Source organism: Azoarcus sp. TTM-91 (assembly GCF_012911025.1).
Classification (GTDB): domain Bacteria; phylum Pseudomonadota; class Gammaproteobacteria; order Burkholderiales; family Rhodocyclaceae; genus Azoarcus.
The window spans coordinates 1-56959 of record NZ_WUEI01000021.1; the positions used below are offsets into that span (position 1 = coordinate 1).

Annotated in this window: 50 protein-coding genes (1 of these 50 cut by a window edge); 16 read left to right on the forward strand and 34 right to left on the reverse strand. The window is 67.7% G+C overall.

Going from position 1 to position 56959, the window contains the following annotated elements:
* The 4 genes from tssI to GRF61_RS08435 form a co-directional block, all read left to right on the forward strand.
* A partial coding sequence (tssI, locus tag GRF61_RS08420; protein WP_169150223.1) for a type VI secretion system Vgr family protein occupies positions 1–1541 on the forward strand: 1541 nt, incomplete at its 5' end.
* The gene (locus GRF61_RS08425) at positions 1541–2386 is read left to right on the forward strand and encodes a VRR-NUC domain-containing protein (protein ID WP_169150224.1); all 846 of its coding nucleotides are present in this window, start codon (positions 1541–1543) and stop codon (positions 2384–2386) included. The genes tssI and GRF61_RS08425, both read left to right, overlap by 1 nt.
* Positions 2383–3954, forward strand: coding sequence for a type VI immunity family protein (locus GRF61_RS08430; RefSeq protein ID WP_211165829.1), 1572 nt, complete (start codon positions 2383–2385; stop codon positions 3952–3954). Before GRF61_RS08425 ends, GRF61_RS08430 begins: the two co-directional genes overlap by 4 nt.
* A 204-nt stretch (positions 3955–4158) precedes the next feature.
* Positions 4159–4941, forward strand: coding sequence for an EcsC family protein (locus tag GRF61_RS08435; protein ID WP_169150225.1), 783 nt, complete (start codon positions 4159–4161; stop codon positions 4939–4941).
* A 420-nt stretch (positions 4942–5361) separates the two neighbouring features.
* On the opposite strand, the gene GRF61_RS08440 is transcribed toward GRF61_RS08435, so the two are convergent.
* From GRF61_RS08440 to GRF61_RS08450, 3 genes are all read right to left on the reverse strand, one after another.
* Complete coding sequence (locus tag GRF61_RS08440; protein ID WP_211165830.1) at positions 5362–6315, reverse strand: PDR/VanB family oxidoreductase; 954 nt, start codon at positions 6313–6315, stop codon at positions 5362–5364.
* 11 nt (positions 6316–6326) lie between these two features.
* Entirely contained in the window at positions 6327–7625 is a 1299-nt protein-coding gene (locus GRF61_RS08445) for an amidase (RefSeq protein ID WP_169150226.1), read from the reverse strand.
* A 101-nt stretch (positions 7626–7726) separates the two neighbouring features.
* Positions 7727–8689 (reverse strand): zinc-binding dehydrogenase, encoded by a 963-nt coding sequence (locus tag GRF61_RS08450; protein ID WP_169150227.1) that lies wholly within the window; start codon positions 8687–8689, stop codon positions 7727–7729.
* Here GRF61_RS08450 and GRF61_RS08455 point away from each other — a divergent pair.
* Positions 8683–9651, forward strand: coding sequence for a LysR family transcriptional regulator (locus tag GRF61_RS08455; RefSeq protein ID WP_211165831.1), 969 nt, complete (start codon positions 8683–8685; stop codon positions 9649–9651). The genes GRF61_RS08450 and GRF61_RS08455 overlap by 7 nt on opposite strands.
* Positions 9652–9679: 28 nt before the next feature.
* Here the strand turns inward: GRF61_RS08455 and GRF61_RS08460 are convergent, their stop codons facing one another.
* From GRF61_RS08460 to GRF61_RS08495, 8 genes are all read right to left on the reverse strand, one after another.
* Entirely contained in the window at positions 9680–10297 is a 618-nt protein-coding gene (locus GRF61_RS08460; protein ID WP_169150228.1) for a hypothetical protein, read from the reverse strand.
* A 65-nt stretch (positions 10298–10362) separates the two neighbouring features.
* Positions 10363–11739: an aromatic ring-hydroxylating dioxygenase subunit alpha gene (locus GRF61_RS08465; RefSeq protein ID WP_169150229.1), complete on the reverse strand. Its 1377-nt coding sequence runs from the start codon at positions 11737–11739 to the stop codon at positions 10363–10365.
* Between the two features lie 99 nt (positions 11740–11838).
* Positions 11839–12621, reverse strand: a complete 783-nt coding sequence (locus GRF61_RS08470; RefSeq protein ID WP_169150230.1) for a class II aldolase/adducin family protein — start codon at positions 12619–12621, stop codon at positions 11839–11841.
* 25 nt (positions 12622–12646) lie between these two features.
* Positions 12647–13804 (reverse strand): ABC transporter substrate-binding protein, encoded by a 1158-nt coding sequence (locus GRF61_RS08475; protein WP_169150231.1) that lies wholly within the window; start codon positions 13802–13804, stop codon positions 12647–12649.
* A gap of 24 nt (positions 13805–13828) precedes the next feature.
* Positions 13829–15076, reverse strand: a complete 1248-nt coding sequence (locus GRF61_RS08480) for a DUF1116 domain-containing protein (RefSeq protein ID WP_169150232.1) — start codon at positions 15074–15076, stop codon at positions 13829–13831.
* Complete coding sequence (locus GRF61_RS25170) at positions 15073–16671, reverse strand: ATP-binding cassette domain-containing protein (protein WP_169150233.1); 1599 nt, start codon at positions 16669–16671, stop codon at positions 15073–15075. The genes GRF61_RS08480 and GRF61_RS25170 overlap by 4 nt, the downstream gene beginning before the upstream one ends.
* Entirely contained in the window at positions 16668–17672 is a 1005-nt protein-coding gene (locus GRF61_RS08490) for a branched-chain amino acid ABC transporter permease (protein WP_211165832.1), read from the reverse strand. Before GRF61_RS08490 ends, GRF61_RS25170 begins: the two co-directional genes overlap by 4 nt.
* Positions 17669–18538, reverse strand: coding sequence for a branched-chain amino acid ABC transporter permease (locus GRF61_RS08495; RefSeq protein WP_169150234.1), 870 nt, complete (start codon positions 18536–18538; stop codon positions 17669–17671). Before GRF61_RS08495 ends, GRF61_RS08490 begins: the two co-directional genes overlap by 4 nt.
* Before the next feature lie 855 nt (positions 18539–19393).
* Here GRF61_RS08495 and styD point away from each other — a divergent pair.
* The 3 genes from styD to GRF61_RS08510 all read left to right on the forward strand — a co-directional run bounded on the left by styD (position 19394) and on the right by GRF61_RS08510 (position 24287).
* Positions 19394–20872 (forward strand): phenylacetaldehyde dehydrogenase StyD, encoded by a 1479-nt coding sequence (gene styD, locus GRF61_RS08500; protein WP_169150235.1) that lies wholly within the window; start codon positions 19394–19396, stop codon positions 20870–20872.
* 91 nt (positions 20873–20963) lie between these two features.
* On the forward strand, positions 20964–23183 hold the full coding sequence (locus GRF61_RS08505; RefSeq protein ID WP_169150236.1) for a PQQ-dependent dehydrogenase, methanol/ethanol family: 2220 nt from the start codon (positions 20964–20966) through the stop codon (positions 23181–23183).
* 255 nt (positions 23184–23438) lie between these two features.
* On the forward strand, positions 23439–24287 hold the full coding sequence (locus tag GRF61_RS08510; RefSeq protein WP_169150237.1) for a transporter: 849 nt from the start codon (positions 23439–23441) through the stop codon (positions 24285–24287).
* Positions 24288–24573: 286 nt separating this feature from the next.
* Here GRF61_RS08510 and GRF61_RS08515 read toward each other — a convergent pair whose 3' ends face one another.
* The 8 genes from GRF61_RS08515 to GRF61_RS08550 form a co-directional block, all read right to left on the reverse strand.
* Positions 24574–25296 (reverse strand): hypothetical protein, encoded by a 723-nt coding sequence (locus GRF61_RS08515; RefSeq protein WP_169150238.1) that lies wholly within the window; start codon positions 25294–25296, stop codon positions 24574–24576.
* Between the two features lie 2 nt (positions 25297–25298).
* Positions 25299–25832, reverse strand: a complete 534-nt coding sequence (locus tag GRF61_RS08520) for a hypothetical protein (RefSeq protein WP_211165833.1) — start codon at positions 25830–25832, stop codon at positions 25299–25301.
* 72 nt (positions 25833–25904) lie between these two features.
* Positions 25905–26186, reverse strand: a complete 282-nt coding sequence (locus tag GRF61_RS08525) for a hypothetical protein (protein ID WP_169150239.1) — start codon at positions 26184–26186, stop codon at positions 25905–25907.
* Positions 26187–26650: 464 nt separating this feature from the next.
* Complete coding sequence (locus GRF61_RS08530) at positions 26651–27385, reverse strand: TetR/AcrR family transcriptional regulator (RefSeq protein ID WP_169150240.1); 735 nt, start codon at positions 27383–27385, stop codon at positions 26651–26653.
* Between the two features lie 150 nt (positions 27386–27535).
* Positions 27536–28282, reverse strand: coding sequence for an ABC transporter ATP-binding protein (locus GRF61_RS08535; RefSeq protein WP_169150241.1), 747 nt, complete (start codon positions 28280–28282; stop codon positions 27536–27538).
* Positions 28279–29061, reverse strand: coding sequence for an ABC transporter ATP-binding protein (locus GRF61_RS08540; RefSeq protein WP_169150242.1), 783 nt, complete (start codon positions 29059–29061; stop codon positions 28279–28281). The genes GRF61_RS08535 and GRF61_RS08540 overlap by 4 nt, the downstream gene beginning before the upstream one ends.
* On the reverse strand, positions 29058–30950 hold the full coding sequence (locus GRF61_RS08545; RefSeq protein WP_169150243.1) for an ABC transporter permease: 1893 nt from the start codon (positions 30948–30950) through the stop codon (positions 29058–29060). Before GRF61_RS08545 ends, GRF61_RS08540 begins: the two co-directional genes overlap by 4 nt.
* Positions 30950–32152 carry an ABC transporter substrate-binding protein gene (locus tag GRF61_RS08550; protein WP_169150244.1) on the reverse strand — a complete coding sequence of 401 codons (1203 nt, stop codon included), beginning with the start codon at positions 32150–32152 and terminating at the stop codon, positions 30950–30952. Before GRF61_RS08550 ends, GRF61_RS08545 begins: the two co-directional genes overlap by 1 nt.
* Before the next feature lie 1011 nt (positions 32153–33163).
* Here GRF61_RS08550 and GRF61_RS08555 point away from each other — a divergent pair.
* From GRF61_RS08555 to GRF61_RS08570, 4 genes are all read left to right on the forward strand, one after another.
* Positions 33164–33643 carry a MarR family winged helix-turn-helix transcriptional regulator gene (locus GRF61_RS08555; RefSeq protein WP_169150245.1) on the forward strand — a complete coding sequence of 160 codons (480 nt, stop codon included), beginning with the start codon at positions 33164–33166 and terminating at the stop codon, positions 33641–33643.
* A 481-nt stretch (positions 33644–34124) separates the two neighbouring features.
* Entirely contained in the window at positions 34125–36104 is a 1980-nt protein-coding gene (locus GRF61_RS08560) for a sigma 54-interacting transcriptional regulator (RefSeq protein WP_169150246.1), read from the forward strand.
* 84 nt (positions 36105–36188) lie between these two features.
* The gene (locus tag GRF61_RS08565) at positions 36189–36437 is read left to right on the forward strand and encodes a type II toxin-antitoxin system Phd/YefM family antitoxin (RefSeq protein WP_169150247.1); all 249 of its coding nucleotides are present in this window, start codon (positions 36189–36191) and stop codon (positions 36435–36437) included.
* Positions 36434–36820 carry a type II toxin-antitoxin system VapC family toxin gene (locus GRF61_RS08570; protein ID WP_169150248.1) on the forward strand — a complete coding sequence of 129 codons (387 nt, stop codon included), beginning with the start codon at positions 36434–36436 and terminating at the stop codon, positions 36818–36820. The genes GRF61_RS08565 and GRF61_RS08570 overlap by 4 nt, the downstream gene beginning before the upstream one ends.
* Positions 36821–37019: 199 nt before the next feature.
* On the opposite strand, the gene GRF61_RS08575 is transcribed toward GRF61_RS08570, so the two are convergent.
* The 5 genes from GRF61_RS08575 to GRF61_RS25015 all read right to left on the reverse strand — a co-directional run bounded on the left by GRF61_RS08575 (position 37020) and on the right by GRF61_RS25015 (position 42991).
* Positions 37020–38765 carry a GMC family oxidoreductase N-terminal domain-containing protein gene (locus GRF61_RS08575; protein WP_169150249.1) on the reverse strand — a complete coding sequence of 582 codons (1746 nt, stop codon included), beginning with the start codon at positions 38763–38765 and terminating at the stop codon, positions 37020–37022.
* Positions 38766–38842: 77 nt separating this feature from the next.
* Complete coding sequence (locus GRF61_RS08580; RefSeq protein WP_169150250.1) at positions 38843–40279, reverse strand: aldehyde dehydrogenase family protein; 1437 nt, start codon at positions 40277–40279, stop codon at positions 38843–38845.
* Positions 40280–40366: 87 nt separating this feature from the next.
* The gene (locus GRF61_RS08585) at positions 40367–41296 is read right to left on the reverse strand and encodes a transporter (protein ID WP_248281163.1); all 930 of its coding nucleotides are present in this window, start codon (positions 41294–41296) and stop codon (positions 40367–40369) included.
* Positions 41297–41635: 339 nt separating this feature from the next.
* Positions 41636–41776: a hypothetical protein gene (locus GRF61_RS08590; RefSeq protein ID WP_211165842.1), complete on the reverse strand. Its 141-nt coding sequence runs from the start codon at positions 41774–41776 to the stop codon at positions 41636–41638.
* A 165-nt stretch (positions 41777–41941) separates the two neighbouring features.
* Positions 41942–42991, reverse strand: coding sequence for a methyl-accepting chemotaxis protein (locus tag GRF61_RS25015; RefSeq protein ID WP_282447157.1), 1050 nt, complete (start codon positions 42989–42991; stop codon positions 41942–41944).
* Positions 42992–43455: 464 nt separating this feature from the next.
* Between GRF61_RS25015 and GRF61_RS08605 the strand changes: the two genes are divergently transcribed.
* The 4 genes from GRF61_RS08605 to GRF61_RS08620 all read left to right on the forward strand — a co-directional run bounded on the left by GRF61_RS08605 (position 43456) and on the right by GRF61_RS08620 (position 46773).
* Positions 43456–44052 carry a MarR family winged helix-turn-helix transcriptional regulator gene (locus GRF61_RS08605; RefSeq protein ID WP_169150251.1) on the forward strand — a complete coding sequence of 199 codons (597 nt, stop codon included), beginning with the start codon at positions 43456–43458 and terminating at the stop codon, positions 44050–44052.
* Between the two features lie 273 nt (positions 44053–44325).
* The gene (locus tag GRF61_RS08610; protein ID WP_169150252.1) at positions 44326–44826 is read left to right on the forward strand and encodes a flavin reductase family protein; all 501 of its coding nucleotides are present in this window, start codon (positions 44326–44328) and stop codon (positions 44824–44826) included.
* 91 nt (positions 44827–44917) lie between these two features.
* The gene (locus tag GRF61_RS08615) at positions 44918–46357 is read left to right on the forward strand and encodes a 4-hydroxyphenylacetate 3-hydroxylase N-terminal domain-containing protein (protein WP_169150253.1); all 1440 of its coding nucleotides are present in this window, start codon (positions 44918–44920) and stop codon (positions 46355–46357) included.
* A gap of 29 nt (positions 46358–46386) precedes the next feature.
* On the forward strand, positions 46387–46773 hold the full coding sequence (locus tag GRF61_RS08620) for a cupin (RefSeq protein WP_133594753.1): 387 nt from the start codon (positions 46387–46389) through the stop codon (positions 46771–46773).
* Between the two features lie 490 nt (positions 46774–47263).
* Here the strand turns inward: GRF61_RS08620 and GRF61_RS08625 are convergent, their stop codons facing one another.
* The 10 genes from GRF61_RS08625 to GRF61_RS08670 all read right to left on the reverse strand — a co-directional run.
* Positions 47264–48748: an efflux transporter outer membrane subunit gene (locus tag GRF61_RS08625; RefSeq protein ID WP_169150254.1), complete on the reverse strand. Its 1485-nt coding sequence runs from the start codon at positions 48746–48748 to the stop codon at positions 47264–47266.
* Positions 48749–48758: 10 nt separating this feature from the next.
* On the reverse strand, positions 48759–49631 hold the full coding sequence (locus GRF61_RS08630) for an HlyD family secretion protein (protein WP_211165834.1): 873 nt from the start codon (positions 49629–49631) through the stop codon (positions 48759–48761).
* A gap of 49 nt (positions 49632–49680) precedes the next feature.
* Complete coding sequence (locus GRF61_RS08635; RefSeq protein ID WP_169150256.1) at positions 49681–49875, reverse strand: DUF1656 domain-containing protein; 195 nt, start codon at positions 49873–49875, stop codon at positions 49681–49683.
* Positions 49865–51871 (reverse strand): FUSC family protein, encoded by a 2007-nt coding sequence (locus GRF61_RS08640; RefSeq protein WP_169150257.1) that lies wholly within the window; start codon positions 51869–51871, stop codon positions 49865–49867. Before GRF61_RS08640 ends, GRF61_RS08635 begins: the two co-directional genes overlap by 11 nt.
* A 243-nt stretch (positions 51872–52114) precedes the next feature.
* Positions 52115–53047, reverse strand: a complete 933-nt coding sequence (locus tag GRF61_RS08645; RefSeq protein WP_169150258.1) for a LysR family transcriptional regulator — start codon at positions 53045–53047, stop codon at positions 52115–52117.
* Positions 53048–53313: 266 nt separating this feature from the next.
* A complete protein-coding gene (locus GRF61_RS08650; protein ID WP_169150259.1) occupies positions 53314–54483 on the reverse strand; it encodes an ABC transporter substrate-binding protein in 1170 nt (389 codons plus the stop codon).
* Between the two features lie 90 nt (positions 54484–54573).
* On the reverse strand, positions 54574–55299 hold the full coding sequence (locus tag GRF61_RS08655) for an ABC transporter ATP-binding protein (protein WP_169150260.1): 726 nt from the start codon (positions 55297–55299) through the stop codon (positions 54574–54576).
* Position 55300: 1 nt separating this feature from the next.
* On the reverse strand, positions 55301–56113 hold the full coding sequence (locus tag GRF61_RS08660; protein WP_211165840.1) for an ABC transporter ATP-binding protein: 813 nt from the start codon (positions 56111–56113) through the stop codon (positions 55301–55303).
* Entirely contained in the window at positions 56110–56952 is an 843-nt protein-coding gene (locus GRF61_RS08665; RefSeq protein WP_169150261.1) for a branched-chain amino acid ABC transporter permease, read from the reverse strand. Before GRF61_RS08665 ends, GRF61_RS08660 begins: the two co-directional genes overlap by 4 nt.
* A protein-coding gene (locus GRF61_RS08670; protein ID WP_169150262.1) for a branched-chain amino acid ABC transporter permease crosses the window boundary here: on the reverse strand, positions 56952–56959 show its end. It continues 865 nt past the right edge of the window; 8 of the gene's 873 nt are visible here — the last part of the coding sequence; its start codon lies off the right edge, out of view; the stop codon is at positions 56952–56954. Before GRF61_RS08670 ends, GRF61_RS08665 begins: the two co-directional genes overlap by 1 nt.

The window sequence follows — 56959 nt, forward strand, 5'->3', positions numbered from 1 at the left end:
CCCTCATCCCCGGTCCCCAGGTCGCCACCGTCGTCGGCCCCGCCGGCGAAGAGTTCCATGTGGACGAATACGGCCGCGTGCGCGTGCAGTTCCCCTGGGACCGCGAAGGCGACAACAACGAACACAGCAGCTGCTGGATCCGCCCCACCCACGGCTGGGCCGGCGCCGGCTGGGGCCAGCTCACCCTGCCGCGCATCGGCCAGGAAGTCATCGTCAGCTTCCTCGACGGCGACCCGGACCAACCCCTCATCACCGGCCGCGCCTACCGCGTCGGCAACCGCCCGCCCTACGCACTTCCCCGCCACCAGGTGCTCAGCACCCTCAAGAGCAAGGAACACAAGGGCGCACGCGCCAGCGAACTGCGCATCGACGACACCACCGCCGAGATCAGCGCCGCGCTGATGAACGACCACGGCGACAGCCACCTGCACCTGGGCTACCTCACCCACCCCCGCCCGGACGGCGGCGCCCCGCGCGGCGAGGGCTTCGAGCTGCGCACCGATCTGCACGGCGCGCTGCGCGCCGCGAAGGGGCTGCTCCTGACCACCGAAGCCCAACGCCAGGCCAGCGGCGGCCAGCTCGACCGCGAGCAGTTGGTCAGCACCCTGGAGGCGGCGCTGCAGCTCGCCCGCAGCCTGGGCGACTACGCCAGCGCCCACCAGGGCCTCGCCCACGACGCCCAGCCCCGCCAGACCCTCACCGAGGCGGTGCGCGACCTGGGCCAGGGCGCCAACGACCAGGCCGGGGGCAGCGGCGGAACGGAACCGGTGATCGCCCTCTCGGCCCCGGCCGGCATCGCGCTGGGCAGCGGGCGCAGCATCGCCCTGGCGGCGGACGCCTCCCTGGACGCCGCCGCCCGGCAACAGCTGCAGCTCACCGCGGGCGAACGCATGGTGCTCAACGCCGGCACCGGCCTGGGCACCTTCGCCCAGGCGGGGGACATGCGCCATATCGCGCACCAGGGGGAGTTGCTGTTGCAGGCGCAGCACAACAGCCTCCGGGTGGAGGCGGACCAGAGCGTGGAGATCAGTGCCAGTCAGCAGCATGTGCTGATGGCTGCGAATCGGCACATCACCTTGTTGTGCGGCGGGGCTTACCTGAAGCTGGCCGACGGTAACCTTGAGCTGGGAATGCCGGGTGAATTCATCGTCAAGGCCGGGAAGCACCAGTTCGCCGGAGCATCGAGCGCGAGCTCAACGCTGCCCTTGTTCAAGGCTCCAGGCAGTGGGGAATTCGAAGCGGCTTATCGCATGCGTAAAACCGATGAGCGCGCATTCCAGGGCTACCGCTACAAGTTGATGAGCGCTGGCCAACTGCTGATCGAAGGCTGGACCAATGCGGAAGGTGAGACGGAGCGTGTCGAGACCAACTTGCCGCGCTGCATCCAGGCCTACAAAACCATCATGCGGGACGATCAACGGATTACGGAGGATTGGGTGTCCCAGCTTGCCTGCATAGATGAAGAGAAACCGCACGGAGATGCTCCGTCGCCATTTGATGACGAATTCATTGCGGACCATGGTTCGCAGGAGGGCATCTGATGCCAGGTCCTGCTGCTCCTGTTGCCGCCGTGCTCATCTGGGGATATCGCGCCTATAGGGCTCACCAGGCTTATGAAGCAGCGCAGACCGCGAAAGAGACCGTGGAAATGGCCAGGGACATCGCAAAGCGTCAGGAAGAGGTCAAGCGCGTTCTCCGAAGCACTATCGAGAGTTTCGCCAAGGAGATCCATGAGAAAAGCTCCACCTTTGCGAAAGTCGATAGCGGCGGGCGCAGCACCGTTTCACGCCGTGGCGTTGAAGGCACAACCTACAAGGAATACATCGAGCGAAAAATCCCTTTCCGGCCAGCCATCAGCATTGCCTGCACTTGGTCGCTTGCCTCACCGATCAAGGTGCCGCGGCGGATACAAAAGAGGATTCCGGGAGAAATCATAGAAACGACGATTGAGGTGGCGCTCAAGCAGACCACCGCTTCGCTGGTTTTCGAGGCCATCGACAGTGCCTTGGACTGGAAGAACCCATTGAAGGCCGAACCGAACTATTTGGACGGCAAAGCGCTGCTCGGCGAGCCCTCGACTAAGCCCAAGCGTACCAATGACATCTTCCCGTTCTGGCCGCGTCCGCGGGGCTGCCTGGCGCCGGATCTGGTGATCGTGGAATACCGGCAACAGCCTTTTGATGTGCCAAATGTGTTTGCAGTGGTGGAAATCAAATTCCCGGGGGATTGGGTGAAGGCAAAGCAGCTGGGTGATTATGCAAAAATCATGGGCCAGGACAATCAAAAAGTAGCGTTGCTCAGGGTCCCGGAAGATTGCACCGGGTACCGGCCAGAAACTGATCCCAAAAAAGAGGCCGGACATTCAGGAGGAAGGAGAAACCGATGAGCACAACCGAGAAGGAAATGCACGACGGAGAGGTCGCCGGTATGGTGGAGGACCTGAAGAAATGGCCCAGCGTAGCCCATGACAATGGAGAATATGAGCTGGCAGTGATGCCGTTTCTGTCCTTCTACTTCACCTACGAACCCGAACACTACTTGCAGACCTCGCTGGCGATGATCGAAGTGCACGAGGCCTTCGAACGCCTGCTGGACTATCCCTACAAAGTGGCCACTCACCCGGACTCTGAGCGACCGCACCCTTATGGTTCCAAGCGGCTGGGCGATCTGCGGGAGTGGGCGAGAAAGACGCGATTGGACAAGACCTTTGCGTTCAATTTCACCGACGAAAAAAACTACCGCTCCTCACCCACAACTGCCGGTTATTTCTGGCGAGACAGCTATCTGACATATGCGAAAGGCTGCTACTCCTATATCCAACTCCACTACCGCTGGCAGTGGTGGATGGACAACAAGGAGGCCTGGCGGCTCTTCGTGCTGGACACCATCGAACGCCTTAGGCCCGAGCAGGTATATAGCGGCTTCGCCATGGCCAACCCACTGGAATTTGGTACCCGCTCTGAGGTTACCGTATGGGATAGAGCACTCACGCCTCATTTCTACGGATTGGATACGGACTATCCATACGGGATTCACCTCGCTCCAAACCTACCCTCAGGCCTGCGCCCTCCCACCTGGGGCTTCTTCCTGTCCGATCTCTGGCGCGAGAAGCTGTCATTAGGGCGCGAAGCTGTCCGGCAGGCTCTTCTGGACCCGCGGATCCGGGTCGATGAGCTCAACTGCGGGCAGTGGATAGAACTGGGCCCCCAACCCGAACTTTATCCGGTCGAGAACGGCGTACCGGAACTGCCAGCATTACTGAACCGTCTCCTGCGCCCGCTGCGCCACCCCAAGCTGGACTTGCTCGGCTTTGGCCAGTGGGACGGAGACCCCAACGAACGCTTCACCCTGGCCGACAGCCAGCGCTGGCTGGCGCGTTTCGACGACGATGGCGACTGGCCCACGCCCGAGCAGCGCGGGCTCATCCCTGATGCTCCACGCGCGGCGCCACAGGCCACGCATGCCCTCGGGGGTGAGCCGTGCCCGCGCACCGGATGGTGGCTCACCTCGGCAAAGTACGGCGCCCGGCAACGCTTCGAGGAGGGCGAAACACTGCCCGCCTTCAGTACGGAAAAAACGCATGGCCACACCTGGTGGCAGTGGGACGTCGATCAGCGCGAGCCGATAGAGGTAGAGCGGAACGCCAACACGGTCGCCCCAAGTACTTACCCTGCGCCGCGCGCAGGTCTGTGGCTGCAGGTGGGTGAATCGAAAGTGCGCTGCCGCGTCGCTGAAGGCGAGCCGCTCCCGCTAGTCGACAAGTTGCCGGTGCAATGGCAATGGGCCGAACAGCCGCCACCCGGCCTACGCGCAGTGAGCGGACAGCCCTGCCCCTATCCAGGCCTCTGGCACTGCGAGGACATTCCCGTCGGCCCGCATGCTTTCCTGCATGACGCCCCCCTGCCCCAGGTTCAGGGGCGGGATGTCACCTGGTTCCTGGTGAAGGCGCCGTGATGTTCCCCAAGGGGCTCACGGAGATGGAAACACACATGCGCACCAAACGTCCTGGCTCTGTCGAAACAAGCTGTTTAACCTTCACAGCTAGCCATCCTCAATTGAGCTCGCTGAACGGATAGACAGGCCGCCGGCACGAACCGAAGCCCGCCCGCGGCGCTCCAAGCGGCATTCCGACTCGCTCAGGCAGCCATTCAGCCAGCCATGCCCGCCCTCACCGCCGCCGATCTCCAAACCCTCGCCGCCGCCCGCCGCAAGCTGGAAAACCCCGGGCTGGCGGTGCGGCTCAGCAATCACCTTGGCAGTCCACTCGAAAAAGGCATGGCCAAACTGCCGGCCAGTTGGCGGGAGAAGCTGGGCGGCGTCGCCCATGAGGCGCTGAGCCGGGCGATGAGCACCGCCGCCGGCACGCTGGGGAAGGAGCAGAAGGAGGCCAGCCCGCGGCTGCACAAGGTGCTCGGCTCCCTCAGCGGCGCCGGCGGCGGCGCCTTCGGCCTGCCGGGGCTGACGGTGGAGATTCCGGTGTCCACCGTGCTCATCATGCGCGCCATCCTCGACATCGCCCGCGCCCACGGCGAGGATATCGCCAGCCCGGAAACCCGCCTCGCCGCGCTGGAGGTGTTCGCCCTCGGCGGCCCGGGCAGCGCCGACGATGCCGCCGAATCCGGCTACTACGCGGTGCGCGCCGCGCTGGCCACCGCCATCGGCGAAGCCACACGCCACGTCGCCGCCAATGGCCTCGGCCAGCAGGGTGCGCCGGCGCTGGTGCGGCTGCTCACCATGGTGGCCACCCGCTACAAGATCCAGCTCACCCAGAAGGCCGCCAGCATGCTCATCCCCGGCCTGGGCGCCGCCGCCGGGGCAACGGTGAACCTGCTCTTCATGCAGCACTTCCAGGCCATGAGCGAGGGCCACTTCACGCTGCGCCGGCTGGAGCGGAAATACGGCGCGGATGTGGTAAAGGCGGCGTATCTGGCCGCGGGCTGAACGCGAGCCTCGCCTCCAATAAAGCGGGTGACGCCGCTCGTCCTGGGCGGAGTCGAAGGGCAATCCGGAGAGCAGGTCCGGCCAGCCCGTGCCGCGCCCATTGATCCGGTAAGGAGGGGCCGCTTGCCCTGGCCCCCTGGCCTTCACTCAAGGCGGGCCTGTCGAAGGGCCTTGCAGGGGGCGGGCTTCGACCAGCCTGTCCTGAGCCTGCCCAAGGGCTCAGCCCGAACGGTTATCGGGGTTTAAATTGCCGCGTCAATGAAGAAGGGGCACCTCTCCAGCCCAAAAGCGGAAACCAGCGCCAAGCGCCTCGAAGGGGCAGCGCGGAACCCTCCCACCTGAGGAGCGCCCGAGGCGAAATCACAGGCCCCATGCCCTGGCCAGCGGCGCACTCTCCCCGCACCGCCCTCCCTCGTCCCTCTACAGATCCAGCACCAGCAGCGCACTGCGCGAGCGCGACACGCAGACGCACAGGCTGTCGTTGCGCCCGGCTTCCACCGCCGACAGGTAGTGGTCGCGATGGTCCGGCTCGCCCTGCAGCACGCCGACCAGGCACATGCCGCACTCGCCGCGCTTGCAGTCGTGCAGCGGCTCCACGCCGGCCTCCAGCAGCGCGCCCAGCAGGCTCTGGTCGGCGCGCACCGGAATGCGCCGGCCGCTGCTGCGCACTTCCACCTCGAAGGCGGTGTCGCCCGCCTGCGCCAGGCTGCCGTCGAACAGTTCGAAATGCACGCTGCCCTGCGGCCAGCCGGCGCGTGCCGCCTGCGCCACCACCGCGCCGATCAGCGCCGCCGGGCCGCACACGTAAACCGCGCGCCCCGGCTGCGGCCGCGCCAGGATGTCCGCCAGCGCCGGCCGCAGCGAGCCGGCCTCGCGGTGGTAGAGCCGGCCGCCCAGCGCCGCCACTTCGTCGCGGAAGGCCATGCGCCGCGGATGGCTGCCGCCGTAGTGCAGTTCGAAGGGCCGCCCCTCGCGCCGCAGCCGCCGCGCCATGCCCAGCATGGGCGTGATGCCGATACCGCCGGCGATCAGCAGATGGCCACCCGCCGCCGGCTGCAGCGGAAAGGCGTTGTCCACCGTGGCGCGCAGCCGGTCGCCCGGCACCAGCTGGTGTATCCAGCCGGAGCCAGCGCCGCCCTCCACCCGCAGCACCGCGATCTCGTAGCAGGCCGCGGGCTCGCCGTCGCCGGTCAGCGAGTAGCGGCGATACAGCGCCTCGCCCTGCCCGCCCGGCGGCGGAATTTCCAGCCGCAGATGAGCGCCGGGGATGAAGGCGGCGCAGGCGCTGCCATCCGCCCGCGCCAGCCGTACCCTCATGACGTCCTCGGCGATGCGGGCCACTTCGATGACCTTCAGTTCCATCACGGAATCCATCTCCTCTCCCCTCAAGCCAGTTCCGCCAGCAGCGGCTGCAGATGGCGGGCGATGGCCAGCAGCCGGCGCTCGCTGCCCTGTCGGCCGACCAGCTGCATGCCCAGCGGCATGCCTTGCGGCCCACGCTGGCCTGGCACGTTCACGCAGGGCAGGCCGAGCAGGGTCCACACCCGGCTGAACACCGGGTCGCCGGTGGCCGCCAGTCCCAGCGGCGCTTCGCCCGGCGCTGCCGGCACCAGCAGCGCATCCACATCCTCGGCGATGCCCTCGAAGGCGGCGGCACCGCAGCGGCCGAGGTTGAGCGCGGCGCGGTAATCCACCTCGGCGCAGGCCTGGCCGGCTTCGATCAGGGCGCGCAGGCTGGAGCTCATCCGCGCTCGTCCCTGCTCCCAGTCAGTAGCGAAAGACCGTGCCGCCTCATAGGCCTGCACCGTTTTCTGCGCCGCCGACAGGCCGGCCAGCTCATCCGGCAGCGGGCGCTCGCTCACCATCGCTGCGGCGGCGATGCGGCTCACCGCGGCCTCGAAGGCGGCGGCGCCCGCCGGCTCCATCTGCGTCCATTCGTGGCTACGGCACACGCCCAGGCGCAGCCCACCGGTGTCCAGCCGCGGCAGCGGTTCGTAGGCGATGCCCAGCAGCGCGGCGCGCATCAGCTCCAGGTCGTCGGCGTCGTTGGCCAGCCAGCCCAGGGTGTCCAGCGAGGGCGCCATCGGCTTGATGCCGGCCAGCGAGTGGAGGCCGAAGCCGGGCTTGAGCGCGAACACGCCGCAGTAGGCCGCCGGCCGGATCAGCGAGCCGGCGGTCTGCGAGCCCAGGGCCAGCGGCACCATGCCGGCCGCCACCGCCGCCGCCGAACCGCTGGACGAACCACCGGGCGTGCGGCGCGGATCATGCGGATTGGCGGTGGGGCCGGGCGAGAAGTAGGCGAACTCGGTGGTCACCGTCTTGCCGAACACCGCCGCGCCGGCGGCACGCAGCCGCGCCACGCAGTCGGCATCGCCGCCGCGCACGCCCTCGCGGTAGAGCTCCGAGCCGTAGCGGGTGGGGTAATCCCGGGTAGCGATGATGTCCTTCACCGCCAGCGGCACGCCGCCCAGCAGGCCCCGTGGATGCGCCTGCCACTGCCGCAGCGCGGTGGCGCGCGCCAGCGCCGGATCGAATTCCCGCCACGCCTGCACCGCGCCCTCGTGTTCCTCGATGCGATGCAGGAAATGCGCGAGCACCGCTTCGATGCTCAATTCACCGGATTGCAGGCCACGCCGGATGGCGACCGCGGTGAGTGGCGCGGAGTCGGAATGGCGTACCAGCATGTCTTTTCCTTTTTCATCCAATTGCGCCGGCAATGCCATTTCAGCAATTGAGTCATTCAATTCCGTTTTTTCCATCCAGCATTCGCTGCTTTTCATTTTTTCTATTTCCATGTTCCTTGCCCCATTTCATCAATTCGCAGGAAATGCGCTTTGGCGCATTCGGCGATATGCCATTGCCGCAATGGCGACCAATCCAGGCTCACCAGGCTGGCCTGCCGCTGCCAGAACGCCGGCCATGCCATTGCAATTGGCGGGCGGGTTGCGGAGAGATCCAGCGCGCCCAGCCGGGCGCCGCGTTTCGCGCAGGGCAGCGACGCCTCGAGGCTGGCGCCGCTGTCGAAATCCAGCACCGCGTCCACCGCGCCGTGTTCACGCAGCAGCGTGGGCCAATCGTCGTCGTAGCGCGCGGTTTCGGCGGCGCCGGCGGCCAGCGCAAGGGCAATGCCGGCGCGGTCGGCGCATACCGCCATCACGCTGCAATCCAGCGACACGGCGAGGCGGATGGCGCTCAGGCCCAGCTCGCCGTCGCCCTGGTGCACCAGCAGGCTTTCACCGGCTTGCAGGCGCAATCCGCCGCACAGCGCTGCATGCAGCAGCGGCCAGCGCAGGGGCATCTGCAGCGCCCATCCTTCATCCATCCCGGCCGGCACCGCCAATACCCGGCGGGCGTCCACATCGATGATTTCACCGCGGCGGATCTGGCGGTCGATATTGCAGGCGATCAATTGACCCGGCGTCCAGTCGCTTTCCGGCCCATTGCGCAATACCCGGCCCAATAGCGGCCAATGCGGCCGGCCATCCACCGCCAGCAATTCGCCGACCTGGCCCACTTCCAATTCCACCCGATTCACGCCCAGGCGGCTGATGCGGGAAATCGTCCTCTCACCCTGGCCAATACCGATTGTCAAAACGGCACTCCGTCTGTAACTTGATTGGCGGCCACAGAAGCCGTCCGCGCAACGCGGAATATCAGCGCACTCAATTGCCCTTCGCGGAATTGGCGCCTGTTCAGAACACCCTGCGGAACATCCGCAGAACACCCCGACCCGGAGCCGCCGTGACATCCAATGTTCAGGACCTCAACACCCGCAGCGGCGACAACGCGCTGCGCGCGCCTGATTTCTCCCTGCGGCAGCTCTCCTATTTCCTCGCCGCCGCGCAATACCAGTCGGTGCAGCAGGCGGCGGCCGCGCTGCATGTGTCGGCGCCGGCGGTGTCCGCCGCCATCGCCCACCTGGAGGCGACGCTGGGCGTGGCGCTGTTCCGCCGCCGCCATGCCCGCGGCGTGATCCTCACCGAGGAAGGCAGCGCCTTCGCGGTGCAGTGCCGCGGCATCCTGCAGAACGCACGCGAGATGGCCTCCGTCGGCGCGCTGGACCGCCACGCGCTGAGTGGCCAGGTGCGGGTGGGCTGCCTGACCACCTTCGCCCCGCTGGTGATTCCGGCGCTGCTGCGCGAGGTGAAGGGCAAGCTGCCGCGCGCCCGGCTGACCTGGGCGGAAGGCCACCATGAGTACCTGATCGAATCCCTGCGCACCGGCACGCTGGATCTGGCGGTGCTGTACGACTTCGAGATTCCCTCCGGCATCCAGTCGGTGACGCTGCGCGACGCGCCGCTGCAGGCGGTGCTGCCGGCCAGCCATGCGCTGGCGGCCAACGCCAGCCTGTCGCCGGCCGATCTCACCACCGAGCCCTTCATCCTGCTGGACCTGCCGCGCACCCGCGAGTACATGCTGACCGCCTTCAGCTCCCACGGCGTGCTGCCGCGCATCACCGAGACGGTGCATTCCTTCAGCATGCTGCTAGGGCTGGTGGCGGCCGGGCATGGCTTCTCGCTGCTCAACTTCTGTCCGCCCTACATGGTTCCCGGCCTGGGCCGGGTGGTGTCGCGGCCCTTCCAGGCCATGGTGCGCCAGCCTTCCATCGTGGTCGCCTACTCCTACCGCTACCACTACCCGCGGGTGGCGGCAGCCATCGTCGAGTGCCTGTCGGCCATCGTGGATGAGCTGCCGATGCAGGCGGACTGAGGCCGTCGCCGGACCCCGGTAACGGCGTTCACCCGGCCGGCATTTCCATCCATGACTCCGAGAAGGCGAGGAAGGCGGAGCTTTTCTTGCCGCCGTCGAAGTTGCGCGTGCTGACCTGACCGGGCAGCCGGCGGCCGTTGATCTGGATGCTGGCGTCGGCGGCGTCGATGAACAGGCTGTACATCTCGTGCTTCTGCGTCGGCCCCTTCTCCGCCGGCATGTCCACCGCGTAGGGCTCGCCGAGCGCGTCCCAGGTGAGCACCACTTCCACACCGTCGGCGCGGAGGATTTCCTGGTACTTGCGCCGGGTGTCGCCCACCGAGCGCGCTTCCAGCAGCGGCAGGTAGCTCACCGCCGGCGTGCCGGCGGAAACGCGGAAGGAATTGAAGCGGGAGAAGAATTCCGCCATCAGGTAGCGCGCCAGCGGCTCGTTGTCGGTGAGGCAGACGTTGCAGGCTTCCGGCAGGCTGGCGGCCATCTGCGGCTTTTCCAGCAGCAGCACACCCTTGCCCATGCCGAACGGCGAATAGTTGATCTTGAAATAGGTGGCGAGGCTGGCCCAGTCGCCGTCCGGGTCGTTCTTGAGGTAGATGCCGGGGTTGTCGCCGGTCCAGGCGACTTTGCCGGGATGCACGGGATTGCTCATCGTTGTGGCGTCCTTTTCTTGTCTGTCTCTGTGTGTACTGCGTGGGGTCGGGAGGCGCGGCACGCCTACTTGGCGGCCTCGGTTGCCTCGGTCGCTTCGGCGCCGTGCCGCGCGGCGAGCTCGCGGATGCGCTGGCGGATTTGGCGGGCGCGGTCGTCCGCTTCCTGGTAGTCGCCGCGCACCACGATGTCGGTGATGGCCTTGCCGATTTCACGCACCAGCGCCTTGTCGTCGCCCGCGGACTCGGGGATGGACACCACGGTGTCGTGGCAGTAGGTCGGCGTCAGCGCGTTACTGCGCAGCGGCGACAACGATGGCGCTTCGCCCTGGGCGACCTTGCGCGTTTCGCGCTTGATGAGCTGGCGCAGCATGGCGATGCCGCGGTCGCAGCGGGTGAGGTTCTCCAGCTCGTGGATGGCGATGGAACGCTGGGTGACCTGAGCGTCGAAGTCGCCCGGCATGCGCTGGCGGTCTTCGTAGTCGCGCTCGCCGTCCTGGCCGAAGAAGTCAATGGATTCGACGCCGCAGCGGGATTCGTCGGCGATGCCGCGCGGGTCCATGTCCGGGTGGAAATGGCGCCAGCCGATGATGCGGCAGGTGTGGTTGTCGATCGGCGTGGTCCAGCGCGTGATCGCCACCCGGTTGAAGGCCTTGTCGGTCTGGCCGTCTTCCCAGATGTGGCCGACCTGGGCGAGGTTGGGCAGGATGATGTCGTTGGAGCGCACCCACACCTTGTCTTTCCAGCGCCGCGCGGTGACGTAGATCATGCCGGTGGGCGTGGGCACGAAGTCCATCTCCGGCAGCTCGCCCCATGCTTCTGCGAAGTGGGTGAAGCTGATGCGGGTGTGCAGGAACACCGCATGCGCCGGGTCCATCACGTTCTCGTGCACCTGCAGCCAGTTGCACGGGTAGGTAACGCAGTAGGGGACGAGGCGGTCGTCGCTGAGCTCGTAGGTGTCGTAGAGCGGGAATTCCGGCTTGTGCTCCGCCGGGCCGAAGTAGCCGAAGATGAGGCCGCGGTATTCGATCACCGGGTAGGCGCCGTGGCAGACGCTGTGGCGCAGGCGGGATTCCGGCGGATCACCCGGGGTTTCGAGGATGCGGCCATCCACGCCGAACAGCCAGCCGTGGTAGCAGCAGCGCAGCCCCTCGTCCTCGCAGATGCCGAATTCCAGCGAGGTGCCGCGGTGGCTGCAGTGCTTCTCCAGCAGGCCGGGGGTGCCGGACTTGGTGCGGAACAGCACCAGGTCTTCGCCGAACATGCGCACCGCCTTCGGCAGTTCGCCCAGCTCCGCCGACAGCGCCACCGGCTGCCAGAAGCGGCGCAGGTATTCGCCCAGCGGGCTGCCCTTCTCCACATGGGTGAGTTCGGCGTTTTCCGGCGGCGCCGGCTGCCGCTCGTAGGCCGAGTAGGGTTTGATGAGTATGGTCTTCTTGTCCATCTGCTCTGTTTCTCCTTGCGGTCCGCGGCCGCCGGCCTTGCCGCCCGGCGGGAATGCGGAGGGAATCGATAGGGTTGGCGCGTCTCGCCGAAGGGCTGGCTAGCTGGCCACCTCGGGCTGGCTGCGCAGCACCTGCCGCAGCAGCGGCCGGCCCTGGAAGGCGCCGAAGGCCGGCGTGCCGATGCCGCGGGCGATGCCGCGCGCCTGTTCCGGCGGCAGCGCATGGACGCGGCCGGCGGCTTCGGCCAGCAGCTGGATGCGGGCGGAGCGTTCGATGAGCACGAACCACCACAGCGCCTCCTCCACGCTGCGGCCGACACTGAGCGGGCCGTGGTTGCGCAGCAGCAGCGCTTTCTGCCCGCCCAGCGCGGCGGCGATGCGGGCGCCCTCGTCCAGCCCCAGCACCAGGCCGCAGTCTTCCTCGAACACCGCGTGGTCGCCGTAGAGGGCGCACACGTCCTGGTTGATCGGGTCCAGCGGCCGGCCCAGCGCGCACCAGGCGGTAGCGTGCTCCGGGTGGCCGTGGGCGACGCAGGCCACGTCCGGCCGGGCGCGATGCACCGCGGCGTGGATGGCGAAGGCTGCGGCGTTGATCGGCCCACCTTCCAGCACCACGCCCTCCAGCGTCACCAGCGACAGCAGGCTGGCACGCATCTCGCCGTAGCCGATGCCGAAGGGGTTCACCCAGAAGCGGTCCTCGTGTTCCGGGTCGCGCGCCGAAAGGTGGCCGGCCACGCCCAGGCTCATGCCGAGCTGGTGGAGCAGGCGGAAGGCGGCGGCCAGCCGGGTCTTCAGCTGCTCGCGCGGCGTGGCCGCCGGGGCGGCGCCGTCGCCATCGGCCGGGGCTGGCACCGGTTCGAAGCGGAAGGGGTTCGCGTTCATGCTGCGTTCCGTGGGCAGCGCCGGCTCAGTTCGCCGCCTTGGCGGCGAGCTTGAACTTGCCGTTGTCCACCACCAGCATCTGCACGCTCTCCGGCTTGGTGCCGAAGTGGTCTTCCGGGCCGTAGGCATACACCGCGGTGACGCCGACGTAGTTGCTCACCTGCTCCAGCGCGTCGCGCACCGCGCTCGGCTGGTCGCCGGCCTTGCGCACCGCGTTCATCAGCAGCATGGCGGCGTCGTAGCCATTGCCGGCGAAGGTGGCCGGCTGCTTGCCGTACTTGGCCTCGTAGGCCTTCACGAACTGCTCCAGCACCGGCTTCTGCGCATCGCCGGCCGGCAGTTCGGCGGTGACGTAGATCTTGGACGAGGGCAGCAGCGCGCCGTTGGCGGCCTCGCCGGCCAGGCGCAGGTAGTTGAAGTCGTTGGCGGCGTGGGTGAGGTAGAGCGGCTGCTTGAGGCCAAGCGCGCGGTAGTTCTTGGTGGAAATGGCCAGCCCCGGCCCGGTGGCCCAGATGACCACCGCCTGGGCCTCGGTGCCGCGGATCTTGGTGAGCTGCGGCGTCATGTCGGTATCCGCGTTGCCGAACACCTCGGTGCTGACCACGGTGATGCCGTGCTTGGGCGCCAGCTGCAGTAGGGTGTCGCGGGCGCTGGTGCCGAAGGCGACGTCGGAGTGCAGCATGGCGATCCTGGTGATGCCGCGGGCGCGCATGTCCTCCAGCATCACCGTTTCCACCACCACGTCGGTCAGCGGCGCGAGGAAGCTGTAGCGGCGCTGCTCCGGCGGCAGCACGATGCCGCGGGTGGCGCCTATGCCTATCATCGGCACCTTGGCGCGCTCCACCGCGTCGACGATGGCGAAGTTGGAGCCGCTGCTGCTGGGGCCGACGATGCCCACCACCTTCTCCTGCGAGATCAGGCGGCGCAGCGCCGACACCGTCTTGGTGTTGTCGCTCTCGGTGTTGAGGTTCACCAGCTCCACCTTGCGGCCGTTGATGCCGCCGGCGGCATTCACCTGCTCCACCGCCAGCTGGGCGCCTTCCAGCGCCGGCTGGCCGAGGGAGGCGATGAAGCCGGAGGTTTCCAGCAGGCCGCCGAGCTTGATCGGCTCCTGCGCGATTGCGGCGCCCGCTCCTGCTGCACAGAGGACGAGCGTAGCCAGCGATTTCTTCCAATCGATCATGATTTCCTCTTCTGTTGGGTCCCGTCAGGGAAGGGTGGTCAAGGCTGTTTTGAACAACTCTGGGGGGGCATGCCAGATGCCGCCGCCGACGCGGCCGGCAATGCCATTCGAATCGAGGATGCCGAGGGCGACCGGCAGCGCGAGGCCGCTCTCCGCCACCCGGCGGGCAGACAGGCCGACGCGCACCGCGCGCCGCGTCAGCCGCGGATGCAGGCCGCCCAGCAGGGCCTCGCCCAGCGCCGCCGAGGGCATGCGCATGAACCCGGCGAGGTTGGCGGTCTGCGCCGGCGAGTGATGCATGCACAGCGCGCCCAGGCCGAGCGCATCCACCACCGCGCTGTCGCCGATGGCGGGCAGGCAGGCTTCCGCCGGCCAGCCTTCCTGCAGACGGCCGATGGGCGGGGTGGCGGTAGTGGTGGTCCAGGCCTGAGGCGCGCCGGCCAGGCGCAGGCCGAAGTCGATGCCGTTGCCGCCTATCGCCGTCACCAGCGCACTACCGGCCACGCCCTCGGCGGCGCTCAGCATGCAGCGCGCCGCCGCCATCCAGGTGCTGAGGAAGAAGCCGGGCGAGGCGGCGAGGAAGGCCTCGCCCTCGCCATCCACCACCGCGCCGGCGGCCCGCAGGCGGGCGGCCAGCTCGCGGCTGCCAGCCTGGGTCTGGCCGTGGCAGTCGTCGCCGGCCTCCAGCGCGAGATCGGCGATCTCCAGCAGCTTGATGCCGGCGCCGTAGCCGGGCGCGAGGCCGGCGGCGAAGGCGCCGTTCTGCCAGCGCAGCAGCGCCAGCGCCTCCGGCGCCGCCATGCCCAGCCGCGGCGCATGCTGCACGCCGCCGTTCAACGGCGCATGGCAGGGCCCGCCCAGGCCATTGGCATCACGCACCACCTGCAACCACTGGCTGGGCGAAATCACCGCCGCCAGCGGAGTGACGCAGCCGTGGTCCTGCGCCGGCCGCAGGCGGATGTCGCCGGCGGCGATGGCGGCCAGGCCCTCTTCCAGCGTTTCCACCCAGCCTTCGAACAGCGCCGCCTGCGCCGCCGAATGCGCCACCGGCAGTGCCGGCGCGCCGCGGAAAGCCGGGCCGGCGTGCAGCAGGGTGCGGGCGGGCCAGTCCATCAGCTCGTCGCCACGGCGCAGGCCGGCGAGCACCGGCTCCACCGCCAGCAGGCGTTCCAGCGCGCTGCGGTCGGCGGCCGGAGTGGTGGCAACCGAGGTGGCACCGGAGTTGCCACCCGAATTGGCAACCGGGCCGGCAGTGAATCCCTCGGCGCTCATGCCGCCACCTCCGCCGTTTCGTCCTCATGCTGCCAGCCGAGGTAAGCCTCGCCGACGTGGGAGGACTGCAGCAGTTCCTCGCCACTGCCGTGGGCGACGATGGCGCCGTTGGCCAGCACATAGCCGCGGTCGGCCACCTGCAGCGCTGCATGCGCGTTCTGCTCCACCAGCAGCACCGCGATGCCGCGCTCGGCCAGCCGCGGCAGCAGCTCCAGGATTTCGCGGGTGACGCGCGGCGCCAGGCCGAAGGAGGGTTCGTCCAGCATCAGCAGCTTGGGCCGGCTCATCAGCGCACGGCCGATGGCGACCATCTGGCCCTCGCCGCCGGACAGGGTGCCGGCCTGCTGGTCGATGCGCTCGGCCAGGCGGGGGAAGAAGTCCAGCACCTCCCGCATCGCCGCCTCCACCTCGCGCGCCGCCGCCGCGCCCGGCCGGAACAGGTTGCCGAAGCCGGCGGCGCGGATGTGGGAGAAGCGGCCGATCATGAGGTTGTCGCGCACCGTCAGCATCGGGAACAGCTGGCGGCCTTCCGGCGCCAGCGCGATGCCGGCGGCGATGCGGCGCTCGGCGGCGAGGCCGTGCAGCGGCTTGCCATCGAACACGATGGCGCCGCCGGCGAGCTTGCACAGGCCGGAGATGGCTTTCAGCGTGGAGGACTTGCCGGCGCCGTTGGCGCCTATCAGCGTCACGATTTCGCCGGCGCGCACTTCCAGGTCTATGCCGCCGAGCGCATGCAGCGCGCCGTAGCGCACCGCCACCCGCTCCAGCTTCAGCAGCGGCGCCGCGCTGGCGGCCGCGCCGGCACGGCCGCGCGCCACCACCAGGTCGGTCTCGCCCAGGTAGGCCGCCAGCACCTGCGGATCGCGGCTCACCGCGCGGGTCTCGCCCTTGGCGATCACCGTGCCGTGGTCCAGCACCACCAGGCGTTCGGCCAGGCTGCTGACGAAGGCGAGGTCGTGCTCGACGAACATCACGGTGACGCCGGCCGTGCGGATGCGGCGGATGGCGGCGGCGAGCATCATCTTCTCGTCGTTGGTGAGGCCGGCGGCCGGCTCGTCCAGGATCAGCAGCCGCGCCTCGGTGCCCAGCGCCCGCGCCGCCGCCAGCAGGCGCTGCTGGCCGGCGGTGAGCATCTGCGCCGGCTGGTCGGCCAGCGCCGCCAGCCCGACCAGTTCCAGCTTGTCGCAAGCCATGCGGTAGAGCGCCGCCATCGACTGGCCGGCGCGCACGAAACGCGCCAGCCCGCCGGCCACGCCCTCGCCCAGGCGGGCCACGCCGGCGGCCATCACGTTCTCCACCACCGTCATCCCGGCCAGCACCTCGGCGGCCTGGAAGGTGCGCACCAGGCCGGCGCGATTGACGAACTCCGGCGGGCGGCCGGTGAGCAGTTCGCCGTCGAAATGCACGCTGCCGCGATCCGGCCGGACAAAGCCGGAGATGACGTTGAGCAGCGTGGATTTGCCGGCGCCGTTGGGGCCGATCAGGCCGAGGATCTCGCCCTGGCGGATGTCGAAACCGACCTCGGACAGCGCCTGCAGGCCGCCGAAGCGCACCGAGACGCCTTCCACCTTGAGCATTGTCGATGTCATGTTCATGCGGAAGTCCTCCCCTGCAGCTTGAGGCTGGCGCGGGCGCCGGGGCGCAGCCGCTGCGGCAGCTTGCGGTACAGGCCGGCGAGCGCGGCCACCGCGCCCTCGCGGCAATAGATCATCACCACGATCAGCAGCAGGCCGTAGATCACCACGTCCAGCCGGCCCAGCGGCTTCAGCCACTCGCTGACGATGACCACGATGAAGACGCCGAACAGCACGTTCCACACCCCGGACACGCCACCAAGGGCGACGATGAGCAGCAGCTTGATCGAGAAGGCGACGCTGAACGGCTCCGGGCTGATGTAGCCGATCCAGTGCGCATAGAGCGCGCCGCCAAGGCCGGCGTAGGCGCCGCTCAGGGCCATCACCTTGCGCTTCACCTGGGCGGCGTCTATGCCCAGCGAGCGGGCCACCGCCTCGTTCTCGCTCACCGTGCGCATCGCCAGGCCGAAGGGCGAGCGCACCAGGTAGTCGGCCAGGCAGAGGCCGGCGTAGCACACCAGCCAGGCCAGCGGCAGGAAGTGGAGGTCGTCCAGCAGCGCATGGCCGGCGATGGAGATGGGGTCGATGGCGCTGATGCCGTCCGGCCCGCCGGTCACCGAGCGCCACTCCACCAGCACGGTGTGCAGGATGAGCGCGATCGCCAGCGTCGCCATCGCCAGGTGGTGGCCCTTCAGCCGGAACACCAGCCAGCCCAGGCTCCAGGCGGTGAAGGCCGACAGCGCGGTGGCCAGCGCCAAGCTGTACCAGGGGTCCAGCTGCAGATGCTGGGCGAGCAGCACCGAACCGTAGGCGCCAACGCCAACGAAGGCGCTCTGCCCCAGCGAAATCTGGCCGGTGTAGCCCATCAGCAACGACAGCCCGATCGCCGGCAGCGCATACAGGCCGCACACCACCAGCAGGTTGATGACGTAAGGGTTGTTGGAGAAGGCCGCCAGCCCCAACACGGCAGCGAGGACGAGGAAGCGGTTCAGCGCCGGCTTGTTCATCGCGTGTCTGCTCATCGCTTCGCCGCTCCGAATTCGCCCAGCAGGCCGCCCGGCCGTACCAGCAGGAAGAGCAGCAGCAGCACGAAGGCGATGGCGTTCTTGAAGCCGGAGCTGATGTAGCCGGCCGCCAGCGTCTCGGTCGCCCCCAGCAGCAGCCCGCCCAGCGCCGCGCCTATCGGATTGCCGAAGCCGCCGATGATGCAGGCGACGAAGCCCTTGATGCCGAGGGCGACGCCGCTGTCGTACTGCATCAGCGCGATGGGCGCGATGATCACCCCCGCCACCGCGCCCACCGTGCCGGAGAGCAGGAAGCCGATGCCGCGCATCAGCCCGGTGGGGATGCCCATCAGCGCCGCCGCCTGGCCATTCATCGCACAGGCGCGGAAGGCCTTGCCGAGGAAGGTCCGGGTGAGGAAGACGTAGAGCAGCGCCATCACCACCGCGGTGGTGCCGACCACCCACAGCGCCTGCCGCGGCACCACCACGCCGTAGGCGGAGATGGAACCCGGCCCGGAGAAAGCCGGCAGCGGCTGCGCGTCCGTACCCCACGCCAGCGCCGCCAGCCCCTGCAGCACGATGCCGACGCCTATGGTGATGATGATGCCGCGCGTCACGTCGGTGCCGCTGCGGCGTATGGCAAGCCGCTCCACCAGGATGTTCACCACCCCGACCACTACCACCGCCACCGCGATCGCCAGCAACAGCGGCGCCCCGGCGACGACCAGGCTGGCCGCGCACAACGCCGCCAGCATGGAAGATTCGCCCTGGGCGAAATTGACGATATGGGTGGCGTTATAAACGGCGGTGAAGCCGGTGGCGATCAGGCCGTATATACAGCCGACGACCAGACCCGAAATGAGATATTGGGCAAATTCGGTCAATGCGATTTCCTCCGCATGAATAAGGCTCTGCCGTTGGAACGGAACGTCCCCGAATTCTTATTGCCGCCCGGTTCTATCGGCGCCTTTTCGTTTGCCGCCTTATGCCTATTCGCAGCGGGTCGAATCCGGCACGAATCAGGTTTTCAGCAAGCAACTCCAGCACTCTTTCCGGGCATGGCCTTCGGGGTACGAATCCACTCTAGGGAATGGGAAATTGAGCGGCAATTCAGAAGCGCGGGCGTCGGATTCAGTTTTTCTTTAGCAGCACAAGCCCGGTGCAAAGGCGCGCCATTGGTGCATCTGCGCACTTTTTTGGACCCATTGCGGCGCAAGCGCCAGGCAATTCAATGCATACGAAGTGGGTTTACGAATTCCGCGCTGCAATAGCGCTTTCTGTGCCGCGCTATTTCCATTTCGCCTATTTCATGAAAAGGAATGGAATCAAGCCAGCAGTGTGCGCACGGAAAAGAGGCGTGACCGGGGAGCTTCCTGGGCACTCAACTCCAACGCACGCCTCACCACTTTGACGAGATCGGGGTGGACAGCCGTCAGCTCTTTCGACGATGCCGGCCCTAGGGAGAATCCAGCCATACCTCATCCTTCTGGCGCCAACCCTGCGGAACCCTCTCTTCGTCCCTCCGCCCCGGCGGGCGGTGCTGGTGAATGCTCATCCGGTGCTCAAGCCGCCACATCCCCAATCTGGTGAAGCGCAAAGGGCAAGGACCCGGCCACCTGCGCCATCTGTTTTTGCACCCACCGCCAAGCCCTCTTGCACCCCATGCCAAGCGGCCCGCCCTCCAGCGGCGCACACTGGGCCGGCAACATCCCACTAAAAGACCAGACGAGGAGACGAGGATGAGCAATTCGAGCGAGCGGCCGACGATACGCAACCGCATGCTGATTGCCGGTGAATGGCAGGCGGCGGACAACGGTGCGACTTTCCCGGTGTACGACCCGGCCAACGGCGAGTGCATTGCCGAGGTGCCGGCCGGCGGCAAGCCGGAGGTGGATCGCGCGGTGGCCTCGGCCAAACGCTGCTTCGAGAGCGACGCCTGGCGCCACATGCTGCCGGCGGCGCGCGAGGCGCTGCTGCTGAAGCTGGCCGACCTGATCGAGCAGAACGGCGAGGACCTGGCGCGGCTGGAGACGCTGAACAACGGCAAGCTCATCGCCTTCTCCCGCGCGCTGGAAGTGGGCGCCAGCGCCCAGTGGCTGCGCTACATGGCGGGCTGGGCGACCAAGATCGAAGGCAGCACGGTGGATGTCTCCATCGGCTTCCCGCCGGGCGTGCGCTACAGCGCTTCCACCCGGCGCGAGCCGCTGGGCGTGGTGGGCGCCATCGTGCCGTGGAATTTCCCGCTGCTGATGGCGGTGTGGAAGATCGCACCGGCGCTGGCCGCCGGCTGCACGGTGGTGCTGAAGCCGGCCGAGGAAACGCCGCTGACCGCGCTGCGCCTGGGCGAACTGGCGCTGCAGGCCGGCTTCCCCGCCGGCGCGCTGAACGTGGTCACCGGCCTGGGCGAGGCGGCCGGCGCGGCGCTGGTGGCGCATCCGGACGTGGCCAAGATCGCCTTCACCGGTTCCACCGAAGTCGGCCGCATCATCGGCCGCCAGTGTGGCGGCGACCTGCGTCATGTGAGCCTGGAGCTGGGCGGCAAGAGCCCGGTGATCGTGCTGCCGGACTGCGACCCCGCCAAGGCGGTGGCCGGCGCCGCCGGCGCCATCTTCTTCAACCACGGCCAGGTATGCACCGCCGGCTCCCGCCTCTATGTGCATCGCAGGATCTACGACCAGGTGGTGGACGGCGTGGGCACGGTCGCCAAGCAGATGAAGCTGGGCGCCGGCCTGGACCCGGCCACCGAAATGGGGCCGCTGGTATCCGCCCGCCACCATGCCCGCGTCACCAGCCTGATCGAAACCGGCAAGGCAGAAGGCGCCGAGCTGATCGCCGGTGGCGCCGCGCTGGAGGGCGCCGGCTGGTTCGTGCAGCCCACGGTGTTCGCCAACCGCGCCTGCAAGCCGCTGACGCTGGTGCGGGAAGAGGTGTTCGGCCCGGTGCTGGTCGCCATGCCCTTCGACGAGCTGGAAGAAGTGGTGGCCGCCGCCAACGACAGCGAGTACGGCCTGGGCGCCAGCATCTGGAGCAACGACCTGACGGCGGTGCATCGCCTCATCCCGCGCCTGCAGGCGGGCTCGGTGTGGGTGAACAGCCACAACCTGGTCGATCCCAACCTGCCCTTCGGCGGCGTGAAGAGCTCCGGCTTGGGCCGTGAGCACGGCCGCGCGGTGATCGAGGCCTACACCGAACTCAAGTCGGTCTGCATCGCCTACTGATTCCTTTTCCCGCTTCACCACAACCGCAGTACCGGACCCGCCCCGCAATGCACGGGGCGGGCCTCACATCCGCTCGCTCGGAGGAGACACCATGCCCGCCAACAAGAACGGCAACGCCCTATCCATATCGCATTTCCGGCATCAACGCTTCGCGCCGGCGCTGCTCGCGCTGTCCTGCGCCCTCTCCTTCCCCACCCTCGCCCAGGCGGCGCCCGCAGCGCCGGCGGCGGTGGACTTCAACCGCCTGGTGGCCGCCGACCGCGAGCCCGGCAACTGGATGAGCCACGGCCGCACCTACGGCGAGCAGCGCTACTCGCCGTTGAAGCGCATCAACGAGAAGAACGTGGCCAAGCTCGGCCTGGCCTGGACCTACAAGCTGGACGTGGACCGCGGCGTGGAAGCCACGCCCATCGTCGTCGATGGGGTGATGTACACCACCGGCGCCAAGAGCATCGTCTATGCGCTGGACGCCCGCAGCGGCAAACAGCTGTGGAAGTTCGACCCGGAGGTGCCCGGCCTGCGCCTGTCCGAAGGCTGCTGTGACGTGGTGAACCGCGGCGTTGCCGTGTGGCAGGGCAAGGTCTATGTCGGCGCCTACGACGGCCGCCTGATCGCGCTGGACGCCGCCAGCGGCCGCAAACTGTGGGAGACGGACACCGTCATCGACCACGACCGCAGCTACACCATCACCGGCGCGCCGCGCATCGTCAAAGGCAAGGTGCTGATCGGCAACGGCGGCGCCGAGTTCGGCGTGCGCGGCTACATCTCCGCTTACGACGCCGACAGCGGCAAGCTCGCCTGGCGCTTCTACACCGTGCCTGGCAACCCGGCCGAGCCGGCGGAGAACAAGGCCATGGAAATGGCCCGCGCCACCTGGAGCGGCGACGAATACTGGAAGCAGGGCGGCGGCGGCACCGTGTGGGACTCCATGGCCTACGACCCGGAGCTGGACCTGCTCTACATCGGCACCGGCAACGCCTCCTGGTGGAACCGCAAGCTGCGCAGCCAGGGCAAGGGCGACAACCTGTTCGTCTCCTCCATCGTCGCCCTGCGGCCGGACAACGGCGACTACGTCTGGCACTACCAGGTGACGCCGGGCGACATGTGGGACTTCACCGCCACCCAGCACATCATCCTCGCCGACCTCGACATCGCCGGCGAGAAACGCAAGGTGCTGATGCAGGCGCCCAAGAACGGCTTCTTCTACGTGCTCGACCGGGCCACCGGCAAGCTGCTGTCGGCGGAGAAGTTCGCCCCGGTGAACTGGGCCAGCCACATCGACCTCGCCACCGGCCGCCCGGTGTTCGACGACAAGGCCGCCAACTACCTGGACGAACCCAAGCTGGTGATGCCCGCCTTCATCGGCGCCCACAACTGGCAGCCGATGTCCTTCAACCCGGCCACCGGCCTGGTCTACATCCCGATGCAGGAAACCGCCAACCTGCTCTCCGCCACCGGCACGCCGGAGCGGATCGCCCACAAGTCGGTGGTGAATCTCGGCATCGACGTGCCCGACCTGCCGGAAGATCCCAAGGTGGTGAAGGACATCGCCGCCAGCTTCAAGGGCCGCCTGCTGGCCTGGGACCCGGTGAAGCAGAAAGCCGCCTGGAGCCAGGAATACCGCACCATCTACAACGGCGGCACCCTCTCCACCGGCGGCAACCTGGTATTCCAGGGCACGGCGGACGGCCGCGTCACCGCCTACGCGGCGGACAGCGGCAAGCTGCTGTGGGAATCGCCAGCCAACACCGGCGTCATGGCCGGACCGGTGACCTACGAGGTGGATGGCGAGCAATACGTCACCTTCATGGCCGGCTGGGGCGGCACCTTCCCGCTCATCCTCGGCCCGCTGTCGCAGCGCGCCAAGGTGCGGCCGGAAGCGCGGGTGCTCACCTACAAGCTCAACGGCAAGGCCAAGCTGCCCGCGCCGCAGAACCAGCCCCAGGCCCTGCCCAGGCTGCAGCAGCTCACCCTCACCGACGAAGCCGCCCTCGCCCACAGCCGCGGCCTGTTCAACGGCTTCTGCGGCAGCTGCCACGGCCTCAACGCCGTCAGCGGCGGCGTCATCCCCGACCTGCGCTACCTGGATGACGAAAAGCATGCCCAGTTCCAGTCCATCGTCCTCGGCGGCCTGCGCGCCACCAAGGGCATGCCGCCCTTCGCCGGCACCCTCAGCCTCGACCAGGTGGAAGGCATACGCCAGTACCTGATCAAGCGCTCCCACGACTTGCAGAAGGAATTGGAAGCCAGCGCCGCGGCGGGCAGCCCGGCCAAGGCCAGCAAGACGGCCAGCGCCAGCGGCGCCAGGTAAGCGGGCCAAATAAGCGGGCCGGGGCAAACAGCGGGACGCGATCCGGCGGCGTTCATGAGACGCCGCCGGATCGCGGCAGGCCGGGCCTGAGCCTGGCCGGCTCCCGCTCGTTCTTACCCGCCGCCCCGCTCGCCACCACTTCAGCACATCCCCTTTGGTTTCACCCCGGAGCGGCCGGCAGGCCCGCCCCGGTGGACTGCTGCGCGCCTGCCACCCACTCGGCACCACACAAAGACAAAAGCAAGGAGACACACCATGAAAACCACCCTGCGCCTCTGCGGCGTGGCGGCCGCGCTCGCCCTCTGCCTGGGCAGCGCCCGCGCCGACGTCAAACCCTATGGCGGCGACTACGAGGCCGCCCCCGCCGGCACCGACCTCTTCCTCCTTTACTACCAGCATCACGAAGGCGACGAGGCCTATTCCAAGGGCAAGAAGGTGGCGGACGACCTCGGCGTGCGGCTGGACATCGGCCTGCTGCGCTATGTGCACTTCGCCGACTGGAACGGCTACCGCATAGACCCGCAGATCATCGTGCCCTTCGCCCACCAGCGCACCTCGGCGGCGGACACCACCTACGGCGGCCTGGGCGACGTCATCTTCGGCGGCACCCTATGGACGCTGAACGACCCCGAGCGCAAGGAATACCTCGGCTGGTCCGTCTTCATCACCGCCCCCACCGGCAGCCACCGCGACGACGGCTTCGCCGTCAGCGGCGACCGCTGGGCCGCCGACTTCCAGGTCGGCTACGTGCGCCGCCTCGCGCCGAAATGGACGCTGGACCTGATAGGCGAAGTCGAGTTCTACGCCGACCGCCGCTACGACGACGCCCGCCGCGATCCCCTGCTCCAGGGCCACGCCCACCTGCGCTACCACTGGTCCGACGCCACCCAGCTCGCCCTCTCCTACCGCCACAGCTGGGGTGCCCGGGAACGCGCCGATGGCACCACCCTCACCGACCGCCGCGACAACAACAACATGACCGTGGGCTGGGACAGCTGGCTGGCCAGGGACTGGCAGCTGCAATTGCAATACACGCGAGACCTGGAAGTGCGGGAAGGGCTGAAAACGCAGGGGGTGCAGGCCAGGTTGCTGAAGGTGTTTTGAGGCAGCAAAAATAATGCCGGAGGCACTGCGCCGCCGGCATTATTTATTTCAGTTCTCACATTCCTACGCGGATGAAGGCCATCACCTCATCCAATTGGCCAGCACCAGCCAGCCAATGCCAAGCCCCAAGAGAACGAGGAATATCTTCATGCTGGGAGATACCCTCCGTGCCCCTGACTCATCCAGGAATTGCTGCCATAGCGCTTCCTTTTTCTTTCTCGGATCATTCACTGCAATTCCCCAAGAAACGCGCTCGATATTTCACGGCACTAACTTCTGCAAGAAGTCACTTCCCGTCACCCGCCGCCATCCGGGCGGAAAACACTCGATTGAGTGACTCTCCCATCGCACCCGCATCGAAATAGACCTTGCGCTCCTGCCCACTGGGTGACACCGCCGTCCAGATATCGAACATCCTCCCGCCGATATCCCGGGCTACCCGCCCCTTCCTCGCCCAGCTCTTCTGCGCAAATCCGAACCAGTCGTATTCCTCACTGATCATTACGACCTTGTACGCAGTGGCTTCAGTGCGTCCGTCCGCGCCCTCGACCATCGCCTCGAACAAAGCCAGCGCATAGGCCGTGTGATAATTCCGCTCTTCCTGCTTCTGCTCCCTCTCGGCCAGTTGGGCTAACTGAAGATGAATCTCTATGAGCGGAACTTCCTTCACCGGCCCTACAAGCCCCTCGAGCGGAGCCAGCCCGGCCTTCACCGAGGCCATGTCCTCCCCTGCGTCAATGGCCAGCTTCACTTTTCCGAGTGCCTCCCGCAGCTGGTATTCAATTTCCATCGCAGCGAGAGTTCGATGATGGACGACAGCCAACCTTGCCTGCCTGGCGACCGGCAATAGCGTGGAAACAAGCCTGTCGACCTCGGTTTGCGCATGTGCGGTCAGGCAGAAACCAGCAGCCAACAACGAAAGCATGATGCGTAGGAAACGAGGAAGAAGCATTCGCCCAGAAATTCCAAAAGGATAGAACCGCCCGCGGCCATGGCCGGCGAGCATCATTATCAGGTGCCGATTTGCTTCAGGTAGTAGCCAACGCAGAAGGCACTCACAAAAAAAACCCAGCCGGCGTACTGCGTATATCGCGCAAACACGCTGTAGCGAATCTCGTTGTCGCGGTGGTCATAGTGATCCACCACGACCGAAATCAGGTTGGCGCAGGCGCACAGCATGGCGAAGAAGATCAACCAGGCTGAAGAGCCGTGAAAGTGGACACCTTTTCCGCCTTTGGCAGGGACAAAGAGGTCATTCATGTACAGCCCCACAGCGCCATATCCCAGCAGGAAAAGCGAGGCGAGCACGTTCAGCACCCGGGTCTTCGCTGGAATATGGTTAGGCCGGTAGCCACCGGGCGCTGTCTGCGGCGCGGGCTCGGGGACAGGGCCCTCCAGAAGCACCTCGGGCGGAGAGGGAAGCGATGCTTCCAACCCGCGCTTCGCACCGGGCTGCGAGGGGTTCTCCCTCTCCGCGGATGCGATCGACATCAGCACTGCAAGCACTGCTATGGCGACGAAGATGAACAGGAACAACACGCCCATGATGACTTACCAGGGGGATTGCCTATCAGGCAATCGGGGAAAGAAATGGAGTCGGGAGACGCTCAACCCGGATCATTTTCCGGGCTGCCACTTGGCCTGGACCGAGAACAGCCTGACCAGCTTTTGAACACCAGCGTCATCGCATCCTTTCTTCCGCACGGCATCGGCGGTCTTGTTCGAAAGAAATTCGAATTTCTTCGTCATTGCCTCGTCTATCTGCGCCTTCGACCTGTCCGGATAGCGCTTCTGCAACTCGATAGACGCGGAGGTCGACACCACCTGGAAGTTGGCGAGGTAATTCGTCAAGGTAACCTTGTCCGGCTTTGCGCACTCCGCCGCGGCTGCGCCTGCCATGGCGAATTGATCGAATATCTCGAGGACGGACGGCTGGCTTTGAGCCGCCACCACCTGGGGCAGGCAGGTAAGAACACAGCGCCTACTGCGGACATGAAGCGCATTGCAGCCCTTGATTGGGTAAGTGTGCCGGGAGACAAGCCGGGGAACGACGGCTACAGGGCCACCGCAACCCGACGGACAATCATCGACTCAGCGGGCTTGCCGCCAGCGCGCCCTTCTAGCCGTTTTGCATCGAAATTGCCAATCAGCATAACCAACCGCAGCGCCCCGCAGGCCTGAAGAACGTGCGAGGTGTGCAATGCATCACGCCCAGCGAGGGAAAGACCGGGGGTGCATGCGACGGAGAAGCTGCGTGGCGGAAAAGCCCGCGCGCGCCCTTACCACCCAATGTTTGATCCGGCCACCGGCGCCGGACGGCGCAGGGGGAGAGCGATACTCAGGCTGGGAGCGAAACGGGCGCCTCAGACCTGCGCCGTCTCCAAGGCCTCTATCCCCCCGCTGCTCGCCACCACCTCGCCCTCGCACACCACCCGCAGCACGGAGTCCGTGATGAAGCGCTCCCAGTGCGCGAGCGCGTCGGCGTGCTCCATGTCTTCGCCGAGGAAGGCGGAGAGGGTGTGGCGGTTGGAGAGGTAGAAGTAGCCCAGCGAGGCGATCATGATGTAGAGGTCGCGGGCGTTGAGTTCGGCGCGGAAGATGCCCTGGTCGACGCCGCTGGCGAGGATGCGGTCGAGGATGGCGATGGCGGGCGAGGAGTATTCCTGGGCGCGCTCGGACTTGGTGATGTGCTTGCCCTTGAGCAGGTTCTCGTTGTTGAGCAGGCTGATGAGTTCGGGGTTCTTGCGGTAGTAGTTCCAGACGAAGCGCACCACTTCGACCAGGGCTTCGCGGGGGCGCCCGACTTCGAGGTCGAGGGCGCGCTCGGCGACGTCCATGCGGCGGTAGACCTCTTCCAGCACTTCGACGTAGAGCTGTTCCTTGCTGCCGAAGTAGTAGTAGATCATGCGGTCGTAGGAGCGTGCCGCGCGGGAGATCTGTTCGACGCGGCCGCCGGCGAAGCCGTGGCGGGCGAAGATCTTGATGGCGGCCTTGAGGATGTTGTCGCGGGTGGCTTGCGCCGAGCGCTCGCGCACGCCGGTGCGCTCGGCGGCGGGCTTTTTCGCCGTGGTACGGCGCGGCGCCTTCTGGGTGCTCATCCTGGATTTCCTCTGTGGCCTGTTGCCTTTTGCATACCGCGGCCGCTCGTTGCGGCGGCCTTGCGGACCGGTCAGGACTGGCGCGGCCCGCCGGGGTCGCGCAAGCATAGCAGACGGCTCCGCGGCCCCGGCGAGCGGGGCCGCGGCGGCTTACACCGTCAGGTAGGAGCGGCGGACTTCCTCATTGGCGGCGAGTTCGGCCATGGTGCCGGAGAAGCGGATCTGCCCCTTTTCCAGCACGTAGGCACGGTCGGACACCAGTTCGGCGAAGTGCACGTTCTGCTCCGACAGCAGGATGCTGACGCCCTGCGACTTGAGCGCCAGGATCATGTGCGCCATCTGCTCGACGATGACCGGCGCCACCCCTTCCGAGGGCTCGTCCAGCAGCACCAGGTAGGGGTTGCCCATGAGCGTGCGCGACACGGTGAGCATCTGCTGCTCGCCGCCGCTCATGCGGCCGCCGAGGCGGTCCGGCCCCATTTCCTTGAGGTTGGGAAAGAGGTCGTAGAGCTTCTGCGGCGTCCATTCCGGCGCCGGGCTGTCGTCCGGCCAGCGGCGCGCGGCCTGGCGGCCGACTTCCAGGTTCTCGGCGATGGTGAGGTCGGTGAAGATGCGGCGGTCTTCCGGCACGAAGCCCAGGCCCATGCGGGCGATCTGCGACGGGCTGCGGCCGGAGATGTCCTGCCCCATGAGCTTGACCGTGCCCTTGCGGCGTTCGAGCAGGCCCATGAGCGTCTTGAAAGTGGTGGACTTGCCGGCGCCGTTGCGGCCCATCAGCGCCACCACTTCGCCGCGCTTCACCTCGAAGCCGACGTCGAACAGGATGTGGGCGGCGCCGTACCAGGCGTTCAGCCCTTCCACCGTCAGCAGCGTCGGCGGCGGTTCCCTGTGGATCATGCTGCGACCTCCTCTTGGGCGACCGGTTTCTCGAAGGTCTTGCCGGTGCCGAAGTACACCTCCTGCACCTTGGGATGATTGCGGATCTCCTCGCCGGAGCCGGCGGCGATCAGCCGCCCGCGGGCGAGCACGATCATGCGGTCGGCGTAGGCGAAGACGACGTCCATGCTGTGCTCGGTGAACAGCACCGCCAGCTTGCGTTCCACCACCAGGCGCTTGGTGAGCGCCATCAGGTCGTTGCGCTCCTTGGGCGCCATGCCGGCGGTGGGCTCGTCCATCAGCAGCAGCTTGGGATCGTTGGCCAGCGCAATGGCCAGCTCCACCCGCTTGACGTCGCCATAGGCAAGCGCGCTGCACGGGCGGTCGGCGTCGGCCTTCATGCCGACCTGGTCCAGCAATTCCAGCGCCTCGTTGCGGTAAGCGCCGGCGGCGCGCGACCACAGCGAGTACAGCTTGCCGTGGGACGAGATCAGCGCCATCTGCACGTTCTCCACCACGGTGAGCGAGGCGAAGGTCTCGGCGATCTGGAAGGTGCGGCCCACGCCCATCTTCCAGATCTCGCGCGGCTTGAGGCCGACCAGTTCGCGGCCGTCCAGCTTCACCGAGCCGCCGCTGGCGCGCAGTTGGCCGTTCACCATGTTGAAGGTGGTGGACTTGCCGGCGCCGTTGGGGCCGATCAGGGCAAGCAGTTCGCCGGCGGCGACATCGAAGTCGATGCCGTCCACCGCCTTCACGCCGCCGAAGGACTTCTGCAGTCCGCGTATTTGCAGCAGGCTCATCGTGCGGCCTCCCGGTTGGGTTTGAGCTTGACCACCAGGTCGTGGATGAAGCCGGCCAGGCCCTGCGGGAACACCAGCACCAGGAACAGGATGATGCCGCCCAGCAGCGCGCGCCAGTAGTCGGTGGAGCGCGCCACCGTATCCTGCAGCCAGGTGAAGGTGACCGCGCCGACGATGGGGCCGGCCAGCGTCTGCACGCCACCCAGCAGCACCATCACCAGGCCATCCACCGACTTGGTCACCGACAGCACTTCGGGCGAGATGCTGCCCTTGGAATACACGAACAGCGCCCCCGCCGCGCCGGCGAACACGCCGGCGATGACGAAGGCCAGCCACTGGATGCGCTTCACGTCGATGCCGATTGCATCCGCCCGCAGCACCGAGTCGCGCCCGGCGCGCATGGCGTAGCCGAAGGGCGAGAACAGCATGCGGCGCAGCGCGAACAGGCCGACCACCACCAGCACCAGCGTGAGGTAGAAGTACGCGGTGCGGTTGTTGGCCCAGCCCGAGGGCCAGATGCCGATCAGGCCGTTGGAACCGCCGGTGAAGTCATCCCACTGGAAGGCGATGGACCAGGCGATCTGGCCGAAGGCCAGCGTCAGCATGGCCAGATAGACGCCGGACAGGCGCACGCTGAACCAGCCGAACACCACCGCCCCCAGGCCCGCCACCACCGGCGCCAGGATGAGCGCGGCTTCCATCGGCAGCCCGGCGGCCTTCATCAGCAGCGCGGCGCCGTAGGCCCCCAGGCCGAAGTAGGCGGCGTGGCCGAAGGAGTGCATGCCGCCCGGGCCCATGATGAAGTGCAGGCTGGCGGCGAACAGCGCCGCGATCAGCAGATCCACCGACAGCACCAGCGCGTACGGGAACTGGCCCTGCAGCAGCGGCAGCACCGCCATGCCGGCCACCAGCGCCACCGCGAACCAGCGCAGCGACTTGCCCGCCGGGCGCAGCGGCGCTTCCGGCGCACCGCTGTGGCGCGGCGTGCCCTGCGGACGGCCGAACAGGCCCCACGGACGCACCACCAGCACCACCGCCATCACCAGGAACTCCACCACCAGCGTGAGCTTGGAGAAGCTGATGCTGAAGGGGCCGAAGTTCACGTCGCCCAGCCAGATGCAGATGGCCTTGATCTCGGCAATGATCAGCGCGGCGACGAAGGCGCCCGGAATGGAGCCCATGCCGCCCACCACCACCACCACGAAGGCATCGCCGATGCTGAGCATGTCCATGCCCAGGTTGGCCGGCTCGCGCGGCAGCTGCAGCGCGCCGCCGAGGCCGGCGAGCATGGCGCCCAGCGCGAACACGCCGGTGATCAGCCAGGATTGATGCACGCCCAGCGCGGACAGCATCTCGCGGTCCTGCGTCGCCGCGCGCACCAGCGTGCCCCAGCGGGTACGGGTGAGCAGCAGCCACACCAGCGCCAGCACCACCGGGCCGATGACGATCAGGAACAGGTCGTAGGTGGGGAAGTTGCGGCCGAGGATTTCCACCGAGCCTTCCAGCCCCGGCGCGCGGCGGCCGAGCAGGTCTTCCGCGCCCCAGATCCACAGCACGCCGTCCTTGATCACCAGCACCAGGGCGAAGGTGGCAAGCAGCTGGAACAGCTCCGGCGCCTTGTAGATACGGCGCAGCAGCACCATCTCGATCAGCGCGCCGATGAAGCCCACCGCCAGCGCCGAAAACACCAGGGAGAACCAGAAGCCGACGCCGCCCGCCAACCGCTCGGACATGCTGTAGGCGATGTACACCCCCAGCATGTAGAGCGAACCGTGGGCGAAGTTAACGATCCGGGTGACGCCGAAGATCAGCGACAGCCCCGCCGCCACCAGGAACAGCGACGAGGCGCCCGCCAACCCATTCAGCAGTTGGACGAGGAAGGAACTCATTACTTGTCCCCGCGCATCTTCTTCACCTCTTCGTCGCTGGGCTGCACGGTGGCGCCATCGACGTAGCGGTAATCGACCATGATGCCCTTGTCGCCGGTGTTCTTCAGCTTGCCGATGTAGGCGCCCATGGTGGATTGGTTGTCCTGCGGGCGATAGACGATCTCGCCGAAGGGCGTATCCACCTTCAGGCCCTTGAAGGCGGCGATGAGCTTCTCGGTGTCGGTGCCGCCCGCCTTCTTGATGCCGGCCGCCAGCGATTTGATGGCGCTGTAGCCCACCACCGCACCCAGGCGCGGGTAGTCGTTGAACTTGGCCACGTAGGCGGCGCGGAAGGCCTTGTGCTCAGGCGTCTCCAGCGAATCCTGCGGATAACCGCTGACGATCCAGCCATCCGGCGTTTCGCCGCGCAGCGGGTCCAGGTATTCCGGCTCGCCGGTCAGCATGCTGACCACCTGCACGCTCTTGAACAGGCCGCGGGTGTTGCCCTCGCGCACGAACTTGGCGAGATCCGGCCCGAACAGGGTGTTGAAGATCGCATCCGGCTTGGCATCGGCCACCGCCTGCACCACGCTGCCGGCATCCACCTTGCCCAGCGGCGGCGCCTGCTCGATCACGAACTCCACGTCCGGCTGGGCTTGCTTCAGCAGCTTCTTGAAGGTGGCGATGGAGGACTGGCCGAACTCGTAGTTGGGGTAGATCAGCGCCCACTTCTTCTTCTTCAGCTTCGCCGCCTCGGCCGCCAGCATCGCCGTCTGCATGTAGGTGGAGGTGCGCATGCGGTAGGTGTAGCGGTTGCCGTTTTCCCACACGATCTTGTCGGTCAGCGGCTCGGTGCCGAGGTAAAACACCTTGCGCTGCTGGGCGTAGTCCGCCAGCGCCAGGCCGACATGGGATAGGAAGGAGCCGGCGATCAGGTCCACGCCCTCGCGCGACAGCAGCTCGTCCGCCAGGCGCACCGCGTCGCCCGGGTTGGCGTTGTCGTCGCGGGTGATCACTTCCAGCTTCTTGCCATTGACGCCGCCGGCGCCGTTGATTTCGTCCAGCGCCAGGGTCATGCCGCGCTTGTAGGCGTCGAGGAACACCGGCTGCGCCTTGTAGCTGTTGATTTCGCCGATCTTGATCACATCGGCGGCCCAGGCGCTGGCGGAGGCACCGAGAACACCGGTGAGGGCAATGGCGAGGACGGCAGGCTTCAGCTTCATGTTTTTCTCCTGGCTAGTTTCTCTGTTTGGATTGCTGGGGTTGGGGGTGTTGCGGGAAATCGGGTTGAGCCGGGTTGAACATCTCCCCGCCGACCGGACGAGCGGTGGCGTAGCCAGACGGCAGGGAGCGGCCAGCGGCGCGGGAGGCAACGGCCATCAAGCCGCCACCGCATCGCCGCTAAGCGGTCACGCGGCGATCAGGAGCAGGGGAAACGAACCCACGCCCTGCCCGGCCTCGTCCGCATGGGCAGCAGAGGCAAAGGCCGGAACGGAAGCAGGGACGGGGTGGCACGAGGATGCGGCAGCGGGGCCGCCGGCCGGCGCGTGAGGATGCGCGGCACGTATCGTATGGGCCATGGACTACTCCTGTCGGGTGGACCGGCAAGGGCGAAAACCGCCTCGGCTACGGTCCCGTCCGGCTGTGCCGGATCGTCTGTTTTTTCATGTAGTGAGTCTTACATTTTCATGTAGTGCCCATTACATTTTTTGCGCAATCTAGCGCAACGATCCTGCCGATACAACAAGTTTTTTTCACACCGAAACAGTGCATTAGATGCACCAACTTGAAGCCGCGGAAAAGCGCGTGACGCATCGCAATAATTGGCGCAGCGCAGAATTCGGATCGCACGGACCATGCCGCTTCCGCGCCGCATTCCAGTTCAATGGAATATCGCCGGATGCCTTGCCGCTAAAGCCATTGGCAAATGCCGCGCGGCCATGCACTAAAGCCGTGCCTCGACCCGCGCGGACAACCCGCAACGCAGCATGTTTTTCGTACAGTGTTCACTTAACGAAAAAACCGCTGGCACCCATCCTACAAGGCAGGCGGCGACGCCAAGCGCCTGATTCCGCAGCCCAAGCCGAGCGCGGCGCGGACTCCCACCCGGCGGCGCACTGCGGTTAGACTCTGGCCCATCCGGCGCCCAGCCCCACCCGCAGCGACACAGAGCCGGGGGCAAACGCAGCGCCCGCAACCCGGCAACACACTCCTAGACAGGCAGCCTCCCACCCATGCCCAACGGCGAAGACCCCCACTACCACTTCTCGGAACAGGTCGGCCACCTGCTGCGCCGCGCCTACCAGCGCCATATGGCGATCTTCCAGCAGCAGATCCCGGACTCGCAGCTCACCGCCGCCCAGTTCGTGGTGCTGTGCGCCGTGCGCGACAACGGCTCCTGCTCGCTCAGCACCATCGTCGGCGCCAGCGCCATCGACCAGGCCACCGTGCGCGGCATCGTCGAACGCCTGAAAGCGCGCAAGCTGCTCAGCGTCAGCCACGACCCGCTGGACCGCCGCAAGGTGCTGGTCGCCCTCACCCCCGAAGGCCAGGAACTGGTGGTGCGCATGGTGCCCTTCGCCGAGCAGATCACCGAGGCGACCTTCGGCAGCCTGAACCCGGCCGAGCGAGTCGCGCTGCTGTTTTTGCTGCGGAAGATCGGCGGCTTCGACGAAGCCGCGTCGGTGGCGCTGGAGGAAGGCGGCTCCCGGTAGCCAGGCTGCACGACCAGAAACGCAGGATGAGCTGGACAGACCGCTCAGGCGACACGCAGAGCAACAATTTGCCCGGTTTGCTCCCCTCTCGTAGGCGGAAAGAGCGAAGCGCTGCTTCGCCCCCCGGAGTGCCCAGTGGCCGGCAGGTCGCTGGGCCGGGGGCCGAGGAAGAGGGGGCGCGGCGCCCGATCAAGCATAGGCGCCCTGGCGGGCGCGCCCCCTCTCCCCGGCCCTCCCCCACGAGGGGGAGGGAGAAAAACCACGCGGGCGGAACCGCCACGCAGCACGGAGCCTCGCCGAGCACCTGCCACGCTCGTCAGAGCCCCAACAAAGCCATCCGCCCACCGGATCCACCCATCATTCCCGCCCCCAATGGGCACAGTACCTGCTTCGTTCCCCGCTCGAATTCCACCCCGGCCGTACGCCTTCGGTAATACCCGTTGGCGACCACGGCCGCAGCCGCCAGACCACGGGAGTCGCCATGTCGAGATTCGCTGCAGCAGTGCCGGGCCTGCATGCCCACCGCGCCCGCGAACTGTTCTTCGGGCAGGGCGAAACGCCGGAGGGGCTGGTGGATGCAGCCATCCTCGACTCCTGGCGGCGCTGCGCCGACCAGCGCCCAGCCTCGGCACGGGTCGGCTTCAACATCCATGACCGCAGCCGGGTGGAAGAGCTGCGCGGCCGCAATACCCTGCTGATCCGCGACTTCGAAGCCACGCTGGGCCTGTTCGCCCGGGTGCTGCACGAATCCGGCTTCCACCCGGTACTGACCGATGCCGAGGCGGTCACCATCGCCCGCTTCACCGATCCGCGCGAAGCCAGCGGCGCGCTCTACGACGCGCTGCAACTGGGCTGCGACATGTCGGAGCAGGCCATAGGCACCGCGGCGATGAACTGCGCCCTCGCCTGCCAGCGGCCGGTGCAGGTCTTCGGCCATGAGCACTATTTCGAGGCCAACGCCGCCTTCTACTGCGCCGCCGCGCCCATCTTCGATCCGGCCGGGCAGTTGGTCGGCGCGGTGAATCTGACCAAGCACCGCGAGGGCCGCGAGTTCGGCGCCATCAGCCTGGCGGAGAGCTGCGCCAGCGCCATCGAGCACCGTCAGCTGGAACGGCTGCGGGCCCGCCTCACCCTGCGCATGAGCTGGAGCGCCAACGGCGAATCGCGCAACGCCACCGTCGCCTTCGGTGCCGATGGCGAGGTGCTGGGCATGACGCGCGAGGCGCGCCGCATCCTCAACCCGCTGGGCCTGCCGCTGGCCATGCTCAGCTTCGAGAGCGTCTTCGACGGCCAGTACGGCCAGTGGCTGGAGCTGCTCGCCCAGAGCGGCCGGCCGCTGCCGATACGGCTGAACTCCGGCCTGTTCGTGTTCATCGAGACACGCAGCGGCCCCCCCGCGCGGCAGCCGCTCTCCATGCCCCGCGCCACGGCCATCGCCAATGCCGGGCAGGATGCCCCGGAGATGGGCGACCCGGAGTTCGCCGGCCGCTTCCGCATCGCCCTCAAGGCGCTGGACAAGGGCCTGCCGGTGCTGCTGCGCGGCGAGACCGGCAGCGGCAAGGAGGTGGTTGCCCATGCGCTGCACCGCCAGCAGCCGGCCGGCCCCTTCGTCGCCATCAACTGCGCCGCGCTGCCGGAAGCGCTGATCGAATCCGAACTCTTCGGCTACACCGATGGCGCTTTCACCGGCGGCCGCAAGGGCGGCGCCAGCGGCCGCATCGAGGAGGCCGACGGCGGCACCCTCTTCCTCGACGAGATCGGCGACATGCCGCTCGCCCTGCAGGCCCGCCTGTTGCGGGTGCTGGACAGCCGCGAAGTGGCCCGCCTGGGCAGCGGCAAACCACGACCGGTGGAATTCCGCCTGCTGTGCGCCACCCACCAGGACCTGGACACGCTGGTGGCCCAGGGCCGCTTCCGCGCCGATCTGTATTACCGCATCGCCGGCTACACCCTGGCGCTGGCGCCGCTGCGCGAACGCAGCTGCCTGGCGGACCTCTTCGCCACCCTGGTGCGCGACGGCGCCGGCCACCCCGGCGGCCTCGCCCCGGAAGCCACCGCCCTGCTCGCCGCCTACCCCTGGCCGGGCAATGCGCGCGAAGCGCTCAGCGTGCTCAAGCGCGCCGCCCTACTATGCGAGGCGGATGAGGCCATCGGCGCCGACCATGTGCGCTTCGCCCTGCCCCCGGCCACCTTGGTTGCAAGCCAGCCGGTAGCCGCAACCGCGTCCGCAACTGCCGCAGCAGCCATGGCTCCAACCGCCTGCTCCGCCCAGCCCGCAGCCAACGCCCCCCCGACGTCCCTCAGCGCGCTGGAAGAACAGGCCATGGCCGATGCCCTGCGCCTAACCGGCGGCAATCTCTCCCTCGCCGCCGACCACCTGGGCGTCAGCCGTTCCACCCTGCAGCGCCGGGTGCGCGCCAGCGCGCGGCTGAAGCAGCAGCTGGCGGAGAGCCGGGGCTGAGCTTCGCGACAACAAAACCGGCGCCGACCAGCTTGAGAGAGGCACCTGGCCAGACTAGACTAAGCAGGTTCCGGAGGAGTCCCCATGCAATCGGTCAACATGCTGCAGGCCAAGTCTTCGCTGTCCCGCCTCGTGGAGGCCATAGAGCAAGGCGAAGCCCGCGAGATCATCATCGCCCGCAACGGCAAGCCGGCGGCCAAGCTGGTGCCGGTGGGCACCCCGTCGCCAGACAAGCGCATCGGCATTGCCAAAGGCCTGTTCGAGGTGCCAGACGACATCGATGCCCACAACGTCGAAGTCGCTCGCCTTTTCCTCGGCGAAGACGCGAAGTGAATCTGCTGCTGGATACCCACATCGCCTTGTGGGCGATCACAGACAGCCCGCGGCTTTCCGTCACCGCCCGCGAGCTGATTCAATCGCCCAGGGCCGCCATCTGGGTCAGTGTCGCCAGTCTGTGGGAAATTGCCATCAAGCATTCTCTGGCTCGTGGCGACATGCCGATCTCGGGGCAGGAGGCCAGCCGCTATTTCGAGGCCGCGGGCTATCGATTGCTGCCGATAGAAGCCGAACATGCTGTAGCGGTCGAAAAGCTACCCCGCCACCACCAGGACCCTTTCGACCGGCTCATCGTCGCGCAGGCCCTGGTCGAGCCGATGCGACTGCTCACCCATGACGCAGTGCTTGCCCGCTACAGCGACACCATCGCCACCGTCTGAAACGCAAAAAAGCCACCACCCCAGCCTGAGCTGGCGTGGTGGCGGCAAGGCCGGGCGCGGCTGAAGCCATGCGCGCCCGGCGGCCCGTTCCCGCACGGGCATGGGGTCGGCCGGCGGTGGCGTGGCGGCGGACGGGATCACACCTTCAGCCCGGCGGGCCGAACATCCGATCAAGCCGCCGCCGGCCTCCGCCGGCGGCTCAGAGGCGGTACTGCTGCTTCAGCTCCTCGGCGCAGCGCTCTCCGATCACCACGCAGGGCGCCATGGTGTTGCCGGTGGTGATCGCCGGCATGATGGAACCGTCGGCGATGCGCAGCCCTTCCAGCCCATAGACGCGCAGCTTGCCATCCACCACCGACATCTCGTCGCGGCCCATCTTGCAGGTGCAGGTCTCATGGAAGTAAGTGCCGGCGGCGTTGCGGATGAAGCGCTCCAGCTCCTTGCCCTTGAGTTCGCCCGGCATGATCTCGCGCTTGGCATAGGGCTTGAGGTGCTTGGAGTTGCCCAGCTCGCGGCAGATCTCGACCGAGCGGGTGAGCGCCTTGATGTCCTGCTCGGTGGAGAGGAAGTTGGGGTAGATCAGCGGCGGATCTTGCGGGCGCGGGCCGCTGATGGTCATGTGGCCGCGGCTGGTGGGCTGCACGATGGCCGCCGCCAGCACCCAGGCCGCTTTCGGGATGGTGTATTGCTCGCGGGTGACTTCGCTGGTGTAGGGGAATTCCTCCAGGAAGGGCTGCAGGTCGGGGGTCTTCAGCGAAGAATCGCTCTTCCAGAAGAAGGTGAATTCCGCCGAGTTGTTGCGCCCCGGCTCCGGCGTGAAGTACTCCCACATGCAGCCGCCGAGCAGGATGTGATCCTGGAAGTTCTGGCCCACGCCCTCCAGCTTCTGCACCACCGGAATGCCGTGCTTCTTCAGCTCCTTCTCCGGGCCGACGCCGGAAATCATCAGGATGCGCGGGGTGTTGATGGCGCCGGTGGAAAGGATGACCTCGTGTTTCGCCGCGATGGTGTGCACCTTGCCCTCATGCACGAACTCCACGCCGGTGACGCGCTTGCCCTTGAACTTGAGCCGGTTCACATGCGCGCCCAGCAGCACGGTGAGGTTAGCGCGGTCCATGATGGGGTGGATGTAGGCCACCGCCATCGACACCCGGCGGCCGTTCTTGACGATGAGGTTGGGCATGCCGGCGCCGCCCTCGCCTTCCATGATCTCGCCGTTGAGGTCCACCACCTTGGGCATGCCGAAATCGCCCGCCGCCTCGATCAGCGCCGGCGCCACCGGGTTGATCGGCGCCTCCGGCAGCGACAGGTACACCTCGCCGCCCTTGCCGCGCCGCTTGGGGTCAGCCGGGCCTTGCCAGTCTTCGATGCGGCGGTAGATGCCGAGCACCGACTCATAGCTCCACGCCTTTTCGCCGGAGACCTCGGCCCACATGTCCCAGTCGTTCTTGTGGCCGCGCGCCCACACCAGGCCATTCACGCTGGAACCGCCGCCCAGCACCTTGCCCATCGGGAAGGGCGGCGTGCGGCCGTTGAGGGTGGGCGTGGGCTGGCCCTTGAACGCCCAATCGCGTTCGCTGCCGATGTTCTCCGGCCAGCGGGTGCCGTCCATCACCTGCGGCACGTTGTCGGAGCCGCCGGCTTCCAGCAGCAGCACCCGCACGTTGGGGTTGTCCGCCAGCCGGCGGGCCACCGCGCAGCCGGCCGAGCCGGCGCCGCAGACGATGAAGTCGTACTCGGCGGTTAGCGCCGCGCGGTTGGCGGACTGCTGGGCGAAGGCGCGGTCGGCGAAGGCCATCATCGAGGTGGCCGCGGCCATGGTGTAGCCGGCGGCGGTGGCGGCCTTGAGGAACTGGCGGCGGTCGCCGCGGCCGCGCATCAGCGCGGATTCGAGGCGGTTCACCTCCTCGTTGAGTTCGAGGCGGGACTTGTTTTCCTTATCCATGGAGTTTTCCTTGTCGGGGGTTGCGCTTCTCGTTGGGGTCGGGGGAAGGAAGGCGCGGATCGTGTCGCCCGCTGCACTCAGAAAGGATAGGCGGCCGGGCGGGACACCATGGACACCCACTGGCTCTGGGTGAATTCCTCGGCATTCACCGGCCCGCCGAAGCGGCCGCCGTTGCCGGAGGCGCCCATGCCGCCGAAGGGCACGTTGAATTCGGCATTCACCGTCTGGTCGTTGATGTGCACCATGCCGGTCTTCAGCCGCTGCGCAAGTTCCAGGCCACGAGCAAGGTCGCGGGTGTGGATGGCGGCGGAGAGGCCATAGGGCGAGCTGTTCACCAGCGCCACCAGGGCATCGTCGCCAGCGAAAGCGGTGATCGGTGCCACCGGGCCGAAGATCTCGTCGATGAAGGCCGGCATGTCCGGGGTGACGCCACCCAGCACGGTGGCTTCGTAGAACAGGCCCTCGCCCTTGCCTCCAGCCAGCAGGCTGGCGCCGCGCGCCAGGGTGTCGCTGACGATGCCGCCCACCTTGGCGCGCTGCTGGGCGTTGATGAGCGGGCCGAGATGCACCGTTTCGGTGTCCGGGTTGCCCACCCGCAGCGCCTTGGCGTGGCGCGCCAGCGCCTCGGCGTACTGCGCCGCCACCGCTTCGTGCACCAGGTGGCGGCCAGCCTGCATGCAAATCTGGCCCTGATGCAGGAAGGCGCCCCAGGCGCCGTGCGAGGCGGCGGCCTCGATGTCGGCGTCTTCCAGCACGATGAAGGCGTTGTTGCCGCCCAATTCCAATGCCACCTTCTTCAGCATGCCGCCGCAGAGCTCGCCGATGCGCTTGCCCACCGCGGTGGAGCCGGTGAAGGAGATCATGCCGACATGGGCATCGCGCACGATGGCGTCGCCCACGTCCGCCTCGCCCGGCAGCACGCTGAGCACGCCCGCCGGCAGGCCGGCATCGCGGAACAGCTCGGCCAGCAGCAGGCCGCCGCACACCGAGCCTTGCAGCGCCGGCTTCAGCAGCACCGCGTTGCCCAGCGCCAGCGCCGGCGCCAGCGAACGCATCGCCAGCAGCAGCGGGTAGTTCCACGGCGCGATGATGCCGACCACGCCGATCGGCACCCGCGACCACAGGTTGGTCCGGCCCGGCACCGAGGACGGCATGATGTGGCCATGCGGCTGGGCGATCAGCCCGGCGGCGTTGTGCAGTTGCTCGTAGGAGGCGTTCAGCTCCCATTCCGCCTTGGGCAGGATGGAGCCGCACTCGCGCACGTTCCAGCGGTTGAAGGTGTCGCCGCGCTCACGCAGCAGCTCGGCGGCACGACGCATCACCGCCGCGCGCTGGTCGAAGGGCGTCGCCGCCCAGGCGGCTTGCGCCGCAGCGGCGGCTTCGGCGGCAGCGGCCACGTCAGCCGCGGCCGCCAGCCGCAACTCGGCCAGCGTGGCGCCGGTGGCCGGCTCCGCCAGCGCCACCTGCGGGCCGGTGAGCGGGGCGGAATACAGGTGGGCTATGTTCTCTGTCATGGGGTCTTTCCTGTTCTGGTGCGGGAATGGAGTGCGAAGAAGCAGAGCGCGACGGGCGCGCACGGCGGATGAGCGCCCGCCGGCGCCTCAGAAGGCGTAGCCGACGCGCAGGTTCAGCCGGTTCTTCTCCTTGAAGCCGTCGGTGACTTCGATGTCGCGGCCATAGACGAACAGCAGCTGGGTGCGCGGCACGATCTGGTAGCCGAAGCCGACGCTGAACTTGGTGACCATGGCCTGGCCGGTGGTCTCCACCCCATCCACCTTCACCTTGCCCACCCACGAGCGGGCGACGCCGACGCGGAAGTCCAGGTCCGGCCGGATGTGGTAGCGGCCGAAGGCCTGGAACTGGTAGGTCGGGTCCTGCTTCATGGTGGCGCCGGCGCTGCCGTAGTCGGTGTTGTCGCCGTGGAAGGTGACGTCGCCCAGCAGATCGACGGTGAACTTGTCGCCTATGCCCTGGATGTAGCCGAGCTGCAGCGCATAGCGCCAGCGGTTCTCGCCCATGTTCAGCGCTTCGCCGCGGTCGTAGTTGCCGATGGGCACGTAGAGGAAGGGCGTGATGCCGAGGTAGCGGCGGTTCACCGGGTCGTTGATGGTCCACAGCGTGGCCGCCAGCACCGGGTCGGCGAAGCCGCCGTTGCTACCCAGGCTGGAGAAATCGCCCGAGCCGCGCAGGTTGCCGAAGGGGATCAGGATCTGCGGATCGACGATGTAGCCGCCCAGTTCCATGAAGTGGATGAAACGCAGGATGCCGACGTCGCTGCGGAACTTGCCGTTACCGGGCGTCTTGCTGCCGCTGGCGTAGAGGTCTTCACGCTCGGCGTGCTGCATGTAGAGCAGGCCCAGCGTGGTGCCGGCGGGCGCGGCGGTGTAGTCGCCAGCCTCGACATCGATGGCGTGGGCGGGCGTGGCCGCTGCGAGCAGCGAGAACAGCAGCGGCATCAAGCAGGCGAGACGGAAGCCGCGCGATGGCGCCGGCCGGCCGGCCGGCGTTCTCTTCATTGGGGTTGGGCGCATCTTTTTCTTTCCTTCGAGGGGTTGGGGATGCTTTTCCCGGCTGTCGCCGGGGCTGAGCGTTCGAGGCCTCGAAGGGGAAATAGCAACGCCGGTGCCAGTGCGCGGCAACACACCGGCGAGCGCCATGCTGACGGGGACTTCTTCTTTGTTTTCAGATGATTGGATAGCGCTTTTGCGCGACGAAGCCGGAGCGACGCGCGGCGTGGCGGCCGGCGCTGACGCAGCCGGCGGCGGCGGAGCTCAATCTGACCCGGTCAATCTGACGCAGTGGTCTCAGGCCGCGACGCCCGCCCCCCGAGCCGGGGACGGGCTGGCCGGCGTCCAGCCGCTGGGGCTCGCTCAGCCCAGCTCGTCGCAGGTCTCGGTCAGCAGCGCCCGCACCCAGCGCTGGGCCGGCGAGTGGTGGGTGCGCTCGTGCCAGGCGAGCGTCTTGGTGAAGCAAGGGATTTGGTAGGCCGCGCCCACCTCGCCAACCCGCACTACCCCTACCAGGCTGCGCAGGCGCTGAAGAAGGAAAAGCCGTCCTGGGTGCTGCCGGCGCCTTACGCGCACTGGCTGGAACGCTGCCGGATGCAGGGCTGAGGCAGGCCTGCCTGCGGTGATGCCCGAGCGCAACCGCCCGGGCAGCCCCTTGGCCACCGCCGCTCAGGCGGCCTGCAGGCCCGCCAGCGCCTGGGCCAGGCCCGCTTCGATATCCACGCCCTCGTCGCGCTGGCGCACCGCGAACTGGGTGGATTTCTCCAGCACCACCATGCGCACCCGCGCATCCTCGGTGACGTCGTCCATCATCCTGATCGCCACCTCGATGCGGTTCTTGCCATGGTCCGCGCTGGAAGTGGCCTGCTCGACCCGGCTTCCGGCGTCGGCGGCGGTACGGTGCAGGCCCTGGGCAATGTCGCCGATCTCCTTGCTGGAGAGCGCCGAGCGCTCGGCCAGCTTGCGCACCTCGTCCGCCACCACGGCAAAACCGCGGCCACTCTCGCCGGCGCGCGCCGCCTCGATGGCGGCGTTGAGCGCGAGCAGATTGGTCTGGCTGGCGATCTCCTGGATGCTGGAAACGATGTGCTCGATGCGGTTGGACTGCTCCGTCAGCTCGGCGAACACCCGCGCCACCTGGGCGCTGTAGTCGCGCAGCTGGGTCAGCGCGCCATCACTCTCCTGCACCGCGCGGTAGCAGGTGGCGATCTTCTCGGATGCCCGCTCGGCGGCACCGGTGCCGCGCGAGAGGTGCTCGCAGAACTCCACCTGTGAGGCACACAAGGCAGCCAGCCGGCCGCGCAACCCATCCAGCACCCGGTGGCCGGCGCCGGCCGCCGCCTGGGGCACAGCGGCCGCCTTCGCCTCGGCGGCCCGCAAACGCTGCTCCGCTGCGCCCCGCTCCGCCTCGGCCTCTTGCAGCTCGCGCAGCAGCTTGCCGATCGCCCGGGCCGTGCCTTCGGCAACGCTGCCAGGCGCCGCCCGCTGGCCGAGTGCCTGCGCTCCCGCCCAGTCACCGGCAGCCAGGGACGCCCCCAGGGCGGCGGCATCGCCGCGGCTCAAGCCGGCCGGGGCCGCTGCGGCCAGGGCGCGCACCGCGAGCGCGGCGAAACCCAGCGCCGCGGCGGCCCCCGCCGGCACGCCACCGCCCTTGAGTGCCGCATAGGCGGCGGACAACACAGCCAGCGCGAGCAAGGCGCCGTCAGCGTAGCGATACATGGTTTTCTCCTTGTTTTGTCGGGTATTGCGAGGGGTTGGAAAGCCGCACCCCGGCGCCGGGAAACGCCAGGGCTGCAGCAACTCATCGCAAGCCCCGTGCCAGCGGCAGAGGACGAGCATCCGCGTCCAGGAGGGGGAAAGAGTGCGGCAGCCAGACCGCCGCCCGGGTTCCGCGCGAGCGGCTGCCCAGCCACCGCGTTCGCAACGCGGCCGGAGGGGCGGCCACCAGGGCAGTGCATCGCATCCTTGCCGCCTGTGCACCGCCGTGGCCCCCGACGCCCAGACCGGCAGCAAAGATGCAGGCCAGCTGCCATACTCGATCCAGGCGGGCAGCAGCCCGGCTGCGTTGAGCGCCGGCACTTGGCCCGGGCGGCTGCGGCCCAGCCCTTCGCGGCCGGAACTGCAAAAAGCGCAATACTTCTTTGTATAATAGCTATCTTTGCCTAGCGATCCATTCCGTTCTCATGCCCGCCAGTACCAAGCGACCAACCACCGGCACCGCCACCACGAAAGCCGGCGCTAGCTCGGCACGAAAGACGTCCAAGCTCACCGTGTCGCGGCCGGAACTGCTGGTGGACGGTAGCGACGCCGCCTTCCGCGCACTGGTACACGACCTGCTCGCCTTCTCCGCGCGCATCCAGGACATCCGCAACAAGTTCGGCCGCCTGCTGGATCTCTCCGGCACCTCCTACACCATCCTGATGTCCATCGCCCACTTGCAGCATGGCGAGGCCGGCATCAACGCCATTGCCGACCACCTGCACTTCAGCGGCGCTTTCATCACCACCGAGGTGAACAAGCTGGTGAAGGCCGGCCTGGTGGCCAAGGTGACCAACCCCGAAGACCGCCGTCGCGTACGGCTGACGCTGACGCCGGAAGCGCGCACCCAGCTCGACGCCCTCACCGGCATCCAGAGCCCGGTGAACGACATGCTCTTCCCGCTCAGCGCGGAGGAGTTCCAGATGCTGGGGCAGATCATGTCCAAGCTGGTGGTTTCCAGCGACCAGGCGCTGCACCTGGTGGATTACCTCGCCCTGCAGGCAAAGGTCGCCGAGGGCTGACGCCAGCCTCCAACGGAGGCACACCCCGCTTTTCTCCGACACGGGCCGCATCGCGGCCCGTGTGCTTTTGCGCGCCGCAGAAGCCCATCCGCCCATCCCTTTCGCGCCCCGTAAGCGCGGTCTTCCACTATTTGCCGAACAGGCTTGCCTGCCGCTGCAACAGCTTTCTATAATAGCTTCGCAACCAAGCTAAATTTAGAAAATAACGAAGCCGCCACGGCCCGCCGGAGAAGCCCCCGGAAAGCCCTGGCAGCCAGCCCCAGGAGCCGTTTCGTGCAAGCCCCGACAGACCCTCGCGAATTCCGCCATTCCCTGGGGCAGTTCGCCACCGGCATCGCCGTGGTGACCGCCCATGCCGCCGACGGCGAGCACCTGGGGATGACCGTCAACTCCTTCTCTTCCCTCTCGCTCGATCCGCCGCTGGTGCTGTTCAGCCTGATGCGCGGCTCCGGCGGCCTGGCTCGCCTGCTGGCCGCGGATGGCTTTGCAATCAATGTGCTGGGCGCCGGCCAGCGTGAGCTTTCCGATCTGTTCGCCCGGCCGCAGGACGGCCGCTGGGACAAGGTCGCCCACCGCCCCGGCCATGCGCTGGCGCCGCTGCTGGAGGGCGCCCTCGCCCACTTCGAGTGCGGCCACCACTGCCAGTACGAGGGGGGCGACCATGTGATCGTGGTCGGCCGCGTGCTGCGCTTCACCTACGACCCCGCGCCGCCGCCGCTGCTCTATTTCCGCGGCCGCTACCACGGCGTGCAGCACGAGGCCGCGCAGGCCTGAGAACAAGACCGGCGGCTGCAGGCCCCACCGCAGCCGCCCGCTTCCCGCTTCACCCCCATCCCCGAACCAAACCGTCCCCAACGGAGCAGAAATGATCAAGACCGGAAGCCAACACATCGCGGGCCTGAACGATGGCCGCGCCGTCTACATCGATGGCGAGCGCGCCGCCGACGTCACCACCCACCCCGCTTTCCGCAACGCGGTGGCCTCGGTGGGCAAGCTGTTCGACTTCGCCCAGGCCAACCAGGAGCTGATGACTTTCGAGACGCCGGAAGGCGGCCGCGCCAACCGCATCTGGCAACTGCCCTTCAGCTATGAAGACCTGAAGCAGCGCCGCCAGGGCCTGGAAGCCTGGACCGAGTTGCACGGCGGCTTCCTCGGCCGCGCGCCGGACCACGTCGCCTCCTGCATCGCCGGCATGTACATGGGCCTGGAAGTGTTCGAGGCCTACGATCCGAAGCGCGCCGGCGCGCTGGCGGACTACTACAAGTACGCCCGCGACAACGACCTCTACCTCACCTACGTCATCATCAATCCGCAAGCCGACCGCTCCAAGAGCGCCGCCCAGCAGCAGGATCCCTTCCTCTCCGCCGGCGTGGTGGACCGCGACGCCGAGGGCCTGACCATACGCGGCGCCAAGATGCTGGCCACCGGCGGCATCATGGCCGACGAGGTGCTGGTCACCTGCATCCAGCCGCTACAGCCGGGCGACGAAAAATACGCCTTCTCCTTCGCCATCCCGATGAACACCAAGGGCCTGAAGGTGATGTCGCGCAAGTCCTATGAAGCCAGCGCGCCGGATGTGTTCGACAACCCGCTCGCCAGCCGCTTCGACGAGAACGACGCGGTGCTGTTCTTCGACGACGTGAAGGTGCCCTGGGACCGCGTGTTCGTGGTGGACAGCCTGGAGATGTGCCAGAAGCAGTTCCACGCCACTCCGGCCCACGTCTACCAGAACTACCAGGCCATGATCCGGCTGTCGGTGAAGCTGCGCTTCCTCATGGGCATCGCCCGCCGCACCGCCGAGATGAACGGCATCATCGGTTTCCCGCAGGTGCGCGACACCCTGGGCCAGCTGTGCGCCGAGGCGGATATGGTGGATGCCTTCGTGCACGCCATGGAGGCCAAGGGCACCCAGCGCGGCGCCTACTTCGTGCCGGACCGCCACAGCCTCTACGCCGCCCAGGCGCTCACCCAGCAGATGTATCCGCGCCTGGTCACCGCCATGCGCGACCTCGCCGGCGGCGGCCTGATCATGCTGCCGTCCTCGGTGAAGGATTTCGCCAACCCGGAAATCGCCTCCATCATCGAGAAGACCCAGCAGTCGCCGGTGGCCGGCGCGCAGGAGCGGGTGAAGTTCTTCAAGCTCGCCTGGGATGCGCTGGGTTCCGAATTCGCCTCGCGCCACACCCAGTACGAGATGTTCTACGCCGGCGCCACCTTCGTCACCAAGGGCCATTCCTTCCGCACCTACGACTGGGACCGCTCCGCCGGCATCCTGGATCGCATGCTGGCGTCGTACTCGCTGTAACCCCAACCCGAGAGACAGGAGAATCCGAAATGGCAGTGAACAAGCTACACGACGAGTTCCATACCATCGACATGGTGGACGGCTGGGAAACCCCGCCGGGCTACCCGCCGGGCGCCCGCGTCCAGCAGAAGATCCTCGCCGGCGGCCTCGACGTGGAAAACAAGCGCGGCAGCCAGACCCGCCTGCTGCGCTTCGAAGGCGGCGTCTTCACCACCAAGCCCTTCGTGCACGATTACTGGGAAGAAGTGTTCCTGGTCAGCGGCGACCTCACCGTCGGCAACGACGAGAACGGCGAGGGCGGCACCAACTACAAGCCCTTCACCTACGCCTGCCGCCCGCCGGGCGCCTGGCATGGCCCGTTCAAGTCGGAGAACGGCTGCGTGCTGCTGGAAATCCACTACTACGACCCGGTCTGAAGAACCGGTTTCACCGGCACCGCAGTCGCTGTCGAAACCCGCCCTGAGGCGGGTTTTTCATTTGAGCTGCCCCACGGATTTCCTCTTCCAATCCGGCCGTAGCAGGCTCGACACCACGAGAGGAAGAAGGAGGTGAAGCGATCCCAGCCAGGAATACGGCCGAGTTCAAGGAGCAGGCCGCCAAGCGAGCCAATGAGGTCGGCAGCATCAGCCGTGCTGCCGGCGCGTTGGGCGGGCTTGAGCAAAGGCTGCGCAACGGGGACAAGGCGGCGAAGGCAGACCGCTGAATCGAGCCGGTGCATGGCATGGGCCGCGCGACTCGAAACGCGGCGACGAGCGATCTCCTTCAATACATCGCCGTCTTCTGCAACCAGAGCAACCGCCACTCCGGCCTGGGGTCCCTGTCGCCCACCCCGTTCATGCAGAACCGGATCAGCAAGGAATGGCCGCGTGAAGACGGCCGGCTGGAGGGCGGAGAACGTTGGGCACCTCATCGCGTCGCCGTTGCTTCCATGGCGACGCGTTGCTCGGATTCAGGGACCCGCGAGGAGTCCGACCAGCCCGCTCCCAGCGCCTTGTACAGGGCAATGCCTCCTTGCAGCTGCGCCAGTTGGCTGAGGGCCAGCGTATCGCGCGCCTGATTCAGGCTGCGCTGCGCCACCAGCACCGGCAGGTAGGCGCTCAATCCTCGCGTATATAGCTGGCTGGCCTGTTGCAGGGCCTGCTGGCCGTCGGCCACGGCCTTCTGCAATGCGGCTTGCCGCTGGCGTTCGCTGGTCCATGCGGTCAAGGCGTCTTCCACGTCGCGCAGCGCCACACGCACGTCCCGCTCGTAGATGCGCCGCACGGCGTCGGCCTTGGCCTGCGCCGCGGTCACGCCTGCCCGCGTGCGGCCGCCGTCGTAGAGCGAATGGCTGCCCTGCATCGCCGCCGACCACGCCAGGCTGGCGCCGGAGAACAGGTCGTGGATGACGCTGGCGCTGGTACCGATCCCCAGGGGAATGCGGAACCTGGGGAAGCGTGCGGCCTGTGCCACGCCTATCTGCGCGGTGGCGGCAGCCAGGCGCCGTTCGTCCGCGCGCAGGTCGGGCCGTTGGCGAATGACGTCCGAAGGCAGCGACAGCGGCAAATCGGCTGGCATGGGCAACGCGGGCGCGGGCGTGGCGAGGGTGGCATGCCAGTCGCCGGGAAACCCGCCCGTCAGCACGCCTATCGCATGGCTGAAGCGGGCGACGTCCGCATGCAGCAAGGGTGGCTGCGCCTCGGCCATTTCGCGCTCGGCGCGGGCCTGGGTGACATCGGCCAGCGTGCCCAGGCCGCTGCGCTGCGCCTGTTCGGCCAAGCGCTCGGCTTCGGCCAGCGTGCGGATGTTGTCCTGCGCGATGGCCAGGCGCCGTTGCGCAACGCGCAGCCCGGCGTAGTCGGACACCAGCTCGGCCACCAGGCTCACTTGCAGCGCACGATGGTCCTCGGCCAGCGCCTGGATGCCGGCGTCGGCGGCCTCGACCGCGCGGCGCGTGCCGCCGAACAGGTCCAGCTCCCAACCGGCATCGAAGCCCAGGTGCCAGGTTCGCGCCTGCCCGCCGGGCTGCGAGCCGAGTGCCTTGCTGCCCCGTACGGCCTCGCCGGCAACGCCGATCGAGACCTCGGGCAGGGCGGCCGCGCCGATCTGCACGCGCTCGGCGCGGGCCTGGCGCAGGCGTGCCAGGGCGATGTCCAGCTCCTGGTTGTGCGCCAGGGTCTGATCGACCAGGCGGTCGAGCAAGGGGTCCTGGAAAGCGCGCCACCAGGTGCGCAGGCCGTCGTGGTCGTCATCGGACGGGGCGGCGTCGGCCTCGACCCAGTGCGCGGGCACGTCCGGCGCCTGCGCGTGGTAGTCCGGGCCCACGGTGGTGCAGCCGGCCAGGACGGTCAGCAGCGAGACCAGCAGTGCCTGCCGGAGGCGCGGCTGCGTGCGAGGGAGGAATGCATGCATGGCCTCGCCCTCACATCCAGCGGTGCAGCAGCGAGATCAGCCGGCCCTGGGGCGCCGGCGCGCCTGCCGAGGGCGTGACCTCGATGCTGCCGGTCATGCCTACGGCCAGCACAAGCTCATGTGGGACATGCTCGAACTCGACACGCACCGGAATGCGCTGCGCCAGCCGGACCCAGCTGAAGCTGGGTTCCACGCTCGGCAGGCCCTGCGCGTCGGCCTGCTGGTTGCTGTCGGTGATGCCCCGCCCGATGCTCGCCACCCGCCCCGGCAACACCGGGTCGAAGCCCATCAGGCGGATGCGCGCCGCCGCGCCGGGCTGGATGCCGTGCAGCTTGGTTTCCTCGAAATACCCGGTGATCCAGAAGCTGTGCGCGTCGATCACGGCCAGGTTCGGCTGGCCCGCCACCGCGTAGTCGCCTTTGTTCAAGCGCAGGTGCGTGACGTAGCCTTCGGTCGGCGCCCGCAGCTCGGTGCGCGCCAGGTCCAGCTTCGCCCTGTCCACGGCGACCTGCGCACTGCGCAGTTCGGCCTGGGCGATGGCCATCGCCTGGTTCGCCCGCTGGATGTCCTCGGCGGGCACCAGGCTTTCCATGCCGCGGCGGCGCCGCGCCTCCTCGGTCTTCTGTCGCCAGGACACCTCGGCCGCTGCCAGCTGCGCCTCGGCCTGGGCCAATGCCAGCGCGAAGCCAGCCTTGTCGATGCGGTAGAGCACATCGCCCTGCTTGACGTATTGATCGTCGGTGACCGAAACCTCGGCGACGGTGCCTGACACCTCGGGGGCGATGCGCACGATCTGCGCGCTGACACGGCCATCGCGGGTCCAGGGCGCGACGACGTAGGCGCGCCACAGCGCGCTGGCCAGGAATACGGCAGCGACGGCCACCGCGAGGGTGAATCCTGCCCGTAGCAGCGGCTTGGCGGGGAAAGAGCGTTCAGACATAAAGCACCAGAAGGGAAACGAGGCAGAGGGAAACGGCGAACTCGAACAGGCCTGGATGCCACACCCAGCGCAGCACCCCGCTGCGCGCGAGCACGAAGCGCAGGCCCAGGTAGACGGGCAGGGCCAGGCAGGCGTAGGCGAAGAAGGGCGGCAGGTAGATGCCGGCCAACGAGAACTCACTGAGCATGGGCGTGACCTCCAGAGGTCGGTGCGACGGCATCCGAGTGGCGCTCCAGCAACGCGGCGATGTCGTGCAACACCACCGTCACGCGCCGCACGTCATCCATCGCGGCGTGGGAGCGCGCCGGCAAACGCGCCAGGCAAGTCGCCGCGCGACGGGCATGGCGCGCGGCCCGAGCGGGATCGCCGGCCAACTGGCGCATATGACGCAGCGGGCGCGCCACCACGCGCGGCCATTCGGCATCCAGTTGCGCCTCGCGCAGCCAGCGTCGCAGGCGCAGGACTTCCCGGCCCAGATGCAGGCTGCTCAACGCCTGGGCGATGGCACGATCCATCGCCTGCGGCTGCGTCCTGAGCAAGGCCCCGAGTTGCGCGATGCGATGCTGCTGGCGCCATTGCCAGGCTTGCGCATCGGCCGGCTCGCCGCGCAAGGTGCCCAGCGCCGCGTTGCGGATGCGTTGGTGCAAGCGCGTGGCGTCGCGCGCCCCGTTGCGCGGCAGCACGATCCTGAAGCCCAGCAGCGTGAAACACGTCGCCAGGATCCAGGCCACGGCGCCATTGAGGAACAGCGCGAAGTCGTAGCGCATCGGGTTGTCCGCCGCCGCAAGCGTGGTGAACGCCACCAGATAGGCCACACCCGCCAAGGCATGACGCGGCATCGTGGTGGCATACACGCCGGGCAGCCAGAACAGGCTCAGGATCACCAGCAGCAGCGGCAGGCCTGAGACGTGCGGCAGCACGATGAAGGTGCACAGGAAGGCCATCGCCACGGCGGCCACCGTGCCCTTGATGAATTCGACCGCACCCAGCGCGGGATTGGGCGCGGTGGACAGCAGCGCGCAAGCCGCCGCCAAGCCCGCCAGCATCATGTTGCCTTCCGTCCAGCCGGTGGCGATCCAGAAGGCGCCGCCCATCAGCACGGTCAGCAGGGCGCGTACGCCGTTCTGGAAAGCCGCCACCGTGTCGCGGTGGAAGGGCACGGACAGGCGCGCCGGCGTCGGCCTGGGTTGGTGGAAACGTTCGATGCCTTCGAGGGCTTGCCGGTAATCGTCGAGTTGCTCGATCAAGCGATCGCCCGCGATCATCAGCGCGGCCTGCCCGGCGGCATCGTCCACCGAGGTGGCGGTGAGCGCTGCCACCAGCCGGGCGCGCAACTCGGCCAGCCGCAGGATGGCAAGCGCCCTTCCGGCCGGGCCTGGTTCCCGCTCCAGCACCTGCCCGACCTCCCGCCATGTCTGTTCCCAGCCCGGCTGCAACGCACTCAGCGCACCGGCGCCGCGTTCGCGCATGGGCGGCGCACCGCCCACCAGGGCGGAAAACAGCGACACCATCGTGTGTCGCACCGTGCCGGCTCGGTGGGCCAGGTCGGCGGACTCGGCCTTGCCCAGCGCCAACAGATCGTCCACGCCATACACCTCGGTGATGAGCGAGCGCCGTGCGGCATCCAGGGGCTGGGCGCCCGGTTCCGCGCCGCCCTGGATGGCCTGGTGATGCGTCGCCAGCACGCCTGCCGTGGCGGCCGCGAGGCGGTCGAGCAGCGCGGCCAGGCGGCTGTGCACGCTGCGGCTGCTGAACAGGGCCGAGACCAGCGCCAGGCAGACCACGCCGATCAGCACGGATGCGCCGCGCCCCATCACCTGGTCGAAGGTGAGTTCCGGGTGCTGCATGGCGCCGTAGGCCGCCAGGCCCACGGTGTAGCCCGCCAGCGTGGCGCCATAGGCCCGGAAGTGACGCAGCAGCGTCATGCCCACCACGCAAACGCCCAGCCACACGCCGAAACCGAGCAGGAACAGCCAGGGCATCTGGCCGCAGGCGCTCATCAGCACGAAGGCCGCCAGCATGCCGACCAGCGTGCCCAGCACCCGCCACACCCCCTTGCCGATCACACCGCCCTGGACGGGGTTGATGACGAGCAGCACGCTGGAAGCCGCCGCGTAGGGCGCATGCAGTTCCAGCAAATAGGCCACCACCAAAGCGAGGCAGGCGGCCAGGATGGAACGCATCACATAAGTCGCGCGCGGCGTCGTCAGATCGAGATAAGGCAGCCCACGCGCAAGCTCCTCCCGAAACCGGGAAAGGCGTGGAGAGACGCACAAATCCGCGTCTGGTGCGTTCGTCGAATGCACGATGCAGCCCTTCTACAGTGATCGATACGCATCACTGTAGGGAGGCCGAATCATTCCAAAAAGTGAATTTATTGCAATCTAACGATTGCACGATACGCACGCATGGCGGCGAACGCGCCGCTATGACTTGGCGCGCTTCGCCGCCTGCGCCTGGCTCTCGTTGCAGAGCATGTGAATGGTCCGCCGCAGCCATTGATGGGCCGGGTCGCCCTCCAGGCGCGGGTGCCAGGCCTGCGTCAGCAGCACCGTTTCCAGCGGTATCGGCAGGTCGAACAGGCGAATGTGCAGGCCCGCAGCCAGCGCGGTGCTGGCCAGATGCCGGGGCAAGGGCAACAGCAGATCCGAATCCTGCAATGCGAACAATGCGGTGTACGGATTGGGCACCACCAGGGCGACATGCCGGCGCAGTCCCTGCGCTTCCAGCGCGGCATCGACGGGCCCGGCGGCCCTGCCGCGCCGCGAGACGTTGATGTGCTCCCAGTGCGTGAGGCGTTCGGGCGTGATCTCCTCGTCGAAGATCGGATGGTGGGCGCGCGCGACGCCCACGAACGTGGTGGTGAACAGTGACTGCACGCGGATCTCCGGCCCCAGCTTGCGCGAGGCGCTGATGAACAGGTCGATGCGGCCGCTGCGCAGCGCCTCTTCGTCCACGTCGTCTTCCTCCGGCGAAAAGCGCAGCATCGCCCGCGGCATTTCCCGCGCCATCGCATCCAGCAGATAGCCCAGATGGATGCTCACGAACTCATCGGTGGCGCGGACGTTGAAGCGCCGGTCCAGCGATTTCAGGTCGATCTCGGCACTGGAGGCGAACACTTGCGAGGCCTGCTCGACCGCCACCCGTACCTGTTCGCGCAGTGCCAGCGCCTTGGGCGTGGGCATGAGTTTGCGGCCGACCTGGACGAACACCGGGTCGCCCAGCGCCTCCCGGATGCGGCTCAAGGTGCGGCTCATCGCCGGCGCGCTCAGATGCATGCGGCGCGCGGCGCCGATGACGCTGCCCTCCTCCAGCAGCGCATCCAGCGCCAGCAGGAGATTGAGATCGGGACGTGGCATGGCGGCCCCTCTTTGGATTTACCTTAATGCAATCATAGGTTCTTTTGAATAACGACAAAAACATGCAATGGAGAGCCCCCGCGGCCATTGCATGTTTCCCATACCCCTCCACGGCTGGGTACCGCCGCACGATCTGCAGCCCAGCCGCTGCGGCACCAGAACGTTGAGCCGCCAGGCCTGAACGCGAAGCAGCGCACCGCGTCCGGCGGACAATGAAAAACGCGCTCCGGGGAGCGCGTTTTCGTTTGCTGCGACAGGAGCAGGAATTACTGCTTGGGCACGCGGCGGTCCAGCAACGTCCATTCGCCCTTCTTCACTTCGAGGATGTAGATGGGCTTCACCGCATCGCCGTCGGCGTCGAAGGTGATGCCGCCTTCCAGCGCCGGGAAGTCCTTCAACTTGACCAACTCGTCGCGGATCACCTTGCGCTCGTCGGCCAGCTTGTCGGCGGCGCCGCCGACCTTGCCGTTGCGCATGGCTTCGGCATACAGGTAGACGATGTCGTAGCTCGCCGCGTCCATCTGGTTGGGCACGGTGCGGGTCAGGCCGGCGGCCTTGGCGCGGGTGGAGAACTCGGCGGTGAACTTCTTCGCCTTGTCGTCGTAGTCCTTGAAGAAGGTGGTGCCTATGGTCATGGTCTCGCCGGCGCCGTCCATGCGTTGCGGCAGGTCGGGGTCGGCGATGGTGGTACCGCCGATGAGGCGGGCCTGCACGCCCTGCCGCTTCATTTCCTTGGCCAGGTTGATGGCGGCTTCCGGCGGTGCGCCGACGCCGATCACGTCAGGCTTGATGGCAACCAGACGAGACACTTGCGGCGACAGGTCGAAGGCCTTGTACTGGAAATCCACTTCGCCCTTCACCGGGATCTTGTATTCGCCGAACAGCTTGGGGAACACCGCGGTGCCCATGGACTTGGACACGGTGTCGTCGGTGGCGTAGGCGATGGCGCCGGTAGCGTGCGGCAAGCCCTTCTCCTTGATGGAGGTGAGCACTTCGTTCACCACCCGGCCTTCGTCGGTGGTGTTGCGGAAGCCGAAGCTGAAGCCCTTGCCCAGGCCGGGCGCGGAGGAGCTCATCGCCATCTGGGCAATGCCCAGGCGCTCGCCCACCGGGAAGGAAACCTTCACCTCGCTGGAGCTGAAGGGGCCGATGATGGCCAGCGCCTTGTCGTCCTCGGCGAAGCGGCGCACCGCCAGCGTGGCTTGCTTGGGATCGCCGCCGGTATCGAACTTCACCACCTTGATCTGCTTGCCATTGACGCCGCCAGCCTTGTTGATTTCCTCGACCGCCATGTCCACCGCAATCTCGTTGGTATTGGCGAGGCTCACGTAGGGGCCGGTCTTGGCCATCGCCAGGCCGAGGACGAGGTCGGCGGCATGCGCCACGGTCGCACCGAACATCGAGACCGCGGCCAGGGCCAGGGTCGCTTTTCTCATTTGCAGCATGGGGAACACCTCTCTGTTAGTCCAACAAGTCCAACACACCGAAGAAAGCGGCAGCCCGTGGGGGAGCGGGCTGCGCGTCCGTCACCCGTGCGCGCCATCGCCGGCACGTCCGAGGTAGGCCTCCTGCAGGCGCGGGTCGGCCGCCAGCACCGCCGGCTCGCCCGCCATCACCACCTGTCCGAGTTCGAGCACCGCCGCGTAGTGGGCGTTGGCCAGCGCCTTGCCGGTGTTCTGTTCCACCAGCAGCACGGTGAGGCCGTCGCGGTTGATCTCGCGCAGCAGTTCGAAGAGCTTGGAAACGAACAGCGGCGAGAGGCCCAGCGAGGGTTCGTCCAGCATGATCAGGCGCGGCCTGGCCAGCAGCGCGCGGCCGATGGCCAGCATCTGCTGCTCGCCGCCGGACAGGCAGGCGGCGGCCATGTGGCGGCGCTCGGCGAGGTTGGGGAAGCGGGCGTAGATAGCGTCCAGCTCCTGCTTCACCGCCGCGTGATCCTTGCGCAGGTGCGCGCCGAGGAGCAGGTTCTCCTCGATGGTCATGGTGATGAGGATGCGGCGGCCTTCCGGCACCAGCACGATGCCGCGCGCCACCCGCTCGCTGGGGCTGGCCAGGGTGATGTCGTCGCGGCCGAGCAGGATCTGGCCGTCCCTGGGCTTGACCATGCCGAGGATGGCGTTGAGCAGCGTGCTCTTGCCGGCGCCGTTGGCGCCCAGCACGGTGACGATCTTGCCTTCCTCGACCTTGAGGTTGACCTTGCGCAGCGCCTCGTTGCGGCCGTAGGCGACGCTGAGATTCAGGATTTCCAGCATGTCATTCTTCCTCGCTGCCCAGGTAGGCCTCGCGCACCTGCGGCACCTGGCGCACTTCGTCCAGCGTGCCCTCGGCGATCTTGCGGCCGAAGTTGAGCACCACCACGTGCTCGCAGATCTCGCCAACGAAGGGCATGTCGTGCTCCACCACCAGCAGGCTGGTGCCACGGCTGGCGAGCAGGCGCAGATGGGCGAGCAGATCCTGGGTTTCGGTGGGGTTGAGGCCGGCGGCCGGTTCGTCCAGCAGCAGCAGCGAGGGGCTGGCCAGCGTCGCCCGCACCAGGTCGATGCGCTTGCGGATGCCGTAGGCCAGCGCGCCCACCGTCTGCTGGGCGTAGGCGCCCAGGCCGCATTCGTCCAGCGCCTGCTGCGCCTCCTTCCACCAGCGGTGTTTCGGCATCAGGCGGAAGGGGCTGAACAGCGCGCCCAGGCCCTGCGCCCGCACGTGCTGGCCGATCAGCAGGTTCTCGATCACCGTCAGGTGCTGCATCAGGCGGATGTTCTGGAAGCTGCGCGCCACGCCGGCATGAATGCGGCGGCGGGAAGGCACGCCGGTGATGTCCCGGCCATTCACCAGCACCGTGCCGGCGGTGGGCGTATAAACGCCGGACACCAGGTTGAACACCGTGGTCTTGCCCGCGCCGTTGGGGCCGATCAGCGCGGTGGCCTTGCCGCGCGGGGCGGCGAAGCTGAGGTCGCCGATCACCTCCAGGCCGCCGAAGGATTTCGACAGGCCGCGCACTTCCAACGCGTAGTCACCGGCCGCAGAACCAGCCATCGCGCCGGCATTGCCCAGGGTTGCCGTCGCGCTCATTGCTGCACTCCTTGCTTGCGGCCGCCCAGGCTGCGCAGCAGGGAGGCGGTGAGCAGCCCCTGCGGACGCAGCAGCATCATCAGGATGATGAGCGCGGCGAAGATCACGTAGCGCCACTGGTCGCTGGCCCGCAGCGCTTCCGGCAGCAGGGTGAAGAACACCGCGCCCACCAGCGGCCCGAGCACCGTCTGCGTACCGCCCAGCAGCACGTAGAGCACGGTGAACACGCTCAGCAGCACGTTGAAGTGCTGGGCTTCGATGAAGCTGTAATGGTGGCCGTAGAGCGCGCCGCCGAAGCCGGCGACCATGGCGCCGATGGCGAAGGCGGAGATCTGCATGCCGCGCACGTTCACGCCCATCAGGTCGGTCACCGTGGCGTCGTTCTTGATCGCGGTGAGGTAGAGCCCATAGCGGGTGCGGGACAGGAACACCATCAGCAGCACCACGCCGGCGGCGCAGGCCACCACCACCATGGGCGACACGTATTCGCTCACCGGGTAACCGGCGGCCGCGCCCACCACTTCGAGGTTGAGGAATACCGCGGCGATGATCTGCCCCAGCGCGAAGGTCGCCAGCGCCAGGTAGATGCCGTGGGTGCGCAGCACCGGCACCGCCACCACCGTCGCCAGCAGGCAGGAGGCGAGCGCGCCGGCCGGCACGCTGGCCAGCATGGACCAGCCCAGCTCGTTGCTGAGGTAGGCCGAGGTGTAGGCGCCTATCGCCATGAAACCGGCGATGCCAAGGTTGAGCTGGCCGGCCGCCATCGGCAGATAGACCGAATAGGCCGCGATGACGTTGAAGGCCAGGAAGACGAGAACGCCGGTCTGGTAGCCGCTCATTACAGTT

Excerpts from the sequence above, each read along its gene's own strand:
- GRF61_RS08450 (WP_169150227.1), bottom strand. The coding sequence starts at position 8,689 with ATGTCACGGCGGCTCCGGGTCGGGGTGTTCTGCGGATGTTCCGCAGGG.
- GRF61_RS08650 (WP_169150259.1), bottom strand. The coding sequence starts at position 54,483 with ATGAGAAAAGCGACCCTGGCCCTGGCCGCGGTCTCGATGTTCGGTGCG.
- GRF61_RS08510 (WP_169150237.1), top strand. The coding sequence starts at position 23,439 with ATGAAAACCACCCTGCGCCTCTGCGGCGTGGCGGCCGCGCTCGCCCTC.
- GRF61_RS08515 (WP_169150238.1), bottom strand. The coding sequence starts at position 25,296 with ATGATGCTCGCCGGCCATGGCCGCGGGCGGTTCTATCCTTTTGGAATT.
- GRF61_RS08540 (WP_169150242.1), bottom strand. The coding sequence starts at position 29,061 with ATGAGCCTGCTGCAAATACGCGGACTGCAGAAGTCCTTCGGCGGCGTG.
- GRF61_RS08430 (WP_211165829.1), top strand. The coding sequence starts at position 2,383 with ATGAGCACAACCGAGAAGGAAATGCACGACGGAGAGGTCGCCGGTATG.
- GRF61_RS08470 (WP_169150230.1), bottom strand. The coding sequence starts at position 12,621 with ATGAACGCGAACCCCTTCCGCTTCGAACCGGTGCCAGCCCCGGCCGAT.
- GRF61_RS08435 (WP_169150225.1), top strand. The coding sequence starts at position 4,159 with ATGCCCGCCCTCACCGCCGCCGATCTCCAAACCCTCGCCGCCGCCCGC.
- GRF61_RS08465 (WP_169150229.1), bottom strand. The coding sequence starts at position 11,739 with ATGGACAAGAAGACCATACTCATCAAACCCTACTCGGCCTACGAGCGG.
- GRF61_RS08530 (WP_169150240.1), bottom strand. The coding sequence starts at position 27,385 with ATGAGCACCCAGAAGGCGCCGCGCCGTACCACGGCGAAAAAGCCCGCC.
- GRF61_RS08665 (WP_169150261.1), bottom strand. The coding sequence starts at position 56,952 with ATGAGCGGCTACCAGACCGGCGTTCTCGTCTTCCTGGCCTTCAACGTC.
- GRF61_RS08645 (WP_169150258.1), bottom strand. The coding sequence starts at position 53,047 with ATGCCACGTCCCGATCTCAATCTCCTGCTGGCGCTGGATGCGCTGCTG.
- GRF61_RS08425 (WP_169150224.1), top strand. The coding sequence starts at position 1,541 with ATGCCAGGTCCTGCTGCTCCTGTTGCCGCCGTGCTCATCTGGGGATAT.
- GRF61_RS08565 (WP_169150247.1), top strand. The coding sequence starts at position 36,189 with ATGCAATCGGTCAACATGCTGCAGGCCAAGTCTTCGCTGTCCCGCCTC.
- GRF61_RS08490 (WP_211165832.1), bottom strand. The coding sequence starts at position 17,672 with ATGAGCAGACACGCGATGAACAAGCCGGCGCTGAACCGCTTCCTCGTC.
- GRF61_RS08660 (WP_211165840.1), bottom strand. The coding sequence starts at position 56,113 with ATGAGCGCGACGGCAACCCTGGGCAATGCCGGCGCGATGGCTGGTTCT.
- GRF61_RS08585 (WP_248281163.1), bottom strand. The coding sequence starts at position 41,296 with ATGCGCCCAACCCCAATGAAGAGAACGCCGGCCGGCCGGCCGGCGCCA.
- GRF61_RS08440 (WP_211165830.1), bottom strand. The coding sequence starts at position 6,315 with ATGGATTCCGTGATGGAACTGAAGGTCATCGAAGTGGCCCGCATCGCC.
- GRF61_RS08505 (WP_169150236.1), top strand. The coding sequence starts at position 20,964 with ATGCCCGCCAACAAGAACGGCAACGCCCTATCCATATCGCATTTCCGG.
- GRF61_RS08460 (WP_169150228.1), bottom strand. The coding sequence starts at position 10,297 with ATGAGCAATCCCGTGCATCCCGGCAAAGTCGCCTGGACCGGCGACAAC.
- GRF61_RS08615 (WP_169150253.1), top strand. The coding sequence starts at position 44,918 with ATGATCAAGACCGGAAGCCAACACATCGCGGGCCTGAACGATGGCCGC.
- GRF61_RS08525 (WP_169150239.1), bottom strand. The coding sequence starts at position 26,186 with ATGGCAGGCGCAGCCGCGGCGGAGTGCGCAAAGCCGGACAAGGTTACC.
- GRF61_RS25170 (WP_169150233.1), bottom strand. The coding sequence starts at position 16,671 with ATGAACATGACATCGACAATGCTCAAGGTGGAAGGCGTCTCGGTGCGC.
- GRF61_RS08520 (WP_211165833.1), bottom strand. The coding sequence starts at position 25,832 with ATGGGCGTGTTGTTCCTGTTCATCTTCGTCGCCATAGCAGTGCTTGCA.
- GRF61_RS08605 (WP_169150251.1), top strand. The coding sequence starts at position 43,456 with ATGCCCGCCAGTACCAAGCGACCAACCACCGGCACCGCCACCACGAAA.
- GRF61_RS08550 (WP_169150244.1), bottom strand. The coding sequence starts at position 32,152 with ATGAAGCTGAAGCCTGCCGTCCTCGCCATTGCCCTCACCGGTGTTCTC.
- GRF61_RS08580 (WP_169150250.1), bottom strand. The coding sequence starts at position 40,279 with ATGACAGAGAACATAGCCCACCTGTATTCCGCCCCGCTCACCGGCCCG.
- GRF61_RS08635 (WP_169150256.1), bottom strand. The coding sequence starts at position 49,875 with ATGCTCAGTGAGTTCTCGTTGGCCGGCATCTACCTGCCGCCCTTCTTC.
- GRF61_RS08545 (WP_169150243.1), bottom strand. The coding sequence starts at position 30,950 with ATGAGTTCCTTCCTCGTCCAACTGCTGAATGGGTTGGCGGGCGCCTCG.
- GRF61_RS08480 (WP_169150232.1), bottom strand. The coding sequence starts at position 15,076 with ATGAGCGCCGAGGGATTCACTGCCGGCCCGGTTGCCAATTCGGGTGGC.
- GRF61_RS08475 (WP_169150231.1), bottom strand. The coding sequence starts at position 13,804 with ATGATCGATTGGAAGAAATCGCTGGCTACGCTCGTCCTCTGTGCAGCA.
- styD (WP_169150235.1), top strand. The coding sequence starts at position 19,394 with ATGAGCAATTCGAGCGAGCGGCCGACGATACGCAACCGCATGCTGATT.
- GRF61_RS08655 (WP_169150260.1), bottom strand. The coding sequence starts at position 55,299 with ATGCTGGAAATCCTGAATCTCAGCGTCGCCTACGGCCGCAACGAGGCG.
- GRF61_RS08445 (WP_169150226.1), bottom strand. The coding sequence starts at position 7,625 with ATGCTGGTACGCCATTCCGACTCCGCGCCACTCACCGCGGTCGCCATC.
- GRF61_RS08620 (WP_133594753.1), top strand. The coding sequence starts at position 46,387 with ATGGCAGTGAACAAGCTACACGACGAGTTCCATACCATCGACATGGTG.
- GRF61_RS08640 (WP_169150257.1), bottom strand. The coding sequence starts at position 51,871 with ATGCGTTCCATCCTGGCCGCCTGCCTCGCTTTGGTGGTGGCCTATTTG.
- GRF61_RS08555 (WP_169150245.1), top strand. The coding sequence starts at position 33,164 with ATGCCCAACGGCGAAGACCCCCACTACCACTTCTCGGAACAGGTCGGC.
- GRF61_RS08535 (WP_169150241.1), bottom strand. The coding sequence starts at position 28,282 with ATGATCCACAGGGAACCGCCGCCGACGCTGCTGACGGTGGAAGGGCTG.
- GRF61_RS25015 (WP_282447157.1), bottom strand. The coding sequence starts at position 42,991 with ATGTATCGCTACGCTGACGGCGCCTTGCTCGCGCTGGCTGTGTTGTCC.
- GRF61_RS08560 (WP_169150246.1), top strand. The coding sequence starts at position 34,125 with ATGTCGAGATTCGCTGCAGCAGTGCCGGGCCTGCATGCCCACCGCGCC.
- GRF61_RS08625 (WP_169150254.1), bottom strand. The coding sequence starts at position 48,748 with ATGCATGCATTCCTCCCTCGCACGCAGCCGCGCCTCCGGCAGGCACTG.
- GRF61_RS08575 (WP_169150249.1), bottom strand. The coding sequence starts at position 38,765 with ATGGATAAGGAAAACAAGTCCCGCCTCGAACTCAACGAGGAGGTGAAC.